26 protein-coding genes (1 of these 26 cut by a window edge) are annotated in these 50040 nt (G+C 60.7%); 9 read left to right on the forward strand and 17 right to left on the reverse strand.

The window, feature by feature from the left end; translation table 11 throughout:
• From VGN12_05350 to VGN12_05370, 5 genes are all read right to left on the reverse strand, one after another.
• Positions 1–436 carry the 5' portion of a nucleoside deaminase gene (locus VGN12_05350; protein HEY4308858.1) on the reverse strand. 194 nt of this gene lie to the left of the window's left edge, so only the first 436 of its 630 coding nucleotides appear in the window; it begins with the start codon at positions 434–436; its stop codon lies off the left edge, out of view.
• 27 nt (positions 437–463) lie between these two features.
• On the reverse strand, positions 464–928 hold the full coding sequence (locus VGN12_05355; GenBank protein HEY4308859.1) for a hypothetical protein: 465 nt from the start codon (positions 926–928) through the stop codon (positions 464–466).
• A gap of 53 nt (positions 929–981) precedes the next feature.
• Entirely contained in the window at positions 982–4056 is a 3075-nt protein-coding gene (locus tag VGN12_05360) for a class I tRNA ligase family protein (GenBank protein HEY4308860.1), read from the reverse strand.
• 215 nt (positions 4057–4271) lie between these two features.
• Entirely contained in the window at positions 4272–5873 is a 1602-nt protein-coding gene (gene cimA / locus VGN12_05365; GenBank protein ID HEY4308861.1) for a citramalate synthase, read from the reverse strand.
• 393 nt (positions 5874–6266) lie between these two features.
• The gene (locus tag VGN12_05370; protein HEY4308862.1) at positions 6267–6638 is read right to left on the reverse strand and encodes a hypothetical protein; all 372 of its coding nucleotides are present in this window, start codon (positions 6636–6638) and stop codon (positions 6267–6269) included.
• Between the two features lie 122 nt (positions 6639–6760).
• Between VGN12_05370 and VGN12_05375 the strand changes: the two genes are divergently transcribed.
• Complete coding sequence (locus VGN12_05375; GenBank protein HEY4308863.1) at positions 6761–7204, forward strand: GyrI-like domain-containing protein; 444 nt, start codon at positions 6761–6763, stop codon at positions 7202–7204.
• 69 nt (positions 7205–7273) lie between these two features.
• Here the strand turns inward: VGN12_05375 and VGN12_05380 are convergent, their stop codons facing one another.
• The 4 genes from VGN12_05380 to VGN12_05395 form a co-directional block, all read right to left on the reverse strand.
• On the reverse strand, positions 7274–8098 hold the full coding sequence (locus VGN12_05380; protein ID HEY4308864.1) for a hypothetical protein: 825 nt from the start codon (positions 8096–8098) through the stop codon (positions 7274–7276).
• Positions 8099–8227: 129 nt separating this feature from the next.
• A complete protein-coding gene (locus VGN12_05385; GenBank protein HEY4308865.1) occupies positions 8228–9193 on the reverse strand; it encodes a nuclear transport factor 2 family protein in 966 nt (321 codons plus the stop codon).
• Between the two features lie 184 nt (positions 9194–9377).
• Complete coding sequence (locus tag VGN12_05390; protein ID HEY4308866.1) at positions 9378–15158, reverse strand: protein kinase; 5781 nt, start codon at positions 15156–15158, stop codon at positions 9378–9380.
• A gap of 48 nt (positions 15159–15206) precedes the next feature.
• Positions 15207–19883: a hypothetical protein gene (locus tag VGN12_05395; protein ID HEY4308867.1), complete on the reverse strand. Its 4677-nt coding sequence runs from the start codon at positions 19881–19883 to the stop codon at positions 15207–15209.
• Positions 19884–20577: 694 nt separating this feature from the next.
• Here VGN12_05395 and VGN12_05400 point away from each other — a divergent pair.
• Entirely contained in the window at positions 20578–21465 is an 888-nt protein-coding gene (locus VGN12_05400; protein ID HEY4308868.1) for a hypothetical protein, read from the forward strand.
• 70 nt (positions 21466–21535) lie between these two features.
• Here the strand turns inward: VGN12_05400 and VGN12_05405 are convergent, their stop codons facing one another.
• The 3 genes from VGN12_05405 to VGN12_05415 form a co-directional block, all read right to left on the reverse strand.
• Positions 21536–23701 carry an HlyD family efflux transporter periplasmic adaptor subunit gene (locus VGN12_05405; protein HEY4308869.1) on the reverse strand — a complete coding sequence of 722 codons (2166 nt, stop codon included), beginning with the start codon at positions 23699–23701 and terminating at the stop codon, positions 21536–21538.
• A gap of 113 nt (positions 23702–23814) precedes the next feature.
• Entirely contained in the window at positions 23815–24711 is an 897-nt protein-coding gene (locus tag VGN12_05410; protein ID HEY4308870.1) for an HlyD family efflux transporter periplasmic adaptor subunit, read from the reverse strand.
• Between the two features lie 38 nt (positions 24712–24749).
• Positions 24750–26771 (reverse strand): HlyD family efflux transporter periplasmic adaptor subunit, encoded by a 2022-nt coding sequence (locus tag VGN12_05415; GenBank protein HEY4308871.1) that lies wholly within the window; start codon positions 26769–26771, stop codon positions 24750–24752.
• Between the two features lie 350 nt (positions 26772–27121).
• On the opposite strand from VGN12_05415, the gene VGN12_05420 reads away from it, so the two are divergent.
• From VGN12_05420 to VGN12_05430, 3 genes are all read left to right on the forward strand, one after another.
• A complete protein-coding gene (locus VGN12_05420; GenBank protein ID HEY4308872.1) occupies positions 27122–29719 on the forward strand; it encodes a TolC family protein in 2598 nt (865 codons plus the stop codon).
• Between the two features lie 292 nt (positions 29720–30011).
• Positions 30012–30866, forward strand: a complete 855-nt coding sequence (locus VGN12_05425; protein HEY4308873.1) for an MqnA/MqnD/SBP family protein — start codon at positions 30012–30014, stop codon at positions 30864–30866.
• Between the two features lie 83 nt (positions 30867–30949).
• A complete protein-coding gene (locus tag VGN12_05430) occupies positions 30950–31204 on the forward strand; it encodes a hypothetical protein (GenBank protein ID HEY4308874.1) in 255 nt (84 codons plus the stop codon).
• A gap of 118 nt (positions 31205–31322) precedes the next feature.
• On the opposite strand, the gene VGN12_05435 is transcribed toward VGN12_05430, so the two are convergent.
• The gene (locus VGN12_05435; protein HEY4308875.1) at positions 31323–31901 is read right to left on the reverse strand and encodes a thioredoxin family protein; all 579 of its coding nucleotides are present in this window, start codon (positions 31899–31901) and stop codon (positions 31323–31325) included.
• Positions 31902–32272: 371 nt separating this feature from the next.
• On the opposite strand from VGN12_05435, the gene VGN12_05440 reads away from it, so the two are divergent.
• Positions 32273–34381: a DUF4139 domain-containing protein gene (locus VGN12_05440; protein ID HEY4308876.1), complete on the forward strand. Its 2109-nt coding sequence runs from the start codon at positions 32273–32275 to the stop codon at positions 34379–34381.
• Positions 34382–34690: 309 nt separating this feature from the next.
• On the opposite strand, the gene VGN12_05445 is transcribed toward VGN12_05440, so the two are convergent.
• Together VGN12_05445 and VGN12_05450 are read right to left on the reverse strand one after the other, a co-directional pair.
• Positions 34691–37939 (reverse strand): multidrug efflux RND transporter permease subunit, encoded by a 3249-nt coding sequence (locus VGN12_05445; GenBank protein ID HEY4308877.1) that lies wholly within the window; start codon positions 37937–37939, stop codon positions 34691–34693.
• Between the two features lie 37 nt (positions 37940–37976).
• The gene (locus VGN12_05450; protein HEY4308878.1) at positions 37977–39329 is read right to left on the reverse strand and encodes an efflux RND transporter periplasmic adaptor subunit; all 1353 of its coding nucleotides are present in this window, start codon (positions 39327–39329) and stop codon (positions 37977–37979) included.
• Positions 39330–39519: 190 nt separating this feature from the next.
• Between VGN12_05450 and VGN12_05455 the strand changes: the two genes are divergently transcribed.
• Positions 39520–40182, forward strand: a complete 663-nt coding sequence (locus tag VGN12_05455) for a TetR/AcrR family transcriptional regulator (protein ID HEY4308879.1) — start codon at positions 39520–39522, stop codon at positions 40180–40182.
• A 40-nt stretch (positions 40183–40222) separates the two neighbouring features.
• On the opposite strand, the gene VGN12_05460 is transcribed toward VGN12_05455, so the two are convergent.
• Entirely contained in the window at positions 40223–42652 is a 2430-nt protein-coding gene (locus VGN12_05460; GenBank protein ID HEY4308880.1) for an autotransporter-associated beta strand repeat-containing protein, read from the reverse strand.
• A gap of 575 nt (positions 42653–43227) precedes the next feature.
• Here VGN12_05460 and VGN12_05465 point away from each other — a divergent pair.
• The gene (locus tag VGN12_05465; protein HEY4308881.1) at positions 43228–45903 is read left to right on the forward strand and encodes a DEAD/DEAH box helicase; all 2676 of its coding nucleotides are present in this window, start codon (positions 43228–43230) and stop codon (positions 45901–45903) included.
• 481 nt (positions 45904–46384) lie between these two features.
• The gene (locus VGN12_05470; protein ID HEY4308882.1) at positions 46385–48337 is read left to right on the forward strand and encodes a hypothetical protein; all 1953 of its coding nucleotides are present in this window, start codon (positions 46385–46387) and stop codon (positions 48335–48337) included.
• Between the two features lie 106 nt (positions 48338–48443).
• Here VGN12_05470 and VGN12_05475 read toward each other — a convergent pair whose 3' ends face one another.
• Complete coding sequence (locus tag VGN12_05475; GenBank protein ID HEY4308883.1) at positions 48444–49625, reverse strand: hypothetical protein; 1182 nt, start codon at positions 49623–49625, stop codon at positions 48444–48446.
• Positions 49626–50040: the final 415 nt, after the last annotated feature.

A 50040-nucleotide genomic window follows, 5' to 3' on the forward strand; every position in this document is an offset into this window, starting at 1 on the left:
TGCCGGCCCATTCGATGGCACCCTGGCACATGGGGCACGGCTCGGCCGTGGTATAGAGTGCGAGCGTCGACCAATCGATCGCCTGCCCCGAGGCGGCGCAGCGGTTGATCACATCGATCTCGCCATGAAACGTCGGATTCTCGCCCGAACGATTGTGACCGCGGGCCACGATCTCGCCCGAGCGAGTATCGACAAGCACCGCTCCGAACGGAAGCTCGGGAACTTCTTGCGCCTGCTCGATCGCAGCCTGCATGTATTGATCATGGTCGAACGGCAAATCGACCTGCGGCGCTTTTGCGGGGGTCGCCGCGGGTGGCGATTTCGGTGTGCATCCGGTCCCCAGAATTGCAACGACACTGACCAGCAATGCCCATCTCGAAGCGCGCCGTGAAAGAGTGAACCAAACCAACATGGCGTTACCCATCGAAACAATCATGGCCGGTTGATTCCCGGTCAAAGGTTTCTACTCGTCCGGCAATAAGACAACGGCCAGCAACGTAGCCAAGGTCTCGGTAAAGAGCAGCCGGTGCGTCCCTCCCAGCCGATAGGCGAGTTCCGACGGGAAAACCTCGCAGGCGATCTGAAATCCGGCCCACAGCCCCAAGCTGGCCGCGAACGTGAGAACCACCAGGCGACGGGCCCGTTCCTGCCGAATGCCGGAGTACGTCAAACCGCTCGACCAATAAAGCCCAGCACACACGGCTTCCCAAACGATTACGCCAGCCAACAGCACGCCGGCCGCCGCCTCGGGCAAGCCGAACGGTTCGAGAACTTCCGCGATCGCACTGTAATTGCCGGATGCCCAAACGAACGAGGCCGGCAATACGCCGACCGCCTTCAGCGCGTCCGCCAGATTGAACACCACGACCAGTGACAACCAAACGGCCCAAAACAACAGCAGCAGACGCTTGAGGGTCGTCCATTTCATGCAAGCCGCACTCGCAGGTTTCTGTCTTTCGGGGCCGATGCGAAAGTCTAGCTCTACTTGGGCCGCTGCGCCTCGAGCGCCGTTAATGCCGCGTCCGTCGCCGCCAGTCGTTCGTGCTGTTCGGCCAACGAGCGGCGTTCCGCCTCGACCACTTCGGCCGGCGCCCGCTCGACAAAACTGGCGTTGGCAAGCTTCTTCTCTTTGCTGGCAATGGCACCCAAAAGGCGCTCGCGCTCTTTCTGGTTGCGCGCGATCTCGGCCTCGATATCGATCAGTCCGGCCAAGTCGACGAACAACTCGCCCGATCGCAGCATCGTGTTAGCGCTCGTCGCGGGGGCCGTGACCTGCGGACCCCAGGCCACGGCTTGCGCCTTGGCCATCGATTCGAAATATCCCGACATCGGTTCGAGCAATGCCGCCACATCCGGCTCGCAGCGCAGCGCGAAGCGAATCTCGGTGCGCGGCGGCAGATTCTGCCGGCTGCGAATCTCGCGCAAGCCCCCCAGCACTTCCTGAAACCGGGCGAAGCGGGCTTCGCTCTCGGCGTCCTGCCGGTGTTTGTCCACGGTCGGCCAGGTGGCGATCATCACGCTTTCGGCCGGTAATGATTGTGTGTCCAGTCCACGCTGAGGCGCAGCGCCATTCAGTAATTGCCAGATTTCTTCAGTGATAAACGGGATCACCGGGTGCAGTAAACGCAATAGCGCATCGAGCGTGTGCGCCAGCACGCGCTGCGCGCTCGGGCGAGTGGCTGGATCTTGCAATCGGGCTTTCACCATTTCCAGGTAAAAGCTGCAGAACTCGTCCCAGGCGAACTCATAAAGCAACCGCGTCGCGTCCGCGAAGTGATACGCATCAAACGCCGCGGTCACTCCTTCGGTCACGGTCGCCAGCCGGCTGAGAATCCAGCGATCTTCGGTCACTAGTTCGCCGTCGTCGACCGCGCCCGGCGTGTATCCTTCCAGGTTCATCAGCACGAAACGCGCGGCATTCCACAGCTTGTTGCAGAAATTCCGCGCGAGCTCGAACCGATCGCTCACTACGGCTCCGCGCGGCAGAGCCACGTCGGCCGCCTTTTCGGCCCATTGCGTGGCGAACTCTTTGCCGCACTGTTTGCACGGCACGCGCGGTAAAACGCGATTCTTCTTCGTCTGCTCGACCAGGGCGCCGCAGTGCGGGCATTCGAACTCGACCGGCATCCGCACGTCCTGCGTCTCGGTCGTCAGGTACGCCAGCCCGAACCGCAACGCATCGGCGCCGAACTTCTCCATGACGTCGACCGGGTCAACGCCGTTCCCCTTCGACTTGCTCATCGTCTCGCCAAAGCCGTCGAGAATCTTGGGGTGAATGAACACCTCGCGGAACGGCACCTCGCCCACGTTGTGCAAACCGGTGAGCACCATCCTCGCCACCCACAGTGTGATTATGTCACGACTCGTGACTAGCGCGCTCGTGGGATAGTAATACGCCAACTCCGGCGTCTGTTCCGGCCAGCCCAACGTCGAATGAGGCCACAATGCCGAGCTGAACCACGTGTCCAGCACGTCGGCTTCGCGCGCGAGCTGGCAACCAGGCACAGCGTCCTCGACCAGGTCTTCTTCGCGCGCGCAAATCAAGTAGCGGTCGTGTTCCGGGTCACGCTGCCATACGACATCGTCCCGGCCGGCGAAGGCGCGTTTCAGGTCATCCTCTTTCGCGCCCGGAGCGTACCAGATCGGAATCTGATGTCCCCACCACAATTGCCGGCTGATCGGCCAATCGCGCTTTTCACCCAGCCAATCGAGATAGCCATTGGCGTACCGGCCGGGCACGATCTTCACGCGGCCGTCGCTGACGGCGTCCATCGCGGATTGGGCCAAGTCCTGCATGCGCACGAACCATTGATCGGCCAGCAACGGCTCGATCGGCGTCTTCGAGCGATCGGAATGCGCCAGCTCGATCTCGCGATCTTCGACCTCGGCCAGCAAACCGGCCGCTTCCATGTCGGCCACCACGCGTTCGCGGGCCTTGGCGATCGTCAGTTTCACGTACGGCCCGGCATTGTCGTTCAGCGTGCCGTCGATATTCAGAATGTTGATCATCGGCAACGACTGCCGCTTCCCCACCTCGTAGTCGTTGGGATCGTGGGCCGGCGTGATCTTCACGCAGCCGCTTCCCATCTCGGGCTTGGCCCATTCGTCCGCGACCAGCGGAATCTCGCGATTCAATAGCGGCAGCATCAATCGCCGGCCGGCCCGCGCCATGTCGCGCAGCTTCAAAAGCAAGGGCAGCACCGTGCGACGCCGTTCAGCCAGCGCATCGATCTGTGCTTGAATCTCGGGCCGCTGCTTCTCGCCGGCGTCGGCCAACTTCTGCACTAGCTCGGCCTCGGCAGCGTCGAGCGCCTTGCCCGGATCGGGATGCACGGCCACGGCCGTATCGCCGAGCATCGTTTCAGGTCGGGTCGTGGCGATCGTCACGTGTGTCGGCTCGCCGGCCTGCGGCGCGACAACGGGATACTTCAAATGCCAGAAATGCCCGGCCACGGCCTCGTGAAAAACCTCGTCGTCGCTCACCGCAGTTTGCAGGAACGTGTCCCAGTTCACGAGCCGACGGCCGCGATAGATCAGGTTTTGCTTGAAGAACGTAAAGAACGTATGCCGCACGGCCCGCGCACACACGTCGTCGAGCGTGAAGCGCGTCCGTTGCCAGTCGCAGCTACAGCCCAGCCGCTTGAGCTGGCCCAGGATGCGCCGCTCGTAATCGTTCTTCCAATCCCAGATGCGGGCGACGAGTTTTTCGCGCCCCAGATCGTGACGCGACAGCTTTTCCTCTTGCAGCAATCGGCGTTCAACCACGGCCTGCGTGGCGATGCCGGCATGATCGGTGCCCGGCATGTACAAGGCGTTGTAGCCTTGCATTCGCTTGCTGCGGATCAGGATGTCCTGAATCGTATTGTTCAGGGCATGCCCCAAATGCAGCGCGCCGGTCACGTTCGGCGGTGGGATAACGATCGTGTAGGGCTTGCGCCGCGGATCGGGCTCGCTATGAAAGTAACCGCGCTCGGTCCACAGGCGATACCAGCGCTCTTCGGGACCGGCGTGATGATACTGCTTGGGAAGTTCCTGCTGACTAGTTGTCGTCGACATCGTTTTGAATCCTCATCGGTCAGGCATGTCTGGCCCGACACTTTGGAATAGAGGGTCGAAAAGCCGAAAATCCGTTTCCTTGTCGGAATGAGTTTCCGAGTGCCACTGCTGGCTCGCCCAGCAGTGCGAAGTCTTGGAAAAACACTGCTAGGCAAGCTAGCAGTGGCACCCACGGTCGAGAATCAGCTCGTCATTCCGTACTTCGCACTCCGCGCTTATTTCGTCGTGACGGCAGCCGGGGCCAGTTTGTCCCCACGCGATTCATCCTTGCACAGCTTGTATTCGAAACTGTCGACAAGGGCCGTCCAACTAGCTTCGATAATGTTCTCGCTGACGCCGACGGTTCCCCACACGTCGTGATCGTCGCGGCTTTCGATCACCACGCGCACCCCGGCGGCCGTGGCGGCCTCGGAGTTGATGACCCGCACTTTGTAATCAACCAGGTGCATTTTGGCGAGACTGGGATAATCCGCGGCCAGCGCCTTGCGCAGGGCCGCATCCAGGGCATTGACCGGGCCATCCCCTTCGGCCACTTCATGCCGCACGGTTTCGCCGACGCGGATCTTTACCGTGGCCTCGGTCGTTACCTCGCCCGTGCCGTCGGCCTCGACCGTGACATGAAAGTTCAATCGCTCGAAATGCGGTTGGTAAGTGCCGGCGCAGCGCCGCACCAGCAGATCGAACGACGCTTCAGCCGCCTCGAACTGATAACCGGCGTTTTCCATCGCCACGACCTGGGCCAGGATCTTTTCGGCCACGACCCGATCGTGCTGCAAGTTATGCTTGGTCGTCAGTGCCAGAATGTTCGAGCGCCCGGAAAGCTCGCTAACCAGGATGCGCCGCTCATTACCGACCTTTTCCGGCACGATATGCTCGTAGCTGGACGACACGCGATTGACGGCGTGAGCGTGCATCCCTCCCTTATGAGCGAAAGCGCTCGCACCGACGAACGGTTGACTCGAGCGGAAGTTCATATTCGCTAGCTCATAGGTATACCGCGACAGCTCGGTCAGTCTCTGTAAGCTTTCCGGCCGTAGGACTTCGTAACCCGATTTCTTCAGTGCCAGGTTGGCCACGACCGTGATCAGATCGACATTGCCGCAGCGCTCGCCAACGCCGTTGATCGTGCCCTGGACATGGTCGGCCCCCGCGTCAACGGCGGCCAGCGTGTTGGCCACGGCTAGCTCGCAATCGTTATGACAATGAATGCCTACGGGCACTTTCAACGCTTCGCGGGCGGCGCGTGTCAGCTCAGCGATTTTTTCCGGCAGATTGCCCCCGTTGGTATCGCACAGAACGACCGTCCGTGCGCCGGCTTCGGCCGCAGCCTGGATCGTGCGGCGAGCATAGTCGGGGTTGGCCTGCCAGCCGTCGAAGAAGTGCTCGGCATCGTAGATCACCTCGTGTCCCATGCGGCGCAGAAACGCCACACTGTCGGCGATCATCTCGATGTTTTCATCGAGCGTGGCCGAGAGAACTTCCGTCACGTGAAAATCCCAAGTCTTGCCGACCATCGTGATGATTTTGGCGCCCGAATCCACCAGGGCCTTCATGCCCGGGTCTTGATCCGCGGTAATTCCTTTGCGGCGCGTCATGCCGAATGCGCACACCCGGGCGTGCGATAGGTTCAGGCTTTGTGCGCGCTGAAAGTATTGGAAGTCCTTGTCGTTCGAAAGCGGGTAGCCCCCTTCGATATAGTCGAACCCGAGGCTGTCCAGCCGCTCGGACAACAGCAGCTTGTCCTGCAGCGAGAAGTTGACCCCTTCGCCCTGACTGCCGTCGCGTAGGGTCGTGTCATAGATTTCGATGCGGCGCATGCGGACTCCCATAAAACAAAAAAACCCTGCCGGCCATCAATCGGCCTCAGGGCTTGCGATCGTTCCCGACTCGTCGGTCGATGCCCTCAGGCCTGCGTCTCCGTAATAATCGCGACGATAATCATCGCGCCAACAACGCCCGCAACGGGCCGGCCAATACTGGCTCGGCCAGAGCTTTGCACTACGATCGTTGCGTCGGGGCTCATCATCGGAGAATGCGCCTGCAGGGCTAAAGGCCTTACACCGTCAAAAGATACGCCGTGAAACGAGGGGTGTCAATTGCGTCCCAGTGGCCGTTCGGGCCAATCAAAAATGACACGGCCGACGATCCTCAGGTTCTCGATTCTTCACGTCCCTGAAGTGAAATAACGCCCGCGGCGGGTACACAACGCCCTAGCTATCCAGATCCACATCCCCGCCGCGTGACTTGCACAGTTCCTTCAGAATCTGCATCCGCACCCGCTGCGTGTCCGTCGGGCCGACGTTGCCGACCTTTCGTGGGTTGTCTTTCGACCATTTCAGTGCTTTGGCGACGATTTTGACAAACTCTTTGTCTTCCCCGATCCGGGATGCGATTGCCTTGGCATCGATGCTATCCAGGATATCCTGGTCCATCCAATGCGGCGGCAGGGCCATTAGATTGTTCGCGGCCAATTCGATGTCGCCGGTTCCCTCGTTACAACATGCCCCGCGCGCGACCGTGGCGATCGAAGCCGTGCCGAGTCCGACCGCAGCCAGTGCCGCCCGCCGTGTGATCTTCGTCATCGCGATGCTCCCTGTGTTTTCTTGACGCCAGGAAAAGAATCGGCAGCCGCCTGTCGCCGCCGCACAGCGCCCTTACTATATTCAATTCTGCCGAATTTATGAAAGCCGTGAGGGGGCACTCGATGGAATACCAGGTTCAGATCCAAATGCTCGTCGCGCGGCCGCTGGCCGTCGTTCGCTTGCGAGCCAGCCAGGCACAGCTTTCTGCCGTCATACCGCAGGCCTGCGGAGAAGTCTGGAACTTCGTCCGCGCCGCGCAGATCAAAACCGCCGGCCGTCATGTTGCTATCTACTACGATAGCGAGATAAACATCGAATGCGGTGTCGAAGTGGACGAGCCGTTCACTTCCGACGGTCGTGTCATTGCCTCGGCGACCCCGGCCGGCCGCGTGGCAACGGTCGCGCATTTTGGCCCTTACCAACTGTTGAGCGCCGCCCACCAGGCGGTTACGCAGGCGTGCCGGTTGCAAGGGCATGCACTGGCCGGCCCGAGTTGGGAAATTTACGGCCACTGGACCGACGACCCGACGCAGGTACGCACCGACGTGTTCTACCTGCTGAAATAAGCCTGCTTCAGCGCAGGATCATGTCACACGCGCAAGCACTATGCGCGCGCCGTGAAGCGAACGCAATCCTTAGAAGCGGTATCCACCCAGCGGCAGCGTCACGCCGGCGTACCCGTCGTAGCCGCTGTCGTAGGCGTCGTACAGGTTCGGATAATAATCCGCGGCCGGAGTGAAATTGTTCGGCTGCGACGAAGACGAATAGTTGCCCGCACGATCCGCGGCCTCGTCTTGCTGGGCACGTTGCCGCTCACGCTTTTGCGCTTCGTTCGAGGCTACCATGCGCTGACGCGAAACGTCGAACCGCTTTTGCATCTGGGCCGATGCGTCCCGTTTCGTATTGATGCTGGCCAGCTTCTGGTCGATCTGCAGTGCGTTCATCGACAACACGTCCGGCAGACCCTGGCGCACCTTGCGAGCGTACGCTTCCGAAGCGACAGACAATGTCTCCGAGAGGTGCTCCTGCGCATCTTGAGCATGCTCGCCGGTCAGCACTTCGAGTTTGGCGTTCATCTCGGTCATGAACCGCTGCAACTGTGCAGACGTCATGCGCTTGATGCCCGCGCCGAGCCGTAGCCGAGTCCGTTTGACCTGCTCGGCATCGTAGAGAGTTTGCTTTGACAGCCACTGGTCAAAACGGCTGAGCGTATCTTGCAACTCGTCGCTCTTGAGAATCTGCTCGCGGGCCGCGACTTCCGTCGAATTGGCCGCAGGCGGGGCAATCGGCTGTTTCGTCTTCGTGGCCGTGGGCGCCGCCTGCCGGGCAGCAGTGGGCTTTTTCGCCGCAGGTGCCTGAGCGGCCACGTGACCCGGCGACACAGCCCCCAAGCCGACTTCCATGACAAATACAGCCAGCGGCGCCATCCATTTCGCGCGTCGGTTCGAATAGCGAAGCATGATTTCGCTCCTTGTGATCGCCGGATGACGCCTGCTAATTATACCTGACTAAAGTCGGTGGTTTACACGGATAAATCGCTAAACATGTAACAGCCGACCGGCCACGGCCAATAGTCCCTCTTAGAGACTCTACTTCTTGGCCGGCTTCCGTGTCGCCCGAAATCGAACGTCCGGGCCGGGACGTCCTTCGATCTGATCGTCGACCGATTCCCAGATAGCTGTATTATCGTCCACCCGACTGTAAAAATTCGTGGCCGACGTCCGCTGTCCGTCGGGCAGGACACCGCTGGTGCTGACCGTCCAGGCGTCTCCGTCCTTCGACCAGATCCCCTGGCCGTACCCCCCTCGCGAGTCATAAACAAAAGAGTGAATCCGTTCATGCACCGGATCCCAACCGATCCATTGTGTGGCTGATAAGGCCGGCTCCTCGCCCTTCGGTTCCACTTTTAAATGGCGCAAAATGTAAGCCTTCTCCGGCCCCCACGTGCAGGACACTTGGATCGTGCCCTGCGGTCCCTCGGCGACCCAATCACCGATCATCCAATCGAGGTCCTGAAATTTGTTGGCGCCGGCCGCGGCGCGATAGAGCGATTCGCGCACGCCATCGATTAACCATCGACCGTCCTTCTTCACCCACATCGCGCAGTAGCGGCCCAACTTCGGATGATCCCCGGGTGCGTCGGATCGCTCGATCGTGCCGTCTTCGACCGCAACGTCCGGCGTGATGAAGCGGACAGCTAAGGTCTCGGTCTTTGGCGCCTGCCGCGCGATATGCCCGTCCTCGCGCGACTGCGTTCGCTCTCGAATCGTGGGCGTGTGGATCTTCAGGGCGCGCCCCTTGTAGTCGACGTAATCGGCCTCGGGAGACCAGAACTCGGCAATCGCCTCGGTATCGCCCAAGTCGACCGCTTTCCGATAGGCCTCGATCGCATCACGGACCGATTGCTCGTTCGCCGAAACGCTTGCCGGCGCACTGGGCGATGCAGGACGCGCCTGCTGGGCCGAAGCGACCACCGGTATGCACCACGCGAGCGCGGCCGAAAAGGAAAGTGTTAACACCCGCTTAAGGGTTCTCTCGATCTGTCCGTTTCGCATATTTATCTCGGCAATGTTCCTGGATTTATGAGGGGACCGCCGGCGCTCGTGGCCATACGGCCGTGGATAACTGATGGCTGAAGCTGCGAACGAAGTGACGATGCCCCGCACGTCGGTCGCAACAGGCAGGACGTTGCGTTCAAAAGGGATAAGCGACGAACAACCTCTTGCCTGTTGCCCGCAATTATTGCCAGTCGACGGCGGGCCAAACAATGGCCGATCCGTCGCGGCTGCTGGTAAGAAGCAGTTTGCCGTCCGGAGAGAACGCCACGGACGAAACTTCCTGCGAATGCTGCTTCAGGTGCAGGATCTCCTTGCCCGTCTTCGCGTCCCACAACTTCACGGCATTGTCCTGTGCTCCGGTCGCGGCGCGGCTGCCGTCCGGCGTGAACGCCACCGAAGTCACCGGAGCCGTATGCCCTTCGAGCAGTAACAACTGCTTGCCGGTCGCGGCGTCCCAGATGCGGACGGTGTTATCTTCGCTGCCGGTTATGACGCGAGTGCCGTCGGACGAGAACACGGCTGCCAGCACGGCCCATTCATGCCCTTCGAGAGTCGCGAGCGATTCCCCAGTCTGCGCGTCCCAAATGCGCGCTGTCTTGTCACTCGAAGCCGTGATGATGCGTTTGCCGTCGGACGAATAACGGGCCGAGCGGACGGTGTCCTGATGCCCCTGGGCGTCGTCATTCGGTGGAAGCGACAAAACGAGCTGGCCGCTCGCAGCGTCCCAAATTTTGGCCGTCGCATCGTCGCTGGCCGAGAGCAGCCGCGTGCCGTCCGGTGAATACTCGACCGAATTCACATACCTTTCGGGCGAGGCGACGATCTTCAACTCGACGCTGCCGGTCGTTGCGTCCCACACCTTGATCGTACCGTCCCAACTGCACGTGGCGACGTGCCGGCCATCGGGCGAAAACGCGCCGGCTGCCACGGCGCCGTGCGGGCTGTAGGACATGATCTCGCGACCGTTGTCGATGCGCCACAGCGTGGCGTCGTTCCCTCCGGCCGTGGCGATGTGCGTCCCGTCCGGCGAGAACACGGCCGACCAGACCGCGTTGTGCCCCGTGTCGACGAGCGCGCCGTGACCGGCCTGATGCTTGGCGTTCTTTATTTCGGAGCCGCTGGCAAGATCCCACAGGCGAACTTTGTTATCGGTGCAGGCCGTCAGCACGCGATGCCCGTCGGCCGAGAGAGCCAACGACGAAACCACACACCCGGCCGTGTCTATGTCGCGGACGACGCGCGGACCGTCCAAGTTCCACAGGCGAATGTGCTTATCGGCACAGGCCGTGATCGCGAACCGGCCGTCGCCCGAGGTGATCATGGCGGCGACACTGTCCGGATGTTTCAGCACCTGCGCCGTCAACTCCTGACCGGTAGCGACATCCCATTGTCCGACGGAATTATCCGTACTGGCGGTGAGAACTCGCTTTCCGCCCGTGAGGAAATGCGCGGCGGTGATTTTGCGGCTATGCCCACTTAACAAATGCAATTGCTGTCCTGTCGCGGCGTCCCAGATGCGGCCTCGGCCGGCTGCGTCCCCGGTGAAGAGCAACTTGGCATCGGAAGAAATCGCCACGGCGGTGACGTCAGACTTGTGGCCAGTCAATTCATGCACGACCTTGCCGGTCGTTACATCCCACAATCGCGCTTTGCCGCCGTCGCCGCCGGTGAGCATCCAGCGTCCGTCACGCGAGAGGGCGAAAATGCCGCCGCGCCCCGTTTGTTCGAACAAGCCCAGTTCGCCGCCAGTTACGGCATCCCAGATGCGCACCGTATCGTCGCCGGCGCCCGTGAAGACCCGATGTCCATCCGGTGAGAAAGCGACGGTCGACACGAGGAAGGCGTGCCCCTCGCTGAGCGTGGTTGGTTTGCGTCCGGCGACGAGATCCTGAATCTTGGCCGTGCGATCCCGGCTGACCGTGATAATCTGCCGGCCATCCGGAGAAAAGGCGGCGCCCAGGAGCGCGTCGTCGTGACCACCGTAGGCGCGGAACTCTTCGTAATGAGCGACGTCCCAGATTTTGCCCTGGTGATCGTAGCCGGCCGACAACACAAATTGGCCGTCGGGCGAGAAGGAGCACGAACGGACCCAGCCTGCATGACCACGCAGCGTCTGACGGCAAGTGCCGTGCATGACGTCCCACAGTTTTACGGTGTTGTCGTGGCTGGCACTGACCAGCAAGTTGCCATCGGCCGAAAATCGAACGCAACGCACCGGCGCGTTGTGGCCCAACAGCGCTTGATATTTGGTCGACGTGCCGGTCTCTTCGCTGAGGAGCGTGCCGAAGTCGAACGGCCTCACCTGGTCCGGACGCCACAGCAGAATGCGCTTGTCGTATCCGGCCGTGGCGACATAACGCCCGTCATGTGAAAACGCGGCCGAGTAGACCGGCCCGGCGTGCCCCGTAAAGGGAGCGCTCTTTTCCTCGGACGCGACCGACCAGACGATCGCCGTACCGTCCTGGCTGGCAGTAACGATATGCGACTCGTCGGGCGAAAACGCCGCGGACCAGATCCACCAGGTATGTCCTTTGAATTCCCGGATTTGCTCACCGGACTCGACATCCCACAACCGCGCGGTCTTGTCGTACGATCCGCTGAGCAGTCGTTTACCGTCGCGCGAGAACGCGACGCTCAGTACGGCATCGGTATGTCCATCAAGCGTACGCAGCGGGTCGCCGGTTGCCGCGTCCCACAGCCGTAGCTCTCCATCTTTGTCATTGCTGCCGGTGGCGATCAATTTTCCGTCCGGCGAATAAGCAACGGCGTGAACGTAGCGACCGTGCTTCAATGTCTTCAGTTGTTGCCCGGTGGCGACATTCCACACCCGGGCTACCCCCTCCCAACTGCCGGTGACCACTTGCTTGCCGTCGGGCGAATAGCTGGCCGAATCGATCGGCCCCTCCTCACGAAACGTCTGCACGCTCTGCCGGCAGAGGTGCATCAGACGCCCCCACTCCCAATTGCGTAAATGCGATTGGCAGTCGTTCAACAGTTGGGCGGCATAGCCGAAGGCGTTTTCGTCGATCTTGGCCGAAACCAGCCCGATCGAGGCGATATAAGCATCGTATTCCTTCTGCAGACGGAGCGCTTCTTCCTGCTCGCGCAGCGCTTGTTCGGCCTTCTCGGCCGCCACGGCGACTTTTTCCGATTCGACGGCCGCCTGCTCGGCTTCCACCGCGGCCTGCTTGGCGGCGATGGCGTTGTCGCGGTCCATTTCGGCCTGCGCTTCGGCCGCCTGCGCGCGAACCCGTTGCTCGTTGGCCGTTTTCTCCGAAGCGACCGCCTCGTCGCGCTTGGTTTTTGCCTCACCCTCGGCAGCGAGCGCGCGTGTCGCTTCCGCGTCGGCGCGGGCCGCCTGGGCTTTCGCCTCTTCACGCTGGGCGCGAATCGCGAAAAACGCCACCGTGACGATGACCACGACGGTCGCCACCAAGGCCCGCGCGGCGCGAACCAAGAATTTCAGACGTGTGCTGCGCACCTCGCGTTCGCGCTGAGCCGCTGTAACGCGACCGCGAAGCTCATCGAACGACGGTTCGTCCGCATCGAGCAGCGAGGCCGCCAGGTCCAAGTCCCCTTTCCCGGCCGCCGTCTCGGCATACGACGATTTGGCGACCAGCAGCCGTGCTCGGGCGCGGTCATTACCATCCCATAGCGATAGTGCTTCTTGATAGCCGAAAACGGCCCGAGCGTAATCTTGGTAATCGTGCGATGTCTGCGCTTGGGTCAGGTCCTCTTCCGCGCGGTCCGAAAGCAAAATGCTTTCCGAATGCGAGTGGTACAGCCGGATCGCGGCCTGGAAATCGAGAACGCTGGCGTATCGGCCATCGATCTCGGTAGACATGGCGTGCCGCGCGATTTCGATCAGCTCGCCCGTGATTTCCGTCGGTTGGATCTCGTTGCGTGCCACGGCGTACAGGCAGCTCATCACGTCGCGGCCGGCATGTGGCGGCTTGCCCGTGAGAACTTCGTACAGGATGGCCCCCAACAGATAGATGTCACTAGGCGCGCCGATCCGATCCAAAGGACCGCTGGCCATCTCCGGCGCCATGTAGGCTGGCGTGCCCCCCATCCCACCCGATTGTGTGATCGAGCCGAGGTGGCGGAAGCGTGGCGCCAGTAGCGCCAGTCCCCAGTCCATGACCAGTACTTCGCCGAAGTCGCCGAGCATGACGTTTTCAGGCTTTAGATCGCGATGCACGACGCCACGCGAATGCGCAAAGGCCACGGCGTCCGCCACCTTCATGAGAATTTCCAGGTTCTCATGAAGGTTCTTCTTCTTGAGCACCTTGATCCACGGCGTCCCTTCGACCCGTTTCATCGAGTAGAACAGCGCGCCCGATTCGTTCGAGCCCAGGTCATAAATGGGCACGATGTTCGGATGGTCGAGGTCCCCCGTGACCACGGCTTCGGAAAGGAACTTCTGCCGTTGATCGGCATCCGTGGCCATATCGCGGCGAATCATCTTGATCGCCACGGTGCGATCGATCGATGCCTGCCGCGCGGCATACACGACGCCCATGCCCCCCTTGCCGATCATTTCCAGCAATTCGTAGTCGGCGCTGTCCAGCGATGGCTCTTCCGGCGCCCGCACCGTGCGAGGACGAACGACCAGGTGCGTTTGCGAGGCAGAGCCAGGCTCGGCCGTCTTGATTGTCATTCCGGGGCGGGCTTCGGGCGAGATTGTCGCTTCCCACATGCCCGTCAGGCGTTCGACTTCTTCGGCAGGCAATTCATCGGCATTGAGCGTGGCACCGATTCCGTGCGTGGCCCGCGCATCGCCCCCTTTTGGCTTTTCCCCTTCGACGAAAGCAAACGTGTAATCGCTCTCGGTCGCTTCGCGCGGCGCGCCCGGGAGCGCGTCTTTCGCGGCGGCCGCCAAATCGGCCGAATCCAATGTCAGGTCCGCCGCCAGCGTCGGACGGGAGATGGGCGGCTCGGCGTCACTGGCCGCCGGGCTTGGCGGCTCGGGCATAAAGGCGACCGTGAAGTCGCTTTCGGTTAGCCGGCGCGTGCCATTGGGATCGTTGTCGTCGACAACTTCGTCCTCGGCAGGACGAATCGCGCCGGCAATCGGCGCCGCCGGATCAAACGCCACGGTAAAGTCGCTGTCGGTCGCCGTCCGCCCAATCTCGTCGTTTTCAGGCGCGACCGAGGGTACGCCGATAACGCCCGCGATTGGCTGCTCGGGGGACTCTTCCTGGGGAAAGGCGATCGTTAAGTCACTCTGTGCAATTGTCCGCTGCAGGTCGTCATCACCCGACACGGCGGAATCAGCCCCCTCGTCGAACTCGAATTCGAGATCATCTTCCACTTCGGCGAGTAGTTCCGCTTCCAAATCCGGTGCGAGCTCGGCTTCAACACCATCGTCGGCGATCCTGTCCCCCGTCGCCGCGCCGGGCAGTTCCTCGCCACCATCGTCGGGGACGAAGGCGATCGTAAAATCAGCGACGCCCAGTGTGCGTGGCCCTTCGACTTCGTCTTCGTCGAATACGAGTGGCTCAATCGCTGCATCTTCGGCGTCAACAAGGGGCAACTCTGCACGAGGCACTACCGGAGGAATCGCCGCCCGAGGCACCTTGCGGGCCGTATCGTCCAGGAACGTCGCTTGCGTTCGTAGCAGCGTCAGATCGACTTGGCTCGCGTCGGATTTCGACGGAAACGTGGCCGAGTCAAAAGTGCCTGAGTCGCCTATTCCCGATTCTGTACTACCCTTGCCGCGCCGGCGAACCGTACGATCGACAATCTTGCGCAGGAAGGATGGGACTCGGCGCTTCGGGGCCGGCGGCTCCGCGGCTTGTACAGCGGGCTCCGTGATGTCCTCCAGCGCGACCACGCGAAATTGCTCGAACTCGGCTGAATCGACGGTCTGATCCGCGCTCGTAGGCAGCAGCGCATCACACGCGGGGCAGCGTGCGTCGAGGGGGGCGATCGTGGTGTTACAAAACGGACACGAGTTCATAAGTTAGCTGCCTGATCGAATTGCGCGAGTGTCGTGCATTTCATGCAATCATTTCGGAGTCGTTGGCCGATTGAGCATCCGCTGCAATCGACGGCGTAACCGGGCCGGTTTCGCCAACGCGTCGGCCGGGGCCTCGGCCAGGCTCTCGTCGACGCGCTGTGCCCACCGATCACCGCTCCATAGCGAACTTGCCGCGACTGCGGCCACGGCCGGCGCGAACAACGCCCGATAGCGGGCCGTTGCCGCACGTTCGATCGTGACGCCCGTGGATGAACTTGCCGCGCCCGAGTCCGAGGGCGGTCCAACCGGCGCAGCTTCGGGAGCACCGAAGTCCGCAGGCACCGGTAACGCGTCCTCGTCGGCCGCGCTGGGCACTTCGGATTGTTCGACAGGGCGTGCTGCGACCGGCGCCCGGTCGGCGCCTTCGTTGGCGTCGACGAATTGATTTTCCTGTTCGTCGGCACGCTCCCAATGCGAGGTCGGCGGACGGTCCTGCGTCCCTTCGGAATCATCGGTCGGGTCAATCGGCTTGCCGTGCCGCACGACCACGTCCATGATCATGCGCTCGGTCCCTTGCTCGACGTAATACAACCGGTAATGGTCGTCCGGCAACTTCGCGAACAGGGCCGTGAGGTTATTCAGCACGTCGACCGGCAATAAAACGATGCCACGCTCAGCACCGGCGGCCGGATCGAACGATCGCAGCGCCACGACGGGCTTGGTCGTTCCCAGCCCTTCGCCTTGTGGGGCGTGGAGATCGAATTGAACCGTCGTGAACGTCAATACGATCGGCTGCGTCGCGGGCAGATCCACATGGTCGCCGCCGCCGTCGAAATGGGGAATCGTCGTCTGCTGCTGCAAGTAGAACAGCGCCAATTGTCCACCAACGGGGCCCAGGCCTGACACGGCCGATGTGTGGGCGCCGTTAGCAGCCAGGTTTGTATCGCTGGCCACGCTGACCGTGATCGTGATCGGCGCCGAAGGGTTAGCTGCGTCCGGCGGCGCGTCATAAAAGTGCTGGATCGAAAAACTTCCCTGAGGGACGTTCTGAATCACCTGGACCGTATCTTCCCAGTTGATGGTCAGCGTCAGCGGGCTGCCGCCAGGATGGCCGACGTTGCCCGTGATCGTCACGATGCCGCTCGACCCCAGGTCGTTGCCCAGGAAGTTGACCAGCGTCGGAGTCACGTCGTGTACAGTGATCGAGCTCAGCGCGCTGCCGACGCCCGTGTGTACGTCCATCACGCTGATCTGAACCGAGTTCACCTGGTTGGGGTTACCGGTTTTATTGTCGTCGAACACGTGCGTCAGCGTGAAATTGGTCGCGCCGGCCGGTAACGCGATCGCTTGCGGAGCACTTTGATCTCCCCAATTCACCGTCAGGACGAACGTGTCGGTCGGCCCGGGATCGAAAATCGTTCCGGTCAACGTTGCGACGTTGCTGACGTAATTGATAGTTAGATCATTCGGCGTGATCGAGAGGTTACTGACCGTCGGCGCGACGTCCGTCACGATCAGCGATGTATCGCCCGTCGTGGTCTTGCCGAATTGATCGGTGACCGACACGTGAATCGGCTGCACTTCTGTCAGGCTGGGATTCGAGTTGTCGTACAGATACGTATGCGTTGCCGAGAACTGACCGGCCGCGTTGACCTGGAAGGTTTCCGGCGCGCTGCCGTCTCCCCAGGTCACCGTGACTTCCATCGGGAAAGCGCCGGGACGCAGGCTCTCGACCGTGCCCGTCAATGTGGTTGTCGAACCCTGCAACACGTTCGGAGCCGACAAGTTCGTCAAGATTGGATAAGGGTTCAGGCTCGTCACCGCGATCGTGCCGGGTGCGGAGGACGCGGACTGATTGATCGCCGCATCCGTCGCTGTGGCCACCACGGTCAGGGTGAACGTCGTCGACACGGTGCTGTCGGGCATCGTCAACGTCAGCCCGGCCACCTCGGCCTCGGTCAACGTGTAGCTCGATTGGCCCGTGTGATCGTTCCCCAGGCCGTCGTGCAGAATCGCATCCGTGGGCACGTTCGAAACGTCGAACGTCAGCACCTCGGGCTTATTGCTGTCGGTCAATGCTCCGGAAATGCCGATCGAGATCGGCAACCCGTTAAAGCCCGACGTGGGCGTGGTCACGGTCAACGTCGGAGCATGCACGACCGGTGCCACGGTGATCGCCACCGTAGAAGTGTCGGTCAGTGGCCCGCCAGCGCCCGTCGCGCCCAGATCGTTCGACAACATGGTCAACGTATCGGGCCCGTAATAGGCAAACGTCGGTGTGTACGTCAGGCCGAGCGACAACTCGTTACTAATCTGCGCCGTCGTGCCAAGAATGATCAGCGTGTCGGTACCGCTCCCCGTGATGACGGTTCCGTCCGGCATCAAGATAGCGCCGCTGGGCTGCACGACACCGCCGGTGGTATCAACCGACAGCGTGCCATGGTCGACGGTGAATTGCGTGGTGATGGGATTCGTACCCGAGTCGACGTCCGACACTGAAATGCCGGCGATCGTGACCGGTATGTCTTCGTTCGTCGATTGCGGTCCCGGGACGACATTCACAGGCGGATCGTCGACGGCCAGGACCGTGATATTGACCGTGTCGATGTCCTTCTGTGGCCCGCCCGACCCGAATGCCCCCAGGTCGTTCGAGGTCATTTTCAATTGATCGCTGCCGTTGTAATTGGCGCCGGGCGTGTAGGTAAGTCCGTGCGACAGCAGCGTGCTGATTTGCGTCGTGCTACCGAGGATGGTCAACGTATTCGTCCCGTTGCCGGTCACCACGGTGCCATCGGGCAATTGAATCGCGCCGCTGGGCTGAGTGATTCCGCCGGTCGTATCCACGGTAAGCGTGCCGTGCGAAACGGTAAACTGCGTCGTGAGGGGGCTAGCGCCGGCATCGACGTCCGACACTGACAGGCCGTTGATGACGAGCGCCGTGTCTTCGTTGGTCGTTTGAGCACCCGGTACGGTGTTCACCGGCGGGTCGTTCACCGGCAGCACCGAGATGGCAACCGTATCGACGTCGGTGAGCGGACCTCCGATTCCCGTCGCGCCCAGGTCGTTGGTCGTAACCTTCAACAGATCGCTGCCGTTGTAATTTGCACTGGGCGTGTAGTCGAGTCCCAGCGACAACTCGTTATTGATCTGTGTCGTCGTACCGAGAATGGTCAACGTGTTGGTGCCGTTGCCGGTGATCACGGTGCCGTCGGGAAGCAGGATCGCGCCACTCGGCTGAACGACACCCCCGGCCGTGTCGACAGTCAACGTACCGTGCGCAACACTGAACTGTGTGGTGATGGGATTCGTGCCGGAATCGATATCCGAAACCGAGATGCCCGAGATCACAAGCGGGGTATCTTCGTTCGTCGTCTGCGGTCCAGGCACGGTGTTCACCGGCGGATCGTCGACGGCCACGACCGTAATCGCGACAGTATCGATATCCTGCTTCGGTCCGCCGGAGCCGAGCGCTCCCAGGTCATTCGTCGTAAACGTCAGCAGGTCGTTGCCGTTGTAGTTCGCATTGGGCGTGTACAGCAGACCGTGCGACAGCTCATTCGAGATTTGTGCCGTAGAACCCACGATCGTCAGCGTGTTCGTGCCATTGCCCGTAATGACGGTGCCGTCCGGTAGCAGGATCGCGCCGCTGGGCTGCGTCACTCCGCCGGTCGTGTCGACCGAAAGCGTGCCGTGCGCAACGGTCAACTGCGCCGAAATCGGAAATACTCCCGAATCGACATCCGAGACGGAAATCCCCGAGATCACAAGCGACGTATCTTCGTTTGTCGTCTGCGGCCCGGGCACGACATTGACCGGGGGATCATTCACCGGAAGGATCGTGATGGCCACGACATCCACGTCTTGCTGCGGCCCGCCCGAGCCCAGGGCGCCCAGGTCGTTGGACCTCATCGTCAGTTGGTCGCCACCGTTGTAATTCAGATTCGGCGTGTATTTCAGACCGGACGAAAGCTCGTTCGTGATCTGCGCGGTGCTGCCCAATATCGTCAGCGTATTGGTGCCGTTACCGGTAATGACCGTCCCGTCGGGCATCAAGATTGCGCCGCTTGGCTGCACCACACCGCCGGTGGTATCGACCGAAAGCGTACCGTGATTAACCGTGAACTGGGTCGTGATCGGCAACGAACCTGCGTCCGCATCCGAGACCGAGATGCCGCTGATCGACAGCGCTGTGTCTTCGTTGGTCGTTTGCGCACCCGGCACAACGTTCACCGGCGGTTGATTCGCGGTGAGCGTCAACGGCACCGCGACCTGTTCGGCAGCCGCAGCCGCCGGATTGCTCGCGACAGACGCGTTCACGTTGGGCGAGGCCCCGAGCTTGCCACTTTCCGTGGGATCGCCGGCCGTTCCGTTATCGCCGTGCCCGCCACCTCCGTGTCCTCCGCCGCCACCGCTGAGCTGGTGCATCTCGGTCGTCAGGTCGCCGTGCGCAGGGCCGCCGTACATCGTCACGGCGAGATTCCGCACATCGCTGCCGGCCTGATCGTGTCTGCCGGCGTCAGGCGAGGCATGCGCCTCGGCCGCGACGCCTTTCGTTGGCATGGCCGGAGCGACCGCCACGGGCGCGGCGTTCAACAGCCGTCGCTCTTCGAGCCGTGTCACGCCAAGCGTGGGGAAGAGCTCGTCCTCGTAGCGTTGCCAGGTGGGCTCGTTTCGATACTTGTCAGGAGAAACGCCTAAGCGTTCCAAGAGATCGCGCAACGTCATAGTGGTGCCACTTCTCGTCGCTCTAAAAGTCCGACCCGAATTGCCGCTGAGCGGGCTCGACGCATCGTCAAAGCCGCGCCTGACAGACACGTTCGCTAAGGCCCAACGGACATCGCTCGTGGGCCGAGGTCCTTTTTCCGAAGCCCCACTGCCTCAGAAGGCCTCTCGCCCGGCACCGCCATGCCGCAACGATGTTCCGTAGCGCTTATGTACGGTTGCCGCGCGGAAGTTGATTTCGCAGCCCTCGCGCCGTCTGGCCAGCCCTGCCCGTATGCCGCGCGGCATAGACCTCGATTATCAGGACGAATCGTCGAAGCTGTCAACGATTTTGTCGCCGTAACATGCTTGGCTGCCAGACTTTTTGCACGATCCGTGTTTTCAGTTGCACGGATAAATCGGAACGTATGAGCACACCTCCACCCGGGGGACGAAAGTCGTCATTGGCGCCACGTCCTTGGACAGCCTGTCGCAGCAACCCAATGCAGGCTAGAGGGTTTGCGAAAACTGCGCAGCTTCGGATCGCGAGAACCGGAATTCAGCCCAGCATGGGAGTTGGACGATAAAACCCCTACACCCTTCACGACTCGCACACGTTACCACCATGCCTCCAGACGCCTCAAAGCCTGTAGCCGAATCGCGGACACGCCTCGCAAGAGCGATGCGCGGCCCGGTCGTCGTGTTCCGGCGCTGGCCGATGGTGGTGGCAATTGCCGCCTCATGCGTGCTGGTCGTGTCGGCAGCGGTTGCCGCCGAGATGCCAGGGACCGTGCAATTTGCTCCTTCAACAGGAGCGCAATTCGCGCAGTCGCCGGGAGTGCAATTCGCGTCTTCCCGAGCGGCGCAGCCTGCTCCTTCGCCCGGAGTACAATTCGCTCCGTCGACGCGAATCGTGCCGGCCGGCTCGGTCTTGCGACTGTCGGCCGTCGAGCCCGTGGGGGCGCCTCTGCCTGCGGCACGATTCTCGCCCCCTGCACCGCAACTGCCGCCACAGGCCGTGCAACGAACCGCGGCACTGGTACGGCAGCCGGATGCGCCGCGCGCGCCCGTCGTGCAACCGGTGCCGCTACCCCCGCCGACCGAGGGCATCGCGCCAGGCACTCCTTTAGGACAGCAGGTCTCGCCGCCCAACTATGGCGATTACACGCTCCGCCCCATTGGATCGCTGACGATCAACATCGCGCCCAAGGAAGGACAGGTCCCGCGCGAAGTGAATCCGACCAAGACGTTGGAAAAAGAATTCGGCACCTCGGAGTTCCAACGCGCACCGCTCGACTATTCCTACATGTGGGAATCGCCGGCATTTTTCAATCGGCCGCTCTACTTCGAGCAGCCGAACCTGGAACGCTACGGGTACGATTGGGGCATTAGTCAGTTCTGGATCTCGGGGGCGCAGTTCTTCGTCAAGATCCCCTTGCTCCCCTACATGATGGTCGTGCATCCGCCGCGCGAGCACGTCTACTCGTTGGGCTATTATCGCCCCGGCAGTCGCGCACCGTATCAGATCAACTGGCCCGAAGTGCGACTTGACGCCATGCTGGTCGAGACGGCCTTTATCACGGGCCTGTGCTTCTTGATCCCGTAGCGCGCCGCTACGAGCGCCTCGCGTCACAATGATTGCGTAAGCGCGCACATTCGACCGGCCGACTTGCAGGCTAGATCGAAAAATGAAACGAGCCGCGCAGCCAGCGCCGCGCCCTCGCCATGATCGATTCGGCCGGACAATGGATGCGCACGCGACCCGGCGCGCCCAGTAGAATCGTCCGATCACCAGCGTCGAGCGAAATGCGAACCTGATACGAGGCCGTCAGCGGCCGCGTGACGCCCGATGCGTCGGTACGGCTGGGCAAATCCCCACTTTTCGCGAGCGGGCGGGGCGCCACGTCGACATCGACTTCCGCGATTTCCACAACCGTGCCTGGAACAACCAAACCGGCGGCCTCGTCGATCTTCACATCGACCCGCTCTCCGACCGCAATCCGATCGACGTCCGCTTGATCGACGATCGCCACGGCGACCGTACGACGCGGATCGCCGATCAGGCATAGCAGCGTGCCGGTTTCGAAATGCGCCCCCTGATTTTCCGGCCGTAGCGGTGTGCCTCGCCATGTCGGCAAAGCATCGCGCGAGACGGGCAAAGCACTCCAGTCGGGCTGCAATACCGTGCCCGCAATGGGAGTCTTCAGAATCAGCCGTGAGCGATCGCTTTCACGTGTGGCCAGACGCTCGTCCAGATCAGCAAGCGCTTCGCGCGCCGTGGGGATTTCGGCCGCGGCGGCGCGGTCCTGCCCTCGCCGCTTTTCGAGGCTTGCCAGCCGGGCTCGTTGCCGATTGCGCTGACCGGTCAGGCGCGTGATTTCCAAGTCCAAATCGGGACTCGCGAGCGTGGCCAGCGTGTCGCCGGCCTGCACTTCCTGCCCAGCGCGGACACTCGAAACCAGCGTACCAGGCTCGGAAACATAAACCCGCTGCGCATCCTCAGCCTCGATGACGACCGGCGCCGTGACGCGCACCGGCAGCGGCACTAGAGCCAGCGCAGCAAAGAATCCAACGATAATTGCCGACGCGGCAAATAATCGGCCGCGAGGCACTTTGGTACCAGTGGTCGGCGTTCGCGCGAAACGAATTCCGCGCCATAGCGGGCCGGCAATCATGCCCCCCAGCACGCTGACTGCCAGGAGTACAGCCAACGTCTCGAGGCGATACGGAACCATCGCACGGTAGCAAAACCACAACAACAGCGCCACCAGCACGAATCGATAAATGGCGGACGCGATCCCATAAGCGAGCAAAAATAAGCGTCGCTCGAAGTTCCAACTCGACCGAGCGCGCGGACGCTGCCCCAATACCACGCGAGAAGACAGGTTGCGCAAGGCCGTGGCTGATTCTTCGGCCAGGTTCGGAATCTCGACCAGGTCCGAGAGTACGTAGTAGCCGTCGTAGCGCAGCAGCGGATTGCCGTTAAACAACAACGTATTGATCGAACCAACGAACATCACGTTCATGCACAAGGCGCTGAACAGCCCCGGCTCGCTTCCCCACCACAGACAGGCGGCAACCGCGGCCAGCACAATCTCGACATAAATCCCTGCCGCGGCAACCGCCGCGCGGCGCCACTTGCTCGCGAACATCCACGAGTCCGAAACGTCGCAATACAGACAGGGAGCAAATACCAGCAACATCGGGCCGATTTCCGTGCATTCGCCGCCGAATCGCCGACAGGCTAGCGCGTGACCCAGCTCGTGCAAAACCTTGACCAGCGAAATCGCGACGACTGCCAGCACGGCGTTTCGCGGCGTCAGGAAGCCCTGCCATTCAGGAAGTCGTGCGGCAAAACGCGCGAAATGTGTTGCCACGAGCGTCGCGACAACGACCACCAGCGACAGACTCGCCACGACCGCCGCACGAGAAAACAACACGCTCGCCAGCGGACTGAGCAGATTTAGTAGCGGCGTCGGATTCAACCCGGGCAACCGAACCGCCAACAAATTCGCCAGGCCCAACAATCGTTTCCGGCGTCTGGCTTGTTGCGAACGGTCGAGAAGCTGCTCCCCTTGCCCTGCCGCATCGGACAGAACCAATCCGTCACGGTGCAACCGCGCGAGAAACGCTTGCAGTGCTTCGGGCGTCAGACGCCGCGGTGCGAAGCGACGTTCGAAGCGGGAAATAATCTCTGCCGGGGTTGCCTGCCCGTCGAGCATTTCGAGCACCGCTAGCTCTTCGTCGCGCAAACGAAAGTACGCAAGCGCCACAGGATCCTTTACGGCCCAACTCTTGCGCCCCGCGGCGATCTGCGGCACGACAACCAGATCCGACCGCATGCGCACACTGAGCGCACGTCCGGCCGAGGCTGCAGATTGTCGAGCGAGGGTTGCCATCGCGAGATAGACTTATCGCGTGAGGATGAATAGTTTCAGCGGCAAACTGGACGGCATCATTCGGCCACAGCCGGTTTCGGAGCGTCCATCGGCGGCGGGGCAATCGTGAGCTTGCCGTGAACGCCCGGGCGCAACTGACCGCCGCGATTTTCCACCTCGGCCCACACGCGTATCTGGCCGTTGACCGGATCGACCTCGGGGCTGACGAAAACGATTTTTCCGCTGTAATCAAGCGACTCACCTCGGCGCGGTTCGATCGCCAGCGTCACGTCACGGCCGACGAGCGAACCTCCCACGTGCTGCGCATCCAGAAATGCCTCGACGCGCAATCGATCGATGCGCACGATACGGAACATCGTTTCGCCTGGCTCGACCCATTCGCCGGGCCGCTGCTTGACCTCGACGACCATGCCATCGAGCGGCGATTTGACGCGCAACCGCTCGAGCGTCCAGGCCGCGTAGTCGACTTCGTTCTGCTTAAGCCGCTCAGTAAACGCGGCCACCTTCAGTTCTTGTTGCGCTTGCTCGACCTGCAATGCCGCGCGCTCGGCTTCCAGGCGCAGGCGATCGAGTTCCGTTGCCGAGACGCTCTTTTTGTACTTTTCCATCGACTCGCTGGCCCGTTTCAACTCCGCACGGGTTACCTCGGTCGATTTCTCGGCAAAACGCACATCGACGTCGTTCGTGGCTTCGCTGCGAGCTACGTCCAGCTCGATCTCGGCCTTCTTCTTCGTCAGTTGCGCTTGCGTATCGTCCAGGCGGGCGAGCGATTCGCCAACCGTGACCAGTTGCCCCTCGCGCACTTCGACGGCCGCCAGTACGCCCGCCTCGCGCGCCGGGACTTCGACTTGTTCAATCAGCGTGACCAGGGCCTGATCCAACTCGATCGATTCGTCGGCGGGCGCAGCCAGTGCGTTCACCGCCAGCAAGCTAAGCGTCAGAAGCCAATGCATGCCAAATCTCCCTCGCGCCGCGGCGTGAGAAGGACAAACTAGAAGAAGATCCGGGTACGCGCCGCATCCCACAGATCGTGCAACCAGACGAATCCAATCGATCGACGACCGCAATGAATGTTCGCTAATACACTCGCGCCGGGACGCAGCCGAGGCAGCGCGTCGCGGTCGACGTCGGCCGTGACTAATACCTGCGGCCCGGCATTCTCCAGCACGTCAGTATTCAAGGCGACGTCGCGCACCTGCGCATCGAATGTATGATCGGGGTCCATCGCCAGGCGGAACGAAACGTCCACCGGCACGAGCTTGTCATGGCGGGCTTCAAGTACATGTCCGATACGGTCGTCGTCCACACGTAATTCGAGTTCCCACGGTCCGTTCGAATCGCCGACGCTCAACAACATTTGCCCACGCTGGACGGGGCGAGACGCAAGCAATTGTTCGACGTCCCAGGTAAGAATCTGACCAGCGATCGGGCTGCGCACGATCAACTCGGCCTGCTGTTCGTCGAGCAACGTGACCTGCTCTTGCAGGCTCGCGAGCTGTTCCTTGATTTCTTCTTCCTCGGCAGTGCGCTGCTGATATTGTTCGCGCGCTTCCGAAGAGGCCGTCGCCCCGCTGAAGCGCATCGCCTGTAGTGCGGACAGGCGTTTCCGAGCGGTTTGTAGCTCGCCCAGCACCCGGGCTCGCTCGAGGTCGAGTTGCGGGCGCCGTAGCACCAGCAGCTCTTGCCCCTGGCTTACGGTGTCGCCATGAGCCACGCGAATCTCGGCAATGACGCCGTCGACCGTTGCGAAAACGTCGCGACGCTGCCGCGGCACGAGCTCACCGCGCGCCTCGACGTTGAAGTCGATTTCGACAAATACCAAGGCAGTCATCAATGAAGCTGCCGCTGCGAGGCCCAGAAGGGTCTTGGGCAACTGCCGGCCGCGTACCAGCCGTCGCGATTGCCCCACGGCCCGCCATAGGCGAACCAGCGGTACACCCTCGTATTCCAGGGCGTTGGCCAGGGCGACCGTCCCCTGTGCCGCGACGGCCTCGGTTTGCAATTTCGTGTGTTGAACGGCGCTGGGCGGGGTGAAATATTCGCACACTAGCGCCCCGATGGCTGGCTGCGCAGAATCTCGATTCGTCTCATCAACCGCTTCGCGCAGCGGCAGAACAACCAACTGCCGGGCGTGCGACTCGTCGAGATAACGCTCCAGGACTTGTTCGATCTGCGGCGGCAATTGCGCCGCATCTTCGGGATACCACAGCGGTTCGTCACCGGTAACGACGGCACCGATCAAAGCCTCGAGATGTCTCACGCTGGCCGCGCGGCGGTTCAGCGTGTCGACCCCCGAGACGCTTAGCAGCCGGGCTTTCCGCCCGCGCACGATTGCCACGCTGGCCCGATCGCAACCGATAATCGCGCGTCCTTCGTTGGCCAAGGTGTACGCCACGTGCCGCACGTCGAGCCGACCATGCACCGCGCGTGTGAATTGGTCGAACTGGCCACGTGTGCTGGCATGTTCGCGCAGTTCATGCAACTGACGAAAGCGATCGTAATCCGCCGCCACTTCGCAGACGGCCGACAGAAACCGCAAATGCCCTTCCGTGGCCGCGGGCGCACCTGCGGGGCGTGCCAGGATCTCGATCACGGCCACCGCCTGGTCATCTGAAACGACAGGTGACAACAGCAGACTGAGCGCCGTCGGATTGTCTGTGCTGGCATCGCCTGACGAACCACTGTGCGGCGGAAGCGCCAAAGCCAACTTCGTTTCGCCCACATGCGCGACCAACCGGGCATGGCGTCGCGCCGCGTCCGCACCGCCTTCCCACGGAGAGCGATCCGAATGGATCTGGCAATCGAGCGCGAAGGTCTCCTCGCCGCGACGTATCCAAACCGCTCCCCCTTCGGCCGCGAGAGCGCGAACGCTGCGATCGAGCAACTGACGCCAGAACTCGCGCGGAGCGAGCCGGGCATGCACCAGGGCGACGATCTCTTCGATCAAATCGTCCAGATGTTGCCAGGTCGACGTAGTGGTCGCAATTTCCTTCGGCAGCGGTTCTGCTGTCATTCTTCCCAGTATATCGCCGCACCCTCGAAGTCATGCTGCTAGCAGCCCGCCGGAACGGCCGACTGGTGGACTTCGCGCGGAACTTTCCGGTTATGTGGAAAAAAGAGTTTGGGAAAACTCTGCGGCCGCCGATCTATATGCCAACCGGCGGTGCCTTGCGCCCCATGCGCTCAGGTTGCGCCGGCCTGACGCGGATGCGTTGATATACGAGACCGCCGCCAATTTGGTTGCGGGCAGATCCTATCTCCAGGGCGACGAACGTCTTGCGAAACAGCGGGCACCAAGCAGCGAGCCATCAGCGGAGACGCCCTAGCACGGGTGCGCGCTCCGCTGCGCCGCCGCGCGGGGCCATGGCGCCCACCACCCCGCTGCTAGCATCCGCGAGCGTGCTTCTGCTGATTCTAGGGCCCGGATGCTCGTTGCGGACGCCGAAGCCCGTCAACGACCCTTCGCTCCAGCAGGCCGCGCACTACAAGAACGTGGCCCTGGAAATGGAGTATCCCAACGAGCCGGTCCCCGAGCGTAAGGACGACTTTAGCTCGTTCGCGCCGCATGTGATTCGTGACGGACCGCCGCAGTACTGGGACCTGAAGCTGGAAGAAGCGTTGAAGCTGGCGCTCGTGAATTCGCCGGTGTTACGCGACCTCGGCGGGCAAGTACTCGTGAATCCGCAAATCGTGCGGACGATTCAAAATCCGGCCATCACCGAAACCGATCCGAACACCGGTGTCGAAGCAGCGCTCTCGCAATTCGATGCTGATCTGTCAGCCACCGGCAATTGGCAAAACAATCATCGCGCGTTGAACAACTCGTTCTTCGGCGGTGGTACGCGTCTGTTTCAACAGGATTTGAATCAGTACCAGGTCCAGTTGTCGAAGACCGCCGCCACCGGCGGTACGTACTTCTTACGTCATAACACGATCTACGACGCGAATAACGCCCCGGCCAACTTATTCCCGCACTCGTGGGATACGAACATCGAGGCCGAAGTGCGGCAACCCCTCTTGCAGGGCGCTGGCGTCCTCTACAACCGCATCGCAGGACCCAACGGAACGATCGGTCAGGCCAACGGCGTGTTGATCGCGAGGGTCAATACGGACATCAGCCTGGCGGATTTCGAAGTCGGCGTTCGCAATCTCATCAGCAACGTCGAGAACGCTTACTGGGATTTGTACTTCGCCTATCGGGATCTGCACGCAAAGATCGTGGCGCGCGACAGCGCGCTGGAAACCTGGCGGCGGATTCACGCCCTGTACGTGACCGGCCGCCGCGGCGGCGAAGCGGACAAGGAAGCGCAAGCCCGCGACCAGTACTATTTCTTCCAGGCCGAAGTCGAGGATGCGTTGACCGGTCGGCTCTTCGACGGCACGCGCACCAACAACGGATCAAGCGGCGGCACGTTCCGCGCCAATCCCGGCGTATACGTCACCGAGCGCCGGCTGCGGCTGACGATGGGCCTGCCGCCCAATGATCCGCGTCTGATCCGCCCGGCCGAAGAGCCGCTGCAAGCGAGGGTCGCCTTCGATTGGGACCAGCTCACGCAAGAAGCGCTCAGCCGGCGCGCCGAACTCCGGCGGCAACGAGCCTTCGTCAAACGCCGCGAGCTAGAGCTCGTCGCCGCGCAAAACTTCTTGCTGCCACGTTTGGACGCCGAAGCCCTCTATCGTTGGCGCGGCTTCGGTCACAATTTGTTGAACTACGGTGACAATCCGGAATTTGACAACGCCTACCAGACGTTGTTCGGCGGTCAGTTCCAGGAATGGCAGATGGGGGCGCAATTCAACATGCCGCTCGGTTTCCGTCAAGGACACGCGGCGGTGCGGAATGCCCAACTTGTTTTGGCGCGTGAACGCGCGATTCTTCGCGAGATGGAACTGCAAGTCGTCCACGACCTGAGCAACTCGGTCGGCGACGTCGATCGGTCGTACATCGTGGCGCAGACGAATTACAATCGCCGCGTCGCCGCGGCGCAACAGATGGCGGCCGTCGAGGCGGCTTTCGAAGCCGACACTGCTTCGCTTTTGGACCTGGTCGAATCGCAGCGCCGGCTGGCCGACGCCGACAGCCGTTACGCACGTTCGATGGTCGAATACACGCTCTCGGTCAAGAATGTGATGTTCGAGAGCAACACGCTGCTCGAGAACAACGGCATCAATATGGCCGAAGGTCCCTGGCCGCACAAAGCGTATCACGACGCGGAGAAGCGTGATTCGTTGCGGTCGCGGCCCACACGCTTCAGCTACATTCTGCCGCAAGGGCCGCTCACCGATCGAGGCGTCTATCCGCAGCATCAATTTCCGCCGGCCGTGGTTACCGAAGGAAACGGTAACGTCCTGCCGACGCCCCCCATGGGCTCCGGACCGGCCGAAGTCGTACCGCCGCCGAGTGCCTCGCCGTCTGGGGAAGTATTGCCGCCCAACAGTTTGCCGTCGCCTGGTCCGGCAATGCCAGGTGTCAACGACTCGGACTTGCCGGGCCCAGGCCCGCAGCCCGGCAACGTTAACGGCGCCGGGCTGCCGAATCGTTCCCCCGTGTCGCTACCAGAAGGGGGCAACAGCCTGCGCATGCCAATGACCGATAGCGCAAGCACTTCGCCGCTTCGTGGCATGCCCGCGCCGATCGGCCCCGCTCCAGTCGGTGCGATGCCTATGCCGGGCGTCGCCGTGGCGCCTCCGACGGGGCCCGTCGGGATTAATGAGCCGCGTGCCATCGTTCAAGCGGGCGGTTCGGCCCCGCTAGGCAGTGCTGGCGGAGGCGTACAACGCACGGCCTTCATGGCGCCAGTCTCGAATCCCCCGGCGCAAACCGGCACGGTTGTCATAGCGGCCGGCCCAGGACCTGGTGCGCTTCCGGGGCGAGATATGGGGATTCCGCCAGGTGCGCCGGCCGGCCCCATTCAACTGCCGCCGGCTCCCCCCTTGCCGACCGGGGCCATCGGTACGCCGTAATTGGTGGCCGACTCTGCTGCTTCCACGGCTTCTGCCACCGTCGCGGCCGGCGCTCGTCGCTCCTCGCCCGTTATTCCCCGCGTACGATTGCGGTTTCTCTAATCGCAACGAGGCGCGCGTACGAGATGTCGCGCAAGCCGCTGTCACCGCGACTTCGCGCGCACCAGGCCGGCGGAAACCGCAATGAGCCGTGAATCGCGGCAAATTGACGAGCCTTCGCAGGACTCTTATCATTCAGGCCAATGACCAAACAAGTTGAAAGCAGTTCGCTGCGGAGAGAAAACTCGTGACGATGACCAAACATCTGATCCGCGTAGGGCATAGCCCCGACCCGGATGATGCGTTCATGTTCCATGCCCTGGCGAACGACAAGATCGACACGGGCGAGTACGAGTTCCGCCACGAGCTGGTCGATATCGAGACGCTGAATCGCCGCGCTTTCTCCGGCGAACTCGAACTGACTGCGGTCAGCCTGCACGGCTATGCCTATCTGACCGATATTTACGCTCTCTGCCCCTGCGGCGCCAGCATGGGGGATCGCTACGGACCTATGGTCGTGGCGAAAGAGAAACAGTCGCTTGACGCCTTGCGCGACAAGACCATCGCGGTGCCCGGCACGCTCACCACGGCCTATTTAGCGCTGCGGATGTGCCTGGCGCGCGATTTCAAGCATGTCGTCGTCCCCTTCGACCAGATTCTGGATGCCGTCGAGGCGGGCGAGTATCAGGGCAAGCCGATCGACGCCGGGCTAATCATTCACGAAGGGCAGCTCACCTACGGCGAGCGAAAGCTCCAATTGCTAGTCGATCTAGGACAGTGGTGGCACGACGAAACCGAGCTGCCATTGCCGCTGGGAGCGAATGCGATTCGCAAGGACCTCGGCCCCGACGTGATGCGTGACGTGAACCGGCTGCTGAAAGAGAGCATTCGCTACGGCCTGGAACATCGGCAGGAAGCGCTCGATTACGCGCTGCAATACGGTCGTGACCTCGATCGAAGCAAGGCCGACACGTTCGTGGGCATGTACGTCAACGATTGGACGCTCGATTTCGGACCGCGCGGCCGGAAGGCGGTGCGGGAACTGCTCGCCCGCGGGCATGCCGCCGGAGTGATCCCGAAGAAGATCGAACCTGAATTCATCGATTAACGATCGCCCAGGGCGAATTCCCCAGGCCACGCTGGATGTGATCGGAATGAACTCTTTGGGGCAAGCGGTTCGCGACGTGATGCATGTCTGACGAAAAGCCACGGGCTTGGCACTCGCTGCTCGCCGCCACGCTGACGATCGGCCTGATCGTCGTATCTTTGGTCGCGCTCTATGTCTTGTCGCTCGGCACCATCGGCCTCGCCGTGGCCGTCGGGGGCGGACTCTTCATGATCGTGGGCGTCCACTACCTGGTCTGGGGCTGGTGGCTCGGCCCAGCAATTCAGCGCGAAGTCGCGGCCGAAGAAGAAAACGACGACGCCGAAAAACGTCGCAGCTAATCGCCAGAATCGGCGTGCCTATAACCCCTATCCCTCCGGGAGAGGGCAGGGTGAGGGGCGCCACGCCAAGTCGTCGACGCAAAGCACGGCGCCCGAACGGCGCAGTTCGGCCAGCGCTCTACTTGAAATAGTCCGGCGCATTGTTCGCCGACCATTTGATGTTGCACCCGATGCTGGGCTTTTGATCGTCGGCCGCCGCCTTACCAGCGAGCACCGCATCGAGCGCGGCGCGCAGATCGTTACCCGTCACTGGAATGCCGCTGTCGGGCCGGCTGGCATCCATCTGGCCACGATAAGCGAGCTTCTGATCGCGATCAAAGACGTAAAAATCAGGCGTGCAGGCCGCGCGATACGCCTTGGCCACGGACTGTGACTCGTCGAAAAGATACGGGAAGGTGTAGCCGCGCAGCTTCGCTTCGTCTGCCATCTTGGCGGGTGCATCGTCGGGGTGGTTCTGGATGTCGTTCGAGCTGATGCCCACAACCGCCGCTCCCTTAGCCTGGTAATCCTTCGCCAGTTGGGCGAGCCCTGCCGCCACGTGCTTCACGTAAGGGCAATGATTGCACATGAACACCACCAACAGGGCCGGCTTGCCGGCGAAATCTGCGAGCGACACCTTCTTGCCGCTCGGATCCGGCAGCGAAAAATCGGGAGCCTTGGTGCCCAGGGGAAGCATCGTACTGGGAGTGAGAACCATTGCGCGACCTCTCTTCTGCGGGGTGCGTAGCAAGTAAAATTTCGGCGACTCTGCCGGGCCAATCGTACCAAACCGGCCTGTCCGTGCCAGGGTGCCGAAACATCCCGTTCAAACACAGCAATATTCACCGGGAACTTTACCGCGACGGCGCGCATCAAAAGGCTAGACTTGAGGGCAACCGGACCGCGAGCGTTTTACCCTAGCAACATCGCATCGCCGGTTCCGGCGTGAAGCGTGGGCAGCATCGCTGGCAAGTCGTCGCACGCGAGAAGTCAAAATCGCGTGAGCTTTTCACAAGCAGGCTCTCCGCACCGCGCGGAGAGCGATGATTCGCACATCGAGAGAATTCTTCCTTCCAAAGGAATCTACAGATGATCGTACGTAGCGTGTTTTGTCGTGCCTTGCGAGCGGGCCTTTTCTTGACCAGCCTCTCGATCGCGCAGTGGGCATTCGACGCTCGGGCCGAAGAGCCCGAGGCCGCCGCTCTGCCCGTCAAGCGAGTTGTCCTCTACAACGCAGGCGTCGGCTTCTTCGAACGCCGCGCCGACATCGAGGGCAACGCCAAGGTCGACCTGAAGTTTAACTCTACCGAAATCAACGACCTGTTGAAGAGCATGGTCTTACAAGACCTGGGGGGCGGCAAGATTTCGACGGTTACCTACGCCTCGATCGACCCGATCACCAAGACGCTCAAGACCTTCGCCATCGACCTGACCAACAACCCGACGATGGCCAACCTGCTAGACCAGGTGCGCGGCGAGAAAGTTGAAATCGAAGCGCCCAATCGCGTGACGGGCACCATCCTGGGTGTCGAAACGCGCGAGCAGCAAGTCGGTGATAAGGACCGTGTCGTTAAGACCGAGTTCTTGAACCTGCTCACCGAAACGGGCCTGCGCAGCTTCCCGATGGCGTCGATCAGCCGCATCAAGCTCACCGACGCAAAGCTCGACACCGAGCTGCGCCAGGCGCTAAACGTGCTCGCCTTGGGACACGCTACTGACAAGAAAACCGTTTCGGTCAATTTCGAAGGCGAAGGCAAGCGGCCCGTTCGCGTCGGCTATATCCAGCAATCCCCCATCTGGCGCACAACATATCGCCTTGTGCTGTCCGATAAAAAGCCGCCCTTCTTGCAAGGCTGGGCCTTGGTCGAGAACACTTCGGAAGAAGACTGGCAGGACGTCAATCTGACGCTCGTCAGCGGCCGGCCGATTTCCTTTGTGATGAATCTGTATCAACCGCTGTACGTCAACCGGCCCGTGGTTGAAAGCGAACTTTTCGGCTCGTTGCGGCCGCAGGTTTATGGTCAGAATATGGACGCGAACGCGAGCGACTTCGCAATGGCACCGATGTTCCGCAATGGTCCGAGGGCAGACAAACAATTGGCGAGTCAAGGGAGGGCCGGAGGTCTCGTTATCAGCGCCCCAGCGCCCGCTGCACAGGCCGAGGTCGAGTCCGAGGTTGTTCAGCTTAACAATCAGCTAAATCTCTCACGTGGCATTGCCACGGCCGCCGCGGGAGCAGACGTTGGCGAGTTGTTTCAGTACAGAATTGAATCGCCCGTCAGCCTGTCGCGTCAGCAATCAGCCATGTTGCCGATCGTCAACGGCGCCGTGCAGGGCGAAAAGCTATCGATCTACAACGCCAACGTGCAGCCGAAGCATCCACTCAATGGCCTGCGGTTGAAGAACACGACCGAACTGCACCTGATGCAGGGACCCGTCACGGTGTTCGACGACGGCACCTATGCCGGCGATGCACGGATCGAGGATCTGCCTCCCGGCAGCGAGCGATTAATCAGCTACGCGCTAGACCTGGATATCGAGGTCGTGCCCGAGGCGAAATCTTCCCCCGAGCAGTTGACGAGCGTAAAAATCGCCAAGGGAACGCTTACCTCGACGCGCAAGTACGAGCGCACCCAGACCTACACCGTGAAGAACTCGGGCAAGCACGGCAAGTCGGTGCTCATCGAATATCCTTTCGATGCGAACTGGAAACTGATCGAGCCCAAGGAACCCACCGAGAAGACGCGTGACATGTACCGCTTCGCTGTCACTGCCGAGCCCGGCAAGCCGGCGACGCTGAAAATCGTCGAAGAACAAACAGTATCCCAACAAATGGTGCTCGGGAACCTTCCAGATGACATGATCGTGTACTATCAGCACTCGACAGCCGTGTCCGACGGGGTAAAGAAGGCACTGGCCGAGGTCGTCAAGCGCAAGCAAGAGCTGCAATTGCTGGTCACTCAGCGGCAAGAGCAAGAGCAAATAATCGCGGTTATCACGCAAGAGCAAACTAGGATCCGCGAGAACATGTCACGGCTGGACCGCAACAACGATCTATACGCCCGCTACGTAAAGAAATTCAGCGAGCAGGAAGACCAGGTCGAAAAAGCTCACGCCCAGATCGACCAACTGAACAAGCAAATCAACGAGCGACAAAAAGCGCTCGACGACTACCTGCTGAGCCTGGATTTGAGCTAACGCTGCGTGTGGATCGAAGCTAACACCAATATCCAGCAGAGCTGCCAGCGCAACACCCTGTCCCCTGCGGGCAGCATTATTCCGTTGCTAGCAGGTTGCAGAGTTGAACGTTCGCGTTCCAACTGACTCTTTGAAACCCCTTTCAAGGAGACCAGATATGGAACGTGAACGCTGAGAGGCAGATTGTCGAAGTTGGCTTGTTGGGGCCAGTGGGGGTATCGTGTCCTGTACTCGTCGGCGGTGATTGTCGCGGTTTATTTTTGGGCTGTGTTGCATGACCGGCCGCGGTGTCAGGCTTGCCTGATTCAATTATGCTGTCGCTGGTTCTTCGTGGTGGATATGTGGCCCCGTTAGCACGGCGCGCTGCGGCACTGAGGTCGTCGTCTTGGTCTGCTTCTTGCTCGTGCGCCATTCGCTCATGCGTTGCATGACGACGTAGAACACCGGCACGAAGAAGACGGCCAGCACCGTGGCGGCGATCATTCCCCCAAACACCGCGGTGCCGAGAGATTGCCGGGCTGCAGCGCCGGCGCCCGTTGCGCCCACCAGCGGGAAGATGCCGAAGATAAAGGCGAACGACGTCATCAGAATGGGCCGGAACCGCAGGCGCGACGCCTCGACCGCGGCCTCTAATATGGTGTGACCCTTCTGTCGCAACTCGCGCGCAAATTCGACGATCAAAATGGCGTTCTTGCTCGCCAAAGCGATGATCAGCACGATGCCGACTTGCGTGTAAATGTTGTTGTCCATGCCGCGCACCGCCACGGCCGCCACGGTGCCGAGCAGAGCCAGGGGTACGACCAGAATCACGGCGGCCGGCAACACCCAACTTTCATACTGCGCGGCCAGCACCAGGTAGACCATCAGCACGGCCAGGGCGAAGACGATGATCGCCTGCGAGCCAACCCGCTTTTCCTGATACGACATCCCGCTCCATTCGTAACCCATTGACGAGGGGAGCTTGCCACCTGCCATCTGCTCGAGCAAATCGAGCGCTTGCCCCGAGCTGTAACCAGGGGCCGCGCTGCCGGTGATTGCGGCCGAGGGATAAAGGTTGAAGCGCGGTATGACTTGCGGTCCCAGACGACGTTCGATTTTGCAGAGCGTGCTCAGCGGGATCATTTTCCCTTGCAGATCGCGCACTTCCAGCCGTCCAATATCCTCGGGATCGAGCCGGAACTTTTGATCGGCCTGAACGCGCACCTGGTAAGTGCGGCCGAACTTGTTGAAGTCGTTGACATAGGCCGAGCCGAGCGCGGTTTGCAGCGTCGAAAAGACAGCTTCGAGCGAGACGCCCAGGCTCTTGGCCTTCTCCCGGTCGATATCGACAAACAAACTGGGGACGCCGGCGCGGAAGGTGCTGCGCAGGCCGGAGAGGCCTGATTGCGAATTGCCCGCCGTGATCATGTCCTGCAGCGTTTGTTCTAATTCGACGAGCCCTACACCGCCGCGATCTTGCAATTGCATCTCGAAACCGCCGGCCACGCCCAGGCCCATGATGGCTGGCGGCGGAAAGGCGAAGATCATCGCTTCGCGCACTTGTTGGAACTGGCCCATCAGGCTGCCGATGATGGCTTCCTGCGTCAGCGAAGGATTGCCAATGCGATCTTCCCAGGGGTTGAACGTCACGTACATCGCCGCGGCGTTCGAGGCGATGGCCTGATCCAGAACCGATTGCCCACCGAGCAGGAACCAGCCGCGCACGCCGGGCGTGTTGCGCAGAATGTCATTCACCTGCGCGATCACGGCGCGGGTGCGTGTCTGCGAAGCGGCGTCCGGCAATTTCAGGGCGACGATGGCGAAGCCCTGGTCTTCGGTCGGCAGAAACCCGGTGGGAATGCGGACGAACCACCAGCCGGTGAATGCGCTGAGCCCGACGAAAAGCAACATTACCAGCGCCGTTTGTCGCACCATGCGCCGGATGATGGCCGTGTAGACACCTTCGCATGCGTCGTACACCCGATTGAACGCGCGATAGAAAATGTTCTTGCGAGCTTTGGTTGGCCGCAGGTAGACCGCGCACTGTGCCGGCTTGAGCGTGACGGCGTTGATGGCACTGATTAGCGCAGTAGCCGCGATCGTTAACGCGAACTGCCGATAAAGCTGCCCAGTGATGCCGGCCAGGAATGCGGTCGGCAGAAACACGGCCAGTAGCACCAGCGTAATGCCGATCACCGGGCCCAGCACTTCGCTCATGGCTTTGATCGTGGCCTCTTTCGGCGGCAGCTTGCCGTGATCGATATGGTGCGCGGCGTTTTCGACGATCACGATGGCATCGTCGACGACGATGCCGATGGCCAGCACCAGGCCGAAGAGCGTCAACATATTCACGGAAAAGCCGAGCGCGGCCATGGCGGCGAACGCCCCGATGATCGTCACCGGGACGGTGGTGGCCGGGATTAACACGGCGCGCCAGTCTTGCAAGAAGACCAGAATCACGATCAGCACCAGCACACCGGCCTCGATCAGCGTCTTATAGACCTCGTGGATCGATTCCTCGACGAACACGGTCGTGTCGAACGGAACGATGTGCTTCATGCCGGCCGGAAACGATGGAGCCATAGCATCCATCGCGTGGCGCGTCGCCTCGGCCACTTCCAGGGCGTTAGCGCCGGGCAGTTGAAACACGGCTAGTGTCGCAGCGGGGCGCCCGCTGATCTCGCACCACTGGTCATAGACCTGCGAGCCCAACTCGACGCGGGCGACGTCCTTCAGCCGGGTCAATCGTGCCGAGCCGCGACGCTGCGCGGTGGAACTACCGCCGCCGTCGTTCTGCTGCATGCCGCTATCGTCGGCCTTGATGATGATGTTGCCGAACTGGTCGGGATCGGCCAGCCGGCCGCGCGTCGTGACGTTTAATTGAAAGGCGTGCGAATCGGGGGAGGGGTAAGCACCGACCTGGCCGGCCGCGACCTGGGTGTTTTGTTCGCGGATTGCGGCCAGCACATCCTGCGTGGTCAGGTTGCGCGCCTTCAGTTGCTCGGGATCGATCCAGATTCGCATCCCGTAACTGCCGGCCCCGATGATGTTGACGTCTCCCACGCCGGGCACGCGGCTCAACTGATCTTTGACCCGCAACGTGGCATAGTTGGCCAGGTACAGATCCGTAAAACGGTTGTCGTCCGAATAGAGCGAGACGGCGAGCACGATGTTCGTCGATTGTTTCTTCGCCGTGACGCCTTGGCGTTGCACTTCCTCAGGCAAGCGCGGCATGGCAACGGCCAAGCGGTTCTGCACCAGCACCTGAGCTTTGTCCAAGTCGGTGCCCACTTCGAACGTCACGGTCAGCTTATAAGTACCGTCGCTCGAGCAAGTCGACGACATGTAGAGCATGTTCTCTACGCCGTTGACTTCCTGCTCGATCGGCGCGGCAACCGTATCGGCCAGCGTCTGCGCCTCGGCGCCCGGATATAGCGCCGTAACCATCACGGTCGGCGGCGTAATTTCCGGATAGCGTTCGATCGGAAGATTGAACAACGCGACAAAGCCCACCAGCATCGTCACGATGGCGATGACGTTGGCAAAGATCGGCCGCTCGATGAAGAATCGCGAAAACATGCGGTTTGAAAGTTCGCTGGGGGTTTACGCGGCGAGATTACTTGTCGCGGTGCGGTGCGTCGGACGAGAGCTTGCTGGCGACCTTGTCGGCGGGATCAGTGGAAGAATGCGCCGCATTGACGGCGGCCACGGCCTGCTTGGGCACCACCTTCATGTCGGACCGGGCCCGCAGCAGTCCTTCGACCACGACCCGATCGTGCGGCGCGATCGAGCCTTCGACGACGCGTAGTTCCCCCAGCCGGTCCGAGGTTTTCACAGCCCTGTACTGAACGATGTCGTCGTCGCCGACGACCAACAGGTACTGGCCCGATTGATCGGTCCCTAAGGCGCGCTCAGGCACGAGTAGTGCGCCCGGATTCTGTCCAATCGCCAGACGCAGTCGGGCGAACGTGCCTGGCAGAATCGTCCCCTGCTCGTTGGCGAAGCGAGCCCGCAGGCGGATTGTGCCGGTGCCGGAATCGATCGCGGGGTCGTGATAGTCGATCTCGCCTTGGTGGGGATAATTCTGGTCGCCGTTGAATCCCATCTCGACCGTTGCCGCCGCCGAGTTCGGCGCGCCGGCACTCTGCTGGAATTGCAGGAAGTCGCTTTCGCTGAGCGTCATGTAGACGTGGATTGGATCGACCTGCACGATCGTTGCCAACAGCGATGCCTGCCCGTCGCCTACCAGGTTGCCCAAGTCATAACGTGTCTCAGTGATCCGTCCGCTGAGGGGCGCGGTCATGCGGCAGTAGGCCAACTCAATCTCGGCATTGCGCATCGTGGTGCGCGAGGCGGCCACGGTGGCTTGCGCCCCGAGAATGTTCGTCTCGAAATCAGCCTCGGCCTGATCCAGGCTGGCCAGCGAGGACTCGACCTGCGCGGCCGCCTGCTTGCGGGCTGACTCGGCACGTTCGAATTCGTCCTGCGTGACGGTCCGTCCGGAGATCAATTTGCGCAAGCGCGTCTCGCTGCTCTCGGCCTGCGACAGCCCGGCCTGATCGAGCGCCAGTTTCGCCTTGGCCAACTCGCGAGCCCGGGATTGCTCGGCCTTGCGGAGCGAGGTTTCCGCTTCGGCGAGCCGCGCTTTGGCTTGATCGAGTTGCAATTGAAAAGGCTCTTCGTCGATGACCAAGAGCAACTGCCCCTTTTTGACGAACGAGCCTTCTTCGAAGTGGCGCTCTTTCAGAAAGCCGCGGACGCGCGCCCGAATTTCTACCGTTTCGGTCGGTTGGGCGGTGCCGGTGAACTCGAGATAACGCGTGACGTCCTGTTGCAGCGGCGTCGCGACGGTCACCTCGGGGGGCGGCGGCTCGAAGTATTGATTCTTGGGACCGCAGCCCGGCGTGAGCAGTAACGCGGCCCAGTAGGCGAGCAGCCGCAGGGGATAACGTATCGGGCCGTGGGACATGACGTCGCTTCCCCATCGGGGTCGAAGTTATTTAACGAGTGGTAAGCATTTTAGGCCGGTCACATTGGGGCGGACAAGGCGGATTTCTCGTAAATAGTTGGTTTTCAATTGACGTAACAGGGCCAGAACTCCTAAGATTCTGTTTACCAGTCGTTAATTACAGGGGGACCATTCCCCCCAAAGGCGGACCATGACCATCGACGACACACATCGCGTGCGCGATCCCGCGGCGACGCGCGCCGCCGTGCTGGCGGCTGCCGAACGGCTATTTGCTGAGCACGGTTTTGCCAACACGTCGCTGCGCGATCTCTCCTGCGCCTCGGGCGTGTCGCACCCGTTGATTCACCACCATTTCGGCAGCAAGGAAGGACTCTACCAGGCCGTCAAACGCCGGCTGGTCGAGAACTATGCGCAGCGATTTCCGCGCGCGGCGCGGGCGGTGAATCGTCCGCTGAACATTCGCTCGGAATTGCGGCGGCTGATGGACTACATCGGCGGCAACCCGCTGCTGCTGAGGCTGTGCGCATGGACCCGGCTGGAAGGGGACCGGCAAGTCTGGCCGGGCGAGCCGGATATCTTCGACACAATCCGGCGGCGCATCGAGGTTTCGCAGCGGCGCAAATTGATTCGCGCGGATCTCGATCCGAATTACCTGACGATCATGCTCGTCGGCATGGTGTTCTTCTGGCTCGACAACCAGGAACATTTCAGCCACCGCTTCGGCGCGAAGATTAACGACAAGGACTATCTGCGGCAAGCCGTCGAGATTCTGGAACGCGGCATCAACACACCGGGCGAAGATGCCCAGACCTCGCCCGACGCCGAGGCGCCGGACGAGGATGACGATGAATAACTGGCCAATTCTTGGCAGCCGATAGGTTTGATCGGCGTCGTTACCGAGCCGATCGCCGCCGTCCCAAAAACACGGCTGCTACCGTACCTTGTAGTAGCAACAACGCCGTTAGGCCGGGCTCGGGAACGGATGAGAAATTGACCATCACAGCATGGCCAGTGATGTGGAACGTTCCATAAAAACCCTTGGCAGCCATGTCCGGTGCGAAGGCGAAGATATTTGCGTTAGGTGGGAACGGCGTATTCGCGAACGTTATGATCGGATAATCGACGCCGGTCGCAAGGCCCCCTAAGTTTTGGAAGTCGAACTGCACCGAGCCTGGGGAGGCAAAATTGAACGGACTTGTGAAACCGGAAAAATTCCAAAGATCGCTGGTGGTGCTGCCGATGCCAAAATCGACAAGTAGGCTGGCAGAGAACCCGATGGCATTCGCCGTGGTCAGCGTCGCGGCAGCCGGGCCACCAATGTCCAGCGTCCCTCCCGTCGACCAACCAAGAGAACCCAACGTGCCGGCAACCTGCACGGTTGTCCCTTGACCTAAATTCACATTACCCGTAATGGGATTGGGAAGAACAAGTGTTCCCCCGATAACATCCGTCGTACCAACGTTCGGGTTGCTGAGAGTAAGCGTGCCAGCGCCGAACTTGTTGATGGTGCCGGTCAAGGGGCCCGAAAACGTCACATTGAAACCCGCCGTGTCGAGTCGCCCGATCGGTTCAGCGCTACTGGTGATACCCTTGGTTGACGAAAAGCTAGCGGCCGCCTGTAGCGTGGCGTTTCCGATGTCGATCGTCGAACCCTGGCCTAGATTGGCATCCGACGACACAACGAGTGTCCCCTGCGTAATCTCGGTGGTGCCGGTATACGAATTCGTGCCGGCGAGCGTCAGCGTTCCGGGGCCCGTCTTCGTCAACGTTGTGCCGTCTGGGCCGTCACCGATATTGGCGCCGATCGTGAGATTGTTGTTGACGGTCACGATCATCTCCGGCGAAGTCGAGGCCAGGTTGCCACCGGCGATGCTCGTAGTGCCTGAACCGCTCGAAAGGATTCCGCCCGTCGTAAGTGTCAGGTTCTGCCCAGCCAGGTTTAAAACCTGCCCTGAGGCACCGCTATTCTGCAGGTTCAGGCTTGATCGCACGCTTGACGCTGCGAGCGAGGTCGTGCCGGCGCCGGAGAGTTTGACATTATCGGTGGCTGCGCCTGTGTTGATATTACTTGCATACGCGGTGTACGGCGTAATGCGTCCATCGTTACCGATCGACGCCCATTCATTACCTGCGGTGACATACGGTGCAACGATTCCCGTGCTGCCGTTGGCCAGGCCCGAGAAACTTACGCCCGGCCCTACGACACTGACTGTCGCATAGCCGTTGCGCGTTAAGCCCGCGAACGACAACTGCGCCGCGGCACTCCCAGGTTGCGTGACACTGATCGAATTGGGGCCGCTAATATTGAGCGCTCCGACGAGTTCGTTCACCGGTGTGCTGCTGTTACCGACCAATTGAATCGAGCCGCCATTCATGGTGAATGGAGACGTATCGGAGATACGGTTCGCGACGGCTGTCGAGCTATTATCCAACAGGAGAGATCCGTTCGTGGTCGTTGAAACGATTGAATTCAGTATTGATCCGGTTCCTGCCAGCGAGAGGGTCCCACCCGTGATCGACGTCGTGCCAAGATATATATTTGCATTGGTCAACGTCTGTACGGCGCCTGTAAGGCCGTCCATGTTCAGTGAAAGCACCGCTGACTGATTGTCCTGAATCACACCTGCGAAGCTCCCGTTTTTGCCTCCCAGCTCAAGGGTGACAGTTCCCGAGGTATTGAGCGGCTGAACAATTCCACCCAATGCCCCGCCGCCAGACAGCGATTGCATATCCGATGTACCGCTAAATGACGGGGACAGAGTCACCATAACCCCGGGCGCGTTCGCCAATGTGACGTTAGCGAAACTCAAACCGATGTCACCGACGCCGCGTAATTCGCCTTCGTTTACCTGCACCGTGGCTAGGTCGAGAAATCCGCCGAGCGTCAACGGCGCTGAGCCGTTCTTGGTTAACGAGTTTCCCGAACTGACGGAATGATCGATCTCCGAGCTGATCGTTGCCGCTGCATTGGTCGTGACCGTCAATCCGGTGGGGCCACTCAGGAGCGTGCCGTTCTGGATCGTATAGCCAGGCGAGTTGAACGTCATCGACGACACGATCGGCTGCGTGGTCGTTAAATTGACGGTGCCGCCCGTGCCACCGAAGATTGCGTCGCCATTGGTGGGCCAAGAGACATTGTTCGTCCCGTCGAACCAGTCGGCCGTCGTTGTGTCCCAGGTGCCGTTACCTCCGGCGCCGTTAAGTCCCCAGGTGACGGTCTGCGCTTGGGCTGAAGCAACCAGATTTAAGATGATGGCAATAAGAGCGCATGAGGCCGCGTTGAACAGAAAGGCGCGCGCAGCGACGCTGTGTAAACGATGCACGGTAAGACCCCCCACTCGAGAACCTGTTCCGAAACCAGCAAGAAAAGCGAGTAGTTCAAGAAACTCGGCTGGCGATCACTAGCGTTCTGCCCAGGTGGAACGGTGAAAAGGGGTCCTAGCGTTAACTTGGGATATTAACAGGCTTAATGGCGTGTTTCAACGAAGGAATATTCGAGTGACAGGATTGTAATAAGTGATAGTTTTAGGAGACATGCCGTAGTGACCACCCCGGATCTGGGTGGTTTGCTAACGCCGACGGTTAGGAACTGTGGGACTTCGACATGAACACTACCCCGGGCGACCGAGGCGGCGTGGACAGGGTGCGATCGTGTCTGGGGGAGTTCGGAACGCCTCGATTGCAGGCGGTGCTGCGAAATGCCCGCCACTGTCGCGCGGCCGACCCGGTTGGTTTGCCGGATCGACCACGCGGTGGTTGCGATGGCGGAAGCTTGCCGCCGCTTTGGGCGCGCGCCGTTTGCGCTGGCTAATGCAAATTACTCTTGGCGCTCGTGCGTCGACTCTTGCATCATGTGATATGACCTGATTCGCGTCTTGTCCGGAAGGAACCAGATCGCATGACGACTAAGGCCAGCCAGCGCTTAACGCTTAAGGACCGGCTGTCACGGCTCAACTTTTCACAGGCTTGCAAACTGCTCGGGAAAGAAGGACGCCAGCTCATCCAACGCGGCGGCAAGTTCGAGATCAACCTCGAGGAGCAAGTCTATTTGGAAGGCGATCTGTTTCGCGTTAAATTCGCGGACGCGGTGGTCACCATCACACTGATGGCCGAGGCGCGGGACCGGCTGCATTGGAATTGCACGGCATGCCGGTTCCCTTGTACACACGCCGGTGCCGCGTTTTCGCTGCTGTTAGAGGAAAAGACCGCGTTGGGCCTCGCGGCCCCGCCGCCGGAACGGATCCCGGTCGAAAGTCTTGCCGAGGACGAATTGATCCGGCGGGCGCTGGCAGAACGGGAGCAACGTTCTCGCCAGGAAAAGTTCAAGCTTCATCCGCACATTCCTGTCAAACCTTGGGCCGATTACACGATCACCAGTGCCGCGTCAGGCAAGACGTACCGCGTAGCGCTGCGCGGCCGAGAAAGAGGTAGTTCCTATTGCTCCTGCCCGGACTTCCGCACGAATACCTTGGGCACCTGCAAGCACATCATGTATGTGCTGCGGCGTGTGACGCGGAAATTCTCGGAAGCCACGCTGCGACGTCCCTACCGCATCAGATATCTGAACGTCCATCTCACCTCGGGCGACCGATTGGCGCTTCGATTTGGCATTCCCGATAAATTGGAGCCGGACGTCGACTCGATCGTCAAGCCACTTGCCGGTCGCGACGTGCAGGACGTACACGATCTGGTTGATCGGCTGGCCAGGCTGGAGCGCCTGGGGCACCAGGTAACTGTTTATCCCGACGCGGAGGAGTTCATTCAGCGGCACTTGTTTGAAAACAGGATTCAAAAACTCGTCGGCGAAATCCGCCAGGATCCCGCGCGACATCCGCTTCGAAAGCAACTTCTCAAAACCGAGCTGTTACCTTACCAATTAGACGGCATCGCCTTCACCGTAGGGGCTGGCCGGGCTGTGCTGGCCGACGATATGGGCCTGGGTAAGACGATCCAAGCGGTCGGTGTCGCCGAGCTTTTCGCTCAGCAGGCGGGCATTCGCAAAGTCCTGGTCATCTGCCCGACGTCGCTCAAGTCGCAATGGCGGAGTGAAATCGAACGGTTCTCATTCCGTTCCTGCCAGGTGGTGCTCGGCGCGATGGCCGACCGACGTGCCCAATACGATAACGATGCGTTCTTCACGGTCTGCAACTACGAGCAGGTTGTCCGTGACCTGTCGGCCATCGAAGGCGTGAAGTGGGACTTGATCATTCTCGACGAAGGCCAACGGATCAAAAACTGGGAAGCCAAGACCACAAATGTGGTCAAGCGATTGAAGTCCCCACTGGCGCTCGTGCTTTCCGGCACACCGCTGGAGAATCGCATCGACGAGTTGTACAGCGTTGTGCAGTTTGTCGATGATCGCCGTCTCGGCCCGGCATTTCGCTTTTTCAATCGGCATCGCGTCACCGATGAGAAAGGCAAAGTGCTCGGATACAAGAACCTGGACCAACTGCGCCAGCATCTTGCGCCGGTCTTGCTGCGGCGAACCCGTGAGCAAGTTCTCACGCAATTACCCGAGCGGACCCTGGAGATCGTGCGGATTGCGCCGACGGACGAGCAGCTTGATATCCATGCCGCGCAGATGAAGATCGTGGCCTCGATCGTTCGCAAGCCGTTTATCAGCGAGATGGATTTGCTTCGCCTGCGTCAGGCGCTGCTCATGTGCCGCATGGCCGCCAACAGCACGTACCTGTGCAATAAGCAGTACCCCGCGTATTCCAGCAAGCTCGAGCGGTTAGAGGAGTTGCTCGAACGGGGCTTTGCCGAAAACGGTCGAAAAGCGGTCCTGTTCTCCGAATGGACGAGGATGCTTGATCTGGTCGAAGAGATCCTCATGCGGTTGAAGTTGAAGTATGTGCGGCTCGACGGATCCGTCCCACAACGGCAACGCCAGCAATTGGTGGATGAATTCCAGTCGAATTCCGACTGTCGGTTGTTCATCACCACCAATGCAGGCTCGACAGGGCTGAATCTCCAGGCGGCCAACACGGTCATCAATTGCGACTTGCCGTGGAACCCCGCCGTGCTGGAGCAGCGCATCGGACGCGCCCATCGCATGGGCCAGAAGCAGCCGGTCCATGCCTATCTGCTGGTGACTGAGCAGACTCTCGAAGAAAGCTTGCTGACAACCTTGTCGGCCAAGAAGGACCTGGCTCTCGCGGCGCTAGATGTCGATTCTGATATCAACGAGATCTCGTTGGTCAGCGGGACCGAAGAACTTCGCAATCGGCTGGAGATTCTTCTCGGTGCGAAACCGCAAGCACCGCTCGATGTAAGTCAACGAGAGGACGTCGCGGCCCGCATAATGAGCGACGCGCACCGCGAACGCGTCGCCGCAGCCGGCGGCGAATTGCTCGGCGCGGTCTTCAGTTTTCTCGGTGAACTTGTTGCTCAGGAGCCATCGTCGCCACGGCCAGCGCCCGGAGCTGTGGCCAATTTGAAACAGCGACTTACCGAGTGTGTCGAGGAGGACGGACAGGGAAGACAACGGCTGTCCATTACACTTCCGAACCGTGAAGTGCTCGACAACCTGGCCACCACCCTAGCGCGCCTGCTCGTCGCGGCTCCGCAATAGGACGGTCGACGCAAGTCATGCCCCGACAATGAAAAGGCCCTTCGACGTATACGTCGAAGGGCCGTGCGTTCCAATCAAGTGGAGGCAACAGGACGCCAATAGAACTCCTGTGCGATCGGTTTTGGCGATCTTGTGCAGATTGGAGCGAGGTAGCACGCCGGATGCTCGGCGAGACGGTCTCGGCGATTTTATGAGATATCCATAATCTGCTCGATTGAGGTGGATGCCAATCGTTGGACCGGCTTGACGGCTAATCAAAATGGGGGGGGTGTGTTTGCTGTGTGTGGGGGGGAGCGACGCGCTCACAAGCCGGCGGCCACGAGATCCGTCGAGCCTGTAACTTTGTCCAGGTGCAAGAAAACTGTTTGGTCAGTCAGTTCGTTTCGATGATCGACACAGCCTTGCAGGGTGAGTAGACTCGCCACCGGCCTGCACTTCAGGCGCTCTTTTCTGCTCGGTGGCAATATAGTGGAGGCAGATCGTGAACCGCCGCTTTTTCATCGTATCTATCTTCGTTTTCGCCGCATTGAGTGGCAAAACGAGTTGTGCCGCGGATCCTTGGAAAGGCGCATTAATTCTTCCCAAGTGCGCGACATTGCAACTCGTGAAATCACCGAGCGACCATCAGTTTGTCGGCAAGGTGTCGCAGATCGAGTGGCCCACCACCGTCAGCAAGATTGACGGTCAATGGGTGAAGATTCGCGACGGAGGCCGATATTCGATCCCGCCCGCCGAGGGTTGGGTGCGCAAGGAAGACGTCCTCAACCTAACGAATCCTGATCCATTGAAGACGTCGCCGTCACTGTATTACACACAGCAGATTGTGACACTATTGAACAAGCAAGCCGGTAGTAACGAGCCCTGCGAGACTTGCAGACAGGCGGCGACTGGCGCCGGGGCGGGCAAGCGCCGCGGGCAATATGGCGTTATGTTTCGTGAGGGCTGCGCGGAAAAGCCGACCAAGCAAGCACTCGCCAGCCTTTATTGGCTGCGGGGTATTCTGAACGAACAGAATAAGGACCCGGCCACAACACAGATTGTCGCGGCGGATTACCAAACGGCCGTCTGCCTCGATTGCACATTGGCCGACGCCTGGCTACGTCTGGGGCGCGCACTGGCCACGCTGAAATATGACAATAATCAAAACGTATTCCTGCCCTTGACCGTCAGGCCGCCCACCCCGACAACGGCATGCCCGCAATGCTGCTCCGCGTTCAAGTGGTCGAAAGAAATCGACGATTGCTGCATCATTGAAAAGTGCTTCCAGCATGCCGAATGCCTGCTGACCAAGGCGGGCGCGTGCCAGGGGTCTTCAGCAGGCGCTTTCCCAGACTGTTCCGCCTGCGATCGGCCATGCCCGACTTCGGGCTCCTGTTCTGGTTGCAGTCCTGAGTGCGAAGCAGCCAACCTCGCCTCCTTCTCGTGCAAAGCGACGCCGGCACTGTACCTGGCGTGGGGGAATGCGCTTTTGTCGAAGTACAAAAAGAAGACAGCGGACGCCAATACGACGTTTTCTCAAGCCTGCGCAAAGTTTTGCCTCGCAGAGCGCTGCGATCCGACCTGGTACAAGCCCGCCCTTAGTCGGGGGAAATTGCTTACCACATGCGCGACGCATGACTACACGCCATCGGACTGTCCGTCGTGTACGTCCAGTGGCACCGGTACTGTGCATCGCGGGGCACTCGAAGCCGCGATTCGGTCCTTTAGCCAGGCTGTTCGCCTTGACTCAAATCAGGATGAACCATTGCGCCTTCGCGCCGACGCACTTCGGGTATTGGCGACGGCTAAATTGTGCGACGACATGGGAGACTGCGTATGCCTTCCGCCGGTTATTGGCTGCTGCCCATCAGTAACAATGTTGGCAAAGACGCGAGCGGCTGCCAGCCCGCCCCCCCAAAATACGGACGATGCGGAGAAAAAATCCTGGCTCTACGATGCCTTGGCGTCTGCCCAGGCCGCAAGTTCTCTGAAAAACAATCGCAACCCTGATGACCTTGAAGCATTGGCGCGGGTTTTGGGTGCGTTGGCCTGCAATGCTGGGACACCGGGGACGGCAGCTGCGCATCAGGCAGCGTACAACTACGCCACCATAGCACAAACCACTGCGCAGAAATCCGCTAGCTATTCCGCACCGTTGGCGTCGTTGAAGCGCAAGGAGCTTGCGGATTGCTTTGGCCAGATGGCAGATTATATTGATAACTCACCGTTGGCCGTTAACGACTTTATGCATGAACTAGTCGTCCCACTTGCCCGTTCTCTCCAACGACGGTTGCCGACTGGCGTTGTAATTTCAGACCAAACGTCGGAGACACAACCATCGGCCGGTCAATCTGCGACTCCGCCGCTGTCCAGGCAGAATGCGACACAACGGCGAATCCGGTCACTTCGTGAACAATATCTCAATACTCCGGATCTGTCGTTGAGTGCCCAGTAATCGCTGTCGGATGGCCGTTACAGGCTACCTCTTGTTCCAAGCTGGAAACTCGCGCACACGTCGGCTAACCAAGTGCGCTGGCATTTTTCAGTCATTCGCCAACGCTTTACCTTGGGATATTCGGCAAAGTATTTTGCTGCTGTAGGTTGAACTGCAACCAAGGCGACTGCATCAGCGGCGCCGGTGCGCCGGGCGCGAATTGCTGCCTCAGGACCTTGCCGTCCAGTTGCTCATTGAGGAACTGTTTCTTGTGAATCAAAGATTGCCGCTCTTCAATCAGGCGCTTGTATTCCTCAGCGGCAACTCGGCCAGCACCATCGGCCCCTGAATTTGGGGTCTCCCCGAGCTGAATGCCAAAAAGCTTGCGTAGCTCGTCGACGCGACTGGATATCTTGGCCAGGCGGGCATCGATGATCTGCTCGATCCGAGCTTGATCGGATTGCGGCGTGTTCATCAAGGCGACAGGCTGCTCGCTGATGCCGATGTTCGCCATGACTTGTCCAACAGCCTCGCGTTGATCGGTCGGCAAGCCGTACTCATCGATGTAGTACGTCACCTGTTTAGTGAGTGGGGTCGGCGCCGAGTTTAGCGCGTAATCCAGAATTGTAAGCGTGAGCTTGGCTAGCTCGTCACGGCCGTCCTTCGTGACCCATACGTAGGTTCCGCAGTACTCGCCGATATAGATGCAATCGCAATCCTTGGGGATGCACTTCTTATTGCACGACACGTGAAACCAACACCCCTTGGTACCAATGCACTCTGACGTGACAATTCCGTTAGCGCTCGAAGGAATGTCGCCGTTGGTATCGCCGGTGTAAAACTTCTTCTGAACAGTCTCGCAATCGGGACATGCCTCGGACATATTCCCATAGCCACAACTTGCCACCGCCTTCTGGTACGCGCAGCGCATTAGCTCCAGTTTACGTGGATCGTTTATGGGCGTTAGGGTGAAAGAGCCAAAGAACGTGCGCGACGCGTTAAACTGGCTGGTGATTGCGTTGAAGATTAGTGGATTCGGCGCCGGCCCACCGCGGCCCCAGCCCGTCACCAATTGCGCCGAGCCGACGTCCGTAAGGTTATTGGCACTTTGATTGGGAACGGAGAACGAGGGAAGCGAGTTCGGCTCATAGACGAACATTGCTAGGTTGTTCATCACCTGCATTTGTTGAATGTCCCCCACGGTCCACGCCTGATGCACTGTAATCCGGCGCAGCGGCACCGCGGGACAGCCAGTCGAACAAACGATCGTGCCCAAAAGTAACACGAAAAGAAATATCCGCCTAACCATGGAAATGCCCCCTAGAAGCGCGTATCAGCTCGTTGCGGCATGACGCCACCTCGAGCACGCATGAGTTGGTAGAAAAGTACCACTAGACGCGATCGTTGGCATAATCGAGCGAAGCTATGTGATACTTCGGCCCGCTACAATCGGCGCTTGAGCACCAAAGGAAGTATTCCTCGCCTCCCATACCATTTCATCCGCAAAGTGTCCCATGGCCGGCAAGGTCTACCACGGCAACGTGTTTTGCTAGTAAGTGTTGGCCGCAAACTTTGCGCCGACCGGTAGCGTCCGTCAAGTTGCGCACAATTGATTTTGGGTAGTGCCTGGAACTGGGTTGGTTCTCGTTGGTTTTAGTGTGCCTTTATTCCCCCTAGGGGGAATAAAAAGTTCGCCAGTTTACGCGATCGCTACTTCATCCGTG

It is taken from the genome of Pirellulales bacterium (genome assembly GCA_036499395.1).
Classification (GTDB): Bacteria; Planctomycetota; Planctomycetia; order Pirellulales; family JACPPG01; genus JACPPG01.

What these genes read in the sequence shown, in the direction of transcription:
- VGN12_05355 (HEY4308859.1), bottom strand. Translation starts at nt 928, where the DNA reads ATGAAATGGACGACCCTCAAGCGTCTGCTGCTGTTGTTTTGGGCCGTT.
- VGN12_05360 (HEY4308860.1), bottom strand. Translation starts at nt 4,056, where the DNA reads ATGTCGACGACAACTAGTCAGCAGGAACTTCCCAAGCAGTATCATCAC.
- cimA (HEY4308861.1), bottom strand. Translation starts at nt 5,873, where the DNA reads ATGCGCCGCATCGAAATCTATGACACGACCCTACGCGACGGCAGTCAG.
- VGN12_05370 (HEY4308862.1), bottom strand. Translation starts at nt 6,638, where the DNA reads ATGACGAAGATCACACGGCGGGCGGCACTGGCTGCGGTCGGACTCGGC.
- VGN12_05375 (HEY4308863.1), top strand. Translation starts at nt 6,761, where the DNA reads ATGGAATACCAGGTTCAGATCCAAATGCTCGTCGCGCGGCCGCTGGCC.
- VGN12_05380 (HEY4308864.1), bottom strand. Translation starts at nt 8,098, where the DNA reads ATGCTTCGCTATTCGAACCGACGCGCGAAATGGATGGCGCCGCTGGCT.
- VGN12_05385 (HEY4308865.1), bottom strand. Translation starts at nt 9,193, where the DNA reads ATGCGAAACGGACAGATCGAGAGAACCCTTAAGCGGGTGTTAACACTT.
- VGN12_05390 (HEY4308866.1), bottom strand. Translation starts at nt 15,158, where the DNA reads ATGAACTCGTGTCCGTTTTGTAACACCACGATCGCCCCCCTCGACGCA.
- VGN12_05395 (HEY4308867.1), bottom strand. Translation starts at nt 19,883, where the DNA reads ATGACGTTGCGCGATCTCTTGGAACGCTTAGGCGTTTCTCCTGACAAG.
- VGN12_05400 (HEY4308868.1), top strand. Translation starts at nt 20,578, where the DNA reads ATGGTGGTGGCAATTGCCGCCTCATGCGTGCTGGTCGTGTCGGCAGCG.
- VGN12_05405 (HEY4308869.1), bottom strand. Translation starts at nt 23,701, where the DNA reads ATGCGGTCGGATCTGGTTGTCGTGCCGCAGATCGCCGCGGGGCGCAAG.
- VGN12_05410 (HEY4308870.1), bottom strand. Translation starts at nt 24,711, where the DNA reads ATGCATTGGCTTCTGACGCTTAGCTTGCTGGCGGTGAACGCACTGGCT.
- VGN12_05415 (HEY4308871.1), bottom strand. Translation starts at nt 26,771, where the DNA reads ATGACAGCAGAACCGCTGCCGAAGGAAATTGCGACCACTACGTCGACC.
- VGN12_05420 (HEY4308872.1), top strand. Translation starts at nt 27,122, where the DNA reads ATGGCGCCCACCACCCCGCTGCTAGCATCCGCGAGCGTGCTTCTGCTG.
- VGN12_05425 (HEY4308873.1), top strand. Translation starts at nt 30,012, where the DNA reads ATGACCAAACATCTGATCCGCGTAGGGCATAGCCCCGACCCGGATGAT.
- VGN12_05430 (HEY4308874.1), top strand. Translation starts at nt 30,950, where the DNA reads ATGTCTGACGAAAAGCCACGGGCTTGGCACTCGCTGCTCGCCGCCACG.
- VGN12_05435 (HEY4308875.1), bottom strand. Translation starts at nt 31,901, where the DNA reads ATGGTTCTCACTCCCAGTACGATGCTTCCCCTGGGCACCAAGGCTCCC.
- VGN12_05440 (HEY4308876.1), top strand. Translation starts at nt 32,273, where the DNA reads ATGATCGTACGTAGCGTGTTTTGTCGTGCCTTGCGAGCGGGCCTTTTC.
- VGN12_05445 (HEY4308877.1), bottom strand. Translation starts at nt 37,939, where the DNA reads ATGTTTTCGCGATTCTTCATCGAGCGGCCGATCTTTGCCAACGTCATC.
- VGN12_05450 (HEY4308878.1), bottom strand. Translation starts at nt 39,329, where the DNA reads ATGTCCCACGGCCCGATACGTTATCCCCTGCGGCTGCTCGCCTACTGG.
- VGN12_05455 (HEY4308879.1), top strand. Translation starts at nt 39,520, where the DNA reads ATGACCATCGACGACACACATCGCGTGCGCGATCCCGCGGCGACGCGC.
- VGN12_05465 (HEY4308881.1), top strand. Translation starts at nt 43,228, where the DNA reads ATGACGACTAAGGCCAGCCAGCGCTTAACGCTTAAGGACCGGCTGTCA.
- VGN12_05475 (HEY4308883.1), bottom strand. Translation starts at nt 49,625, where the DNA reads ATGGTTAGGCGGATATTTCTTTTCGTGTTACTTTTGGGCACGATCGTT.